Source organism: Bacillus sp. EB600 (genome assembly GCF_024494385.1).
Classification (GTDB): Bacteria; Bacillota; Bacilli; order Bacillales; family Cytobacillaceae; genus JAEVLT01.
On record NZ_JAEVLT010000015.1, the window covers coordinates 56754 to 110080 of the forward strand.

Consider the following 53327-nt stretch of genomic DNA (forward strand, 5'->3'; position numbering starts at 1 on the left):
ATTGGAAAGGATTATTTGTTGCAGCCGGCCATTTTCGCAATGGAATCCTATTAAGCCCAATTACCGGTAAGTTAATAGCTCAATTACTTGACGGCAGCTGCAAAGATGAGCCACTTCTTTCGGTTTTCCGCCTGAATCGGGCTCAAAAAGTGGTGCTTTAGGAGGATGAAAATTGGAAATTATCGTGAATGGAGAACGGTTACAGGTACCTGAGCAAATTGTCTATGTATCGGATCTGCTGGACCATTTCAAGCTCCAGGATAAAGTAGTGGTTGTTGAGATTAATGGAGACATTTTAGAAAAAAACGAACATCAAAATACCCGATTATCTGATCGGGATCGTATTGAAATTGTACATTTTGTTGGAGGCGGTTAATATGTTAAAAATTGGTCCTTATTCATTTCAATCCCGTTTATTGCTTGGAACGGGTAAATATCCAAACTTTGATATTCAAAAGCAGGCAGTAGCTGAAGCAGAGGCAGAAATCCTAACATTTGCAGTCCGAAGAATGAATGTATTTGAAGCGAGCCAGCCTAATTTTTTAGAAAAGCTGGACATTAGCAAATATAAATTATTGCCGAATACAGCCGGTGCGAAAAATGCTAAAGAAGCAGTCAGGATTGCCAAACTCGCTAAGGCAACCGGGCTTTGCGATATGATTAAAGTGGAGGTCATTGGCGATGACAAAACATTGCTTCCAGACCCGATTGAAACTTTAAACGCAACAGAGGAATTAATTAAGGAAGGGTTTATTGTTCTCCCTTATACTTCCGATGATGTTGTATTAGCAAGAAAATTGCAGGAATTAGGCTGCCATGCCATCATGCCGGGAGCATCACCAATCGGATCCGGACAGGGTATCATCAACCCTATAAACCTAAGTTTTATCATTGAACAAGCAATTGTCCCTGTTATTGTTGATGCCGGAATTGGCTCCCCAGCTGACGCAGCAATGGCCATGGAATTAGGAGCAGACGGTGTCTTACTGAATACAGCTGTCTCTGCCGCAAAAGATCCTGTTAAAATGGCCAAAGCAATGAAACTGGCCATCGAAGCCGGGCGTCTGGGCTTTGAAGCTGGAAGAATTCCTAAAAAGCAATACGCAACAGCAAGCAGCCCAACAGAAGGAATGAGTATCGGGTGAACGAGCGCTATTCACGGCAAACATTATTTACCCCAATCGGTGAAACAGGGCAGGAGAAAATCTCCCGAAAGCATGTACTAATCATTGGTGCCGGCGCTCTTGGCACAGGGAATGCCGAAGCACTTGTCCGCTCAGGAATCGGCAAGCTGACAATCGTTGATCGTGATTATGTAGAATGGTCCAATCTGCAGCGCCAGCAGCTATATGCCGAAGATGATGCCAAAAACCGAATTCCTAAAGCAATTGCGGCTAAAAATCGCTTAGAGGCGATTAATTCATCTGTTACAGTTGAGGCTGTGATTGCGGATGCAGGAGCTACAGAACTGGAAGATTGGGCACAGCAGGCAGACCTGATCCTCGATGCAACCGATAATTTTGAAACAAGAATGATCATAAACGATGTGTCGCAGAAATACCAAGTACCTTGGATCTATGGCGCTTGTGTCGGCAGCTACGGAATTACTTATACGATTATTCCCGGAAAAACACCCTGTCTTTCCTGCTTAATGGAAACTGTTCCTTTAGGAGGATTAACCTGCGATACGGCCGGCATCATCAGCCCAGCCGTACAAATGGTTGTTTCCTATCAAGTAAGCGAAGCACTAAAAATTCTCGTTGGTGATCTGGATTCACTTCGAAACAAGTTAGTATCGTTTGATTTGTGGAAAAATCAATATAGTGCGATTTCCATAGAGAAAATGAAAAAAGAGCATTGTCCCTCATGCGGAAAAGAACGGTCTTATCCTTTTTTATCCTACGAAAACCAAACAAAAACAGCCGTTTTATGCGGGAGAGACTCTGTTCAGATACGACCTGCCACAAAAGTCGAGCGTGACTTGGAAGCATTAGAAAAGGTTTTAATCGGGCAAGGTGGAACGATACAGCGAAACCCTTATCTTTTATCCTTTAGCATAAACAATCACCGATTAGTGTTCTTTAAAGATGGAAGAGTGTTAGTGCACGGTACAAAGGATATTGCTGAAGCGAAAACACTATACAACAGATACTTGGGCTAGATGATAAAAGGAGCCATAGCGGCTCCTTTATTCATGTATAAACTCTTATTTTGTTTTCGAAGCTAATTCCTTCAGTGCATCCGTAAGCTGATTATTCAAAGAACTTAATGCCTGTTTATCAAGTGTTGCTGCCTGGGAACCAGCAATCGTTGGGTCCAAATATTTTTCTATTTTTCCATAGAGAGCTTTATTTTCCTTTTTTACATCGTCTTCAAATACTTTCCATTGATCTTCTAATTTTGGACCAACTTCTTTTACCTTTGCTTGGTCACCGCTGTCAATGGCTTTTGACAATTGCTTCGTTGTATCCAGCATCTGGTTGACACCATCAGAAACCTTACTATTATTTGCCCCACATCCTGCTAAAACAAATACACTCACAAGCATGAGGGATAAAAGCATTGTTGTTAATCTCTTCATAAAATAAGTCCTTCTTTCTCCATTTTTTTAATTATTCCTTGCTGCTATCATCTTTTTACTACTATACTTTTTCACTAGAACAATAATCACCGCAGCGATAATTAATAACAGTTGTGGAATTGTACTCTCCCATGATGGGTATAATGCGAAGAAATCAATACTTGGTACGTTTTCCGCATTTGTCGTTGGAATCAATCCGGCTAATTGTAAACTGTGGATGCCCATGCCTGTAAACTTAATACACAAGTAAAACACGATCACACTAGACACCATAAAGAACGGCCGAAGCGGCAATTTCAACCCAACATAAATCATTAAATAGGCTAAGACTCCAAGTATAACTGCTCCAATCACAAAGCCGATCAGCAGCGATTGAAGCTTAATTTGACTAGCCATTCCTATATAAAACAAGACTGTTTCTGTACCTTCACGGAAAACTGCAAGAAAAGCGAGGACACCTAAAGAAATAAGCTTTCCAGTAGTTATTGCAGTTTGGCTTTTCTCCCGTATATATCGGTTCCAATCTGCGATATTCGATTGGCTATGGAGCCAATAACTCATATACAATAACATTACGGCTGCAAATACACCTGTCCACCCGCCAATAAGGAAATTGTTATTGCCAAATGCACCAGAAGAAATAACAAACTTGACAATCAAAGCAAGAATAACACTAACTCCAAGTCCTCCTAAAACGCCTGACCAAATCCAAACCTTTCCCTTTGTGGACTCGGATTTATTCACAAAGGAAAGAAGAGCAATGACGACAAGCAATGCTTCTAACCCCTCACGCAAAAGGATCATCGCCGCATCCCAATAAGTGTATTCAGATTTGCTAGCTAATGGGGTTAAATACCCAACCATGTTATTAATGGTCTTATTCGCCTGATTATAATCTGGTGGATTTGCAGTAAGCATGGCTTGAATTGTAGCCAAATCTCGTTCAGAATCACTATAGACAGATGCAGATTGCGCAACAACTACCCCTTCTACACTTAACCAACTATTACTTGCTTTCTGAATACTTTCAAGCGCTTGCGTTTGGTCATGATCTTTGACCTCCTTCTTGGTTTGTTGAAGAAGAAGGATAAAATCATCTAACGTTATGTCTTCTTGTTTACTTACGGACTCCTTTGGATATCCACCACTTGCTACTTTTTCGTTTACTGCTTTTAGCTCGTTTAAAGCCTGCAATACTTGATCAGGCTTCTTTAACGTAAAAGCATAAACAACCTTTCCCATATTTGATTCGATATCACGATAAGCCGTGGCAGAGTCTTTTTTTATTCCTCCTTCAATTTCTCTCCATGTTTTGTCAAATTGGTCATAGGCATTCTGTGCTTCTGGTAAATTTCCACTTGAAGTATACTCGATTGCCTTATCGACAAATTCCTCTGCCTTTCTTATATCGTCTTTGGAGTTTCCGGCAGCAAATGTAGGATTATGTACAATAAATCCCATGGTTAATAGAACAATAGATAGTTTAATGAAAAAACTTTTCCCCATAAGACCATTCCTTTTCAAATTCCTAGTGAAATGATAATGAATATCAATACCATTTATAAGAATATTTTAATGGTAAATGATAATGATTGTCAATTAGATTTTTACTTTGATACTATATTGACACAAATCACATGATAAAGAACCAACTGTTTTCCCATAAAATTAGTGGTGCCTCACACAATGTGATGATTCATTAATGCTAATACAAGTGCATATTTAATTTCTTTTAAGGAAAACTATAAAGAAAATTCGCCGACTGGCGATGACAGAGTCGCAGTTGGATTTTTGTGTGAGAAATTTATGAATATAAATTTTGAATCACTAAAAAAAGTATGTACATTTTGGAGGTTTATTATGAAAAACGAGGAAGAAAATATTAGTGAAGGCTTGAATCAAATTTTTGAAATAATCAATGCCAAGGGTGATGTGGGCGAACTGAAAGAAATAGTTGACCAATCTGCTAATACGGAAAGTGAAATTCTGGATCAATAGAAATTTTAGAATTTAAAAATGGAACTTCCCTTCTTGGGGATGTAAAATACATAAGAACGTTATTTTTTGGAGGATGCTTGTTATGATTGTTAATCCCGCTTATTTGGGTATATGGCTTCTACAAATGGTATGTATTTTATTCCCCATGCTTTTATACCAATCTTTCTTTCGAAAAAAATTTGGACAGAAAAAAATTCAAAAACAAATTCTAGGTATCCTATGCGGCATTTCAATTATCATTTGTATGACGTTTCCATTAACTTTTGATAAGGATTTTCGTTTAGATTTTCGCTTTATCCCTTTAATTATTAGTTTTTTTTATGGTGGGTACTCTACAGGTCTTATTTTAACTGCAATAATGATGATTTATCGCTTCCTGCTTGGCGGTCAAGGCATGTATTTAGAAGGTCTAGGAATCCCCTTTTTTTCTCTAGTAATTTTTACAATCATCCTTCCACGCTATAGTAATTGGCAGCAAAACAAGCAAATTTTCTTTTCCTATTTATGCTTAACCCTGTCTATTCTCTTTTTCGTTTTCGAAACACAATTTCTAGATGAATATGTTTATACAAGACATGAGCTTTTTCTTTGGGTGATTTTTTGTATTTTCAATTATATTACCTTCTGGATGGTATTGTATCTGCAAACCTCTCTGAAAGAAATGGAGCAAATGAGTACAAAGGTAATTCAATTTGAAAAAAGTCATGCCATAAATCATTTATTAGTTTATATTTCTCAACAAATTTTCTCGCCTATTTTATCTTCAAAGGAATCATTAAAGCAGATGACGGAAGATTCAAGCCTTACATCTGATCAATCGTTCTATCTAACTCAAGCTCTAAACGAATTAAATCAGGCAGAGCATTCGTTAAGGGATTATGTGACGATTATGGATCCGCAGCAACATGATCAAGATTCAATCAAGTTGACACAAATGATTCAAGAGACTGTTCAAATGATTCATCCTTTCTCAGCCATTCATAATGTTGAACTGCAGTTTTTATCTACTGCCGAAAATGATTTAACGCTTAGGGATTACTCGCTCTTAAGGTTTGCCCTATTAAACCTTATAAAAAATGGCGTTGAGGCCTGTCCCCCAGGTGGCAGAGTAGATGTCTTTCTTCATGAATTAATCGACCAGTTTTATATAATAATTGAAGATAATGGGCCGGGACTTTCAGCTGAAGTATTATCTCATTTAGGAAAACCGCTTCATTCAGGCAAAGAAAATGGAACAGGATTAGGAATTGCCGTAGCCTATAAAATTACAGAATCTTTTGGCGGGAAAATTGAAGTTGAATCCAAAAAAGGCATAGGCACCACCTTTAGCCTTTATTTTCCAAAAAAGAACTTCATGCTTGACCACAAAAAGAAACAAGTCACCTCAAACTAACGAGGAGACTTGTTTTTTGGTTCGAAAGCTTTACTATTTGTGGGTGTGAGTATAGTTTCCTTTAACTATTTGCCTCTTTATATAGGAAGTCTTATCTTCAGAAATAAAACGACTATTTGAAAGGAGGCTCTTATCCTTTAGCTTAACCTGCAAGTGCTGCAGAATCTTTATTAAACCTTCTCTGCGTATTTCATCAATGTTAAATTTTATACCATATTGAAGAATATCATCATCTACTTCACCTGACCATACAATATGGCCATTAATTTGGAAGTTGCCTAAGAAAATTTCGGTTGTAAATCGAAGAATGATATCCTCTTTTTTTGGTAACTTTATAGTTGATAGAAAACATAATCCCCCTGGTCCTATATTATCAATTAATACTTTTGTACTTCCAATATTTAAGGTTTTTGTTCCAATTCGTTCAATTGTCATATCAGCTTCTAAAGGATATTCTAGATGTACACGAAAATATTCTCTTTTATTTAGGTAAGGATGATTTATTTTACTTTCCGGAACCCATTTCCCTTGTTTTAGCAGCTGGACGAATTTATGTTCCTCGATTGGCCTGCTAAATAAATATCCCTGGATTTCTTCACAAGCTAGTTTTTTTAACACTTCAATCTGTTCTGCTGTTTCAACCCCTTCTGCTACAACTGATTTCTTTAACTTTTTGCAAAGCGCGATGACGGCTGCAACAATTTCATAACTAGCATTTTTTTTCTGCATTTCCTTTATCAGACTTCTATCAATTTTGATGGTATCACATGGAAATTTCCACAAATAATTGATAGCCGAATAGCCTGTCCCAAAGTCATCGAGTGCAAGGGAAATTCCTAACTTCTTTATTTGCGATAACACTTTTAATGCTTGTTCTTCTTTATCAATGATCACTCTTTCAGTGATTTCAAACTCAATCCACTTTGAATCGAGATTTTCCTTCTTTAATACGGAAGAAACCATCTCGATAAAATTAGACTGAAGTAGCTCTAACGCTGATAAATTAATTGATACTTTTTTAATAGCTACCCCTTCCATTTGCCATTTTTTCAATTGCTGACAAACCTTTTGAAACATCCATGCACCGATCGGAACAATTAAGCCTGATTCTTCTGCCATAGAGATAAATTCATCTGGTGAAACCAAACCCCATCGTGGATGATTCCAACGAATCAGTGCTTCTGCTCCCGTAATATCATTATTCTTTGGATCAAAACGGGGCTGAAAGTAAATACTGTACTCATCATTTAGTAACGCTTGTTTTGAATCATTTCTTAATGTAAATTGTTTAAAGATATGTAAATCCATGGTAGAAGAAAAGAGTTGGAACTGATTCTTGCCATTATGTTTGGCCCGGTACATAGCCATGTCTGCATGTTTTAATAGCGCCTCCATAGTTTCGCCTGAAAATGGATAAACACTTATACCTACACTAGCAGTAATAAAAAAGTTGTTACCTTGAACGTTGAATGGCTCTTCATTAATTAGCGAAATCAGATTGTTTGCCTGTATGCTAACTTCTTCGAGGTTGTTAATCTCCGGCAGCAGAAGAACAAATTCATCTCCACCGGGTCTGCAAAGGATACCTTCATTTGCAAATGAACGTTTAAGTCTGGAGGACATACTTTCAAGCAGTTGATCTCCTATACTATGTCCAAAGGAATTATTTACATATTTAAACTCATCTATATCTATTAACAATAACGCTAATGAGGTATTATTTCCTTTTGCGCGAATAATTTCCTTTCTAAGGAGATTTTCAAAAAATCTTCTATTTGGTACTCCTGTTAAAAAATCATAATAAGCCATCCGTTTCATTTCTTCGGAAATCTTTTTTTGCTTTGTGATGTCTCGAAAAGTAAAAGTAATTCCGTTTAGCAATGGATCTTTTAAATAATTTGTTGCATGAAATTCTACCCAAATAGAATTACCCTTTTTATTTTTAACTTTTATTTCCATTCGAACTGATAAACCTGGACTCGTAATAAGAGCTTTTAATGTATTTTTAGTTTTCATTAAGTGTTCATCCGCAATAAAGTCAAAAATACTCTTACCAATAATCTCCTGTGGATGGTATCCTAATTGCTTTTCAAAACCTGAATTCAAAAAACTAAGGTTTCCGTTTTGATCCATGCTGCCAATAGTATCGTTAGTATTTTGAATAATTGCCTGTATCTGTTTATCTCTACGGGCAACTTGATTCTCCATTATTTTCTGTTTAGTTATATCTGTCCGGAGCGTTAAGAATTGGTAAGGCTGTTTGTCTTTATTCAATATAGGAAATATAGTAATAAAATTCCAGACCGTTGAACCATCCTTCCTTTTGGCGGTCATTTCTCCCTTCCATATCTCCCCTGCTAAGAGAGACGCCCATAATTCATGATAAAACTCATTAGAGTGAATTCCTGTTTTAAATATCTTTGTATGTTTTCCGATGAGTTCATCAGGCTGATAACCAACATTCTTACAGCAGTTATCATTTAGATAGAGTATGACTCCATTACTGTCAGTAATTAATAGAATTGCTTCACTGTTTATAGCTTTATTAATTTTATCAAAATCAAAAATTAAGGGATCAATAGTATAATTACTTGAGATCAAAGAACTTTCTTCTTCAGAATGCCCTATCCATTGTCTGTGGAAAAGGGATTCAGTTAGTTTTTCTGTCAACAACTGGTCAGTGCTTTTGCCCCCAATATCGTTAGGAAGGGTCAAATTACTTCTTTCGGACTCTCCGGAATGTTCCATAAGTCCCTCCTTTTTTCCGCATTTTTCTTTTATTTTATTGGGATTTTATATTCTTAACTAGGATTAAAGTCACATATTTTGAAATAATTGGTCTATTATTCGTAAGATTACTAAAGGAACAAAAGCACAAGCGCCTGTATAGCGACGTATGGACTGGAGCACACCGACTAAGATAAAGGAAACACGAAGAGCGTTAGCGCATTCGTGCTTTACTTATCGTAGGGAGGTGAGCGAAGTACACTAGTCGCTAGGAGCTGGACAAAGAATTAAACTTCATTCAAAGTTATCAACAGAGTAATCTTTTATAATTTCCTTAACAGTAAAAAAAAAGCCGGAAGGACCCGGCTTTTCTTTCTATTGGAAATTTTCATTTGTACTTCCCATCATTCCTTGACCATTGCTATTGCTGCAAGCGCCGTTTTGTCCATGCATTTGTTCAAAAAGTGCCTTTAATTGCTCATCGCTTAGGTCTGGATGCATCTTCTTCATATAGGGGAGCATTTCTTCAAAGCTGACATTTTGGTTTTGCATAAACTGCTGCCTATTCCCTATATTTGTTGTGTTCATCATTTGTGTTATTTGGCCTCTGTCCATCCCCTGCTCCATGAGATAAACCGGATCTTGTGTTTTTTCCTGTGCATTCGCCAAAGCGAAACCGGTTCCCCCTGCTGCGATTAGACCTACAGCAAATATACCTGTTATCAAATTCTTTTTCACTTCTCCCCACTCCTAATATAAATTTTTTTTGATCATCTCATAATCCTCAATCGTTATTTCCCCTCTAGCTAGCCTTACTTTTACGGTTTCTAGTGGATCTATTGTTTGCTTTGTCTTGGGATCAACATCTGTGCCTTTCTGATTAAAAAGTAAATAGATTGCCAATCCAATAAGTATTAGACCTATTAACATCATTTCTCTTCCACCTCACTTTTAGTGTAATTAAAAATGATGAAAAAAGTATTGAGGAATTTTTACATCGCTTTTTCAAAAATCACATTAGAATAATTTTCTTTAACGTTTCGTACTCTTCGGTTGTGATTTCCCCTTTTGCCAGCCTTTCATTTAATATGGCCAGCGCCTGGGAACCTTGATGGTTTTTATGTCTTCGTGGTCTTTTAACAATTAAATAAACAAGTAACCCGACAACTAAGATAATGATTAGCATTGGCAGCAAACCACCGCATCCATAGCCGACATACCCATGAACAAATCCATGCCCCATCATATGCTTTTTCCTCCCTGGATTTTTATTTACATCTTAACTATAAAGATAAACTATGAAGAAAATATGGAGAGAGCAAAAGTCCCGAATTACCGGATTCCTCCGGTAAAGAATCAGTATCTGGATTCTAGGTCTACTCCTGCTTCGAAATCATTAACCCATTTTCATCATGTTTAACCTTGAGCCGACGTACTTTTTGCAATGCTTTATTCTTAGCATGCTTTTGCAGGCAACGAAGCATGCTAAACAATAGAGAAATCAATGAAAAGGGTGTTCATTATTTTAAGAATTCTGTTCAGGATAAAGCAATCCCTTGACTTAACCCTCCCTTTTCATTAAACCATTTTGGTATCAGAATAGATTAAGGAAATTATTTTACTCTTTCGAAAATGTTAACAAAATGTTTCTTATTTTTATCGTAAAATAAATATGTGTATATATTAAGTTAAGAGGACGTGAGTTATGGAGGAATTAAAATGTCGGTCACTGTCACTTGAATTGCAGGCTTTGCGATCTTTAAACACAAGAATGGACTTATCAGTAGAAGCAAGAAAGCACTATTCAAACCTTGAAAAAGGGTATCAGGGGGAGATAATGTTCGACCAATTAACGCACAAACTCAATTGTGATGTGCTAGTAATAAAGGACTTATGTCTTGAGTTTAACAACACGACTTTTCAAATTGATACTCTAATTATTTCGCAAGAAACGATCTACCCCTTCGAAGTAAAAAACTATAAAGGTGATTTTTATTACGAGTCAGAAAGTTTTAAAACGTTAGTATCCAAGAATGAAATTCTGAATCCTTTGTACCAATTAAAGCGCTGCATGATCCTGCTTCAGCAGTTTCTCCGCAGCATTGGGGTTCACATGCCAATTAAAGGTTACGTCGTCTTCATTAACCCCGAGTTCACTTTATACCAGATCCCTCTAAACGCACCGATTATTTACCCGACTCAGCTCAATCACTTTATGAAAACATTAAACCAGACCTCCTCAAAACTTAGTAGCCGCCACAGGAAACTGGCGGCGCAATTAATCTCCATGCACAAAACAATATCTCCCTACAAACAATTGCCGCCCTATACGTTTGGACAGCTAAAAAAGGGAATTCTCCATCCTGTTTGCCATTCATTTGTTGTCTCCCGCGGGGAAAGGAAAGTATTCTGCGAGAAATGCGATTGCGGAGAAGATACAGATACTGCAATTTTGCGGAGTGTGGGGGAATTAAAACTTCTTTTTCCTGATATGAAGATTACAACTAATTGTGTATATGAATGGTGCGGGGGGATTGGGTCTCATAAGAAGATTAGAAGGCTATTGAAAGAAAACTATAAAATGATTGGGGTTAGGCAATGGACCTACTTTGAATGACTTTGAGTTATTAATGTCTCTTAATTACTTTTTTACTCATATCCAGTCATTTAGCAAGACCGGTCATTCATGTACTCGATGAGTGACTTTGTCTGCTCTTTTTTGCCTAGACCGGTCATTCATGCGCTCGATGAATTACCCTGTTTGCTTTTTTTTGCCTAGCCAGGTCATTCATGCGCTCGATCTTGTTTGCTTTTTTTTGTCTGGCCAGGTCATTCATGCGCTCGATGAATTACCTTGTTTGCTTTTTTTTGTCTGGCCAAGTCATTCATGCGCTCGATGAATTACCTTGTCTACTCTTTTTTGCCTAGCCAGGTCATTCATGCGCTCGATGAATTACCCTATTGGCTTTTTTTGCCTGGCCAGGTCTTTCATGCGCTCGATGAATTACCCTATTTGCTTTTTTTGCCTGGCCAGGTCTTTCATGCGCTCGATGAATTACCCTATTTGCTTTTTTTGCCTGGCCAGGTCTTTCATGCGCTCGATGAATTACCCTATTGGCTTTTTTTGCCTGGCCAGGTCTTTCATGCGCTCGATGAATTACCTTGTCTGCTCTTTTTTGCCTGGCCAGGTCTTTCATGCGCTCTTCGAATGACCTTGTCTGCTCTTTTTTGCCTGGCCAGGTCTTTCATGCGCTCGATGAATTACCCTGTCTACTCTTTTTTGCCTGGCCAGGTCATTCATGCGCTCGATGAATTACCCTATTTGCTTTTTTTGCCTGGCCAGGTCATTCATGCGCTCGATGAATTACCTTGTCTACTCTTTTTTGCCTAGCCAGGTCATTCATACGCTCGATGAATTACCCTGTTTGCTTTTTTTGCCGGCCAGGTCATTCATGCGCTCGATCTTGTTTGCTTTTTTGTCTGGCCAGGTCTTTCATGCGCTCTTCGAAAGACCTTGTCTGCTCTTTTTTGCCTAGACCGAGCTTTACCGTCGTTTCTTTTTTATACTTTCTCGAATGATCCAAAATAGCATTATAACTCCGGCAATTATAATTGCGAGCCAAAAGGTTTGACTAAACCAATAATACATATGATGGAACATCATTTGCCTCCCCATCATCATTCCCATCATACTCGGGGGAAACCACATCATTCTGATCACAAAAAGAAGAAATGAAAGTCCGAGGAAAATTAATATTCCCAAAAAAATGGCCACTAATAACCGTTTCATCTTTCTCACCTTTATTCTACTTTATATCCAATGCCCCAGACGGTTTTGATAAGTGTTTTTTCAATCCCCGAAGCATGTAATTTTTCCCTGAGATTTTTAATATGAGAATCAATGGTGCGATCATCTCCTAGAAAGTCAATCCCCCAAATCAGTTCAACCAATTGTTCCCTTGTAAACACACTCCCTCTATGTTTAATAAGCACCTCCAGAAGATCAAATTCTGTCTGTGTTAAATTCATTGCATGTTCTTGGTAGAAGACAACCCGAGCTGATTGATTAATAAGCAATCCTTTGTATTTAAGAACGTCATCATTTTCACTAGAATTATGTGATCTTCTTAGTAAAGCCTTTACTCGTGCCATCAATTCAGCTTCCTCAAATGGTTTTACAAGATAATCATCGGCGCCGGCGGTCAAACCCAACACTTTATCCTCTACCGCAGCTTTGGCAGTCAATAAAATAATGGGAATGCTTGAAACCTTCCTGACTTGTTTAATTGTTTCCCAACCATCCATGACTGGCATCATAACATCAAGGATCATCAAATCATAATCGTTTAATAAAATCTTTTCATACGCCTCTTTCCCATTTTGTGCTTCTTCGATAAAGCAGTTTTCCTGCATCAAGTAGATGCGCAGCAGCTGCCTCATTTCCTTTTCATCATCCACAATTAGGATCCTGTTCATTATTCCAACTCCTTAGGCAAATAAATAGAGAATGTCGAACCTTGATTTTCGATGCTTTCAACCTTTATTTCGCCATGGTGGGATTCGACGATTTGTTTCGCTATGTATAACCCCAATCCAGTCCCACCTGTTTTTCTTCCCCTTGACTTTTCAATCCGATAAAATTGGTCCCATATTTTTGATATCTCCATCTCGGGAATCCCCATGCCCGTATCACGGATCTCAATAACCACAAAATCATTTTTTATAAAAGAATGAATGTCTATTGATCCGAAATCTGTATATTTAATCGCATTTTCAACAAGATTATAAAGAACTTGTTCGATCCTTTGGACATCAATAAGAAATGCGGGGACCTGTAAGGAAAAATTCGTATTCAGCTCGAGCCCCTTTTTTGCCGCGGTAGGCTTAAGGCTGGAAGCAACTTTTTCAACGATTAAATTAATGTTTGCCATCTCTTTCTGCAGCTGGAACCTTCCTACTTGAAGCTTACTCATTTCAAACAGATCATTCACCAGAAATGAAATCCGTTTGGCTTCCCTATTAATAACTGCTAAATATTCCGCTTGTTCGTCACTGTTTTTGATTATTCCTTTAATAAGGACATCACTGTAACCTTTAATATAGGTTAATGGTGTCCGAAGCTCGTGGGAGACGGCAGACAAAAATTCATTTCTCGTATCCTCATAATATTGCAGCTGTTCTCCTAGTTTCTGAATTGAATTGGCAAGCTGGGCAATTTCATCATTTCCTTTTGAAGGAATATCCTGTTTATAAAGTCCCTGAGCCAATTTGTTGGTTGCTTCCTTCATCAATAAAAGTGGCTGAGTTATCTTTCTTGAAAGAATACCAATTATCCCGAAAGCCAAAAACACAATACCAATGCTGGTAACTAGAATAAGTATTTTTAAAACTGAAACCGTCTCTTTTAAAATATCTGTCGGATAATACATGTATATATAGCCTTTGATTTTGCCAATTGTTGAAATAGTGATGATGTATTTACTCTTTTTCCAATCATTTGTAACAATCTCATTTAATGTTTTTTTGTTTTTTAAGAGATGCTTTTTCATCTCTACATCTGGGGGAACTGAGGATCCGATAATGTTTTGATCTTTATCAGTGATTACTATCCCCGTTTCCCCACCCTTCTCCATTGATACAATATGATTTAGCATTTCCTGGCTGTAATCCTCCTCAAGTGCTTTCGCATGATTACTTCCGCGAACTAATAAATCACTGCTGACAAAATCAACAAATAAATTTGTGAAAACACCATATAAAATGGTGCCTTGAATCAATAGTAAGATTAGAAAAACACCGCTAAACAAAAAACCAAGCTTTAGCGAAATACGGTTTAAAATGGTTCTTCCTCTCATATTGCAACTCCCTAAAAATTTAGATATTATCTGTTTAAATAGTAACAGGAAACTATGAAGAAAGTTTGAAAAAATATAAAAGTGCGAAGTCCGAATCTTTCATTTTTTTGGATCTAGACAAATGAAAAGACAGTAAAACAAGTTACTGTTCTACTGCCTTACTCATCCTATAAATATTTCCGATGCACACTCTTCCCATCATACGTAAACAGCATGTTCCTCTCTTCAACCATTGTCTCCATATGGACAGGCCTTCCCCAAAGCTGATGGATATATGGCAATACCTTTTCTAAGTACTTTACATCTAATTCAACACCTTCATACCAATGCTTCAAGTAGAGTTCACCGTTTTTCAGGTAGTCTCCATCATCAACCGTAATATACGGAAACCCTCCATTAACCCTCATATTCACAAGCTGGTCGCGAACCTCTTCCCACTGTTTATCAACAATTTTATAATCCCTTCCTTGTTTTTGGAACAGATACATATCCTCCCTCAGGACAAGATCCTTTGTTAAATAATTGCGAAGGAAAGAAATATCGGATTCGATTTCACGGACTTCAAATATTTTTTCTCGGCCGGAATCTGGCTTGGCACCTCTTCTTATCATTTCCTCAGTCGGATTATTGTAACGTTCTTCAATATCTTCATAAATTTTAATTCCTAAATAATAAGGGTTTATCCCTGTTTTTGAAGGCTGTACAACCCCGGCATTTAGTTTAGCAAACTCAATTGCTTCTCCACTCGTTAAATCCATTTCCCTTAAAATGCGCTGATGCCAATAAGATGCCCAGCCTTCATTCATGATTTTTGTTTCCAGCTGCGGCCAAAAGTACAGCATTTCTTCACGCATCATCGTCAATATATCCCGCTGCCACTCTTCAAGCTCCCTGCTATAGGATTCAATAAACAGGAGCAAATCCTTTTCCGGTTTAGGCGGGAACTTTTTTCTAAACGACTTTTTCTCTTCATTACCTTTTTTTTCATCCAACTTCCACAGATCATCATATGGCGTTGCAATCGGTCGATCTTCCGACTCTTCTGCATCTTCCATGGACCAAGACAATTTTGGCCGCATTAAAGATGGATCGATATGTTCATCAATAGCTAAAACCGCGTCCAAAAATGTTTCTACTTCTTTTTTTCCGTATTTGATTTCATATTGGCGAATTCGTTCTGCAGTTGCCGCCATGCTTTCAACCATATCCCGCTTTGTATTGACGAAACGAACATTGTTTTTAAAAAAATCACAATGGGCAAGTACATGTGCGACGATCAATTTATTTTGAATAAGCGAATTAGAATCTAATAAAAATGCATAGCATGGATTAGAATTGATGACCAGTTCATAAATTCTACTTAATCCTAAATCGTAATGAAGCTTCATTTTGTAAAATTGCTTTCCGAAACTCCAGTGCGAGAAACGAGTTGGCATTCCATAGGCACCAAATGTATAAATGATATCCGCAGGGCAAATTTCATATCGCATGGGATAATAATCTAACCCAAATCCGCTGGCAATTTCAGTTATTTCACTAATGGCATATTCAAGCGCTTTTCGGCCTTCCACTTCCATCAGCCATTCCCCCTTTTCCTCTTACCACAATGTATGAAGAGAAAACGGGAATGATGAGACGAGAATGAGTAAAAAACGACAGAAACCTGAAAATTCATCTTATTTTTCTAGAAAATAAGGATAAAAATTTATTCCATAAACTTCTTTGCTTCCGTTGCAATCATCATACCGACATACTTGTTACGCTTCCACTCTTCTTTAAAAACCGTAAGTGGTGGATTCCTGTCACCAACAAGATAACTTATTTCAATTGTCATTGCCGGCCGATGGTACGTTGTGATAAACCAATCTGTAAAACCGCCCCCGATTGCTTTCTTTGGCGGCTTTGCTAACTTATATCCAGTTAGTTTTGCCACCTTTTTAGCAAGTATGCGATCACGGTTAAGATGATCTCCATTCTTATATCTCCAAAAAATTTCTCTCCCTGCTGTATGATAGGAAAGAGCAGCAATTGGCTGAATTTCCTCTACAAAATTCGTTAAGGCTACTACTTCTTCTGCTTCCATCGGTGCTTTACCTTTATAAAATTGGTACGATGGCCTATTTGGTTTTTGCTGAATCTTTTCCCATCCAGCGGGATATTGTCTGTTTAAATCCACTCCCATTCCGTTTGCTTTCCAGCGAATATAGTGATCCCAGCCTTCATTCATGAACATTAAACGATTTTGGTGTTCTGAGGGGAACATATTTATTTTATTTTGCTGAATGGAAACTCCGTCCGGATTTAGCATCGGGATAACCCAAATTGAAACTTCATTCAAAACATCCGTTTGATAAGCACCAATACTCAAATGATTTTGATAGGCTGCTGTGTAGGTCTGAAGCATTTTCATCAATATCACACTCGTTAGCCATTCACGCCCGTGATGAGCACCAATGAATAAGATATTTTTCTTTCCCTCACCCAATTTAACCGCGTAAATGTTTCGGCCAAAGTGAGTAGTTCCGATCGTCTTTATTTGTATGTTTTCATTGTATGTATTTTTAAGCCGCACCAAATCATCCTTTAGCACTTCATAGGAATAGGGTTTATCTGTTTGGATAACATTTGCTTCAGCCTTTGTTGCCAATAAAAAAGAAAACAACAATAGAATCCAAAACCACCTAAACATTTGTCCCCTCCAATTTTTATCCCATGTAATAGTTTACAATCCGCTTAAAACCTAATGCCCAACATTTTCTGTGAAAGTTCTTGGCAGAAAGTCATACACTATAATCAACTCCTATATTTAAGGAGGAGACTTTAAAATGACGAAGATGGATTATGATCGAGCGTTATATTATACGCACCGGTCTGAATGGGATAACTTATTGATATTAATGGTAAGAACAAAAGACCAATTCTTATCAAAGAAGATTGAGCATTTCCTGCATGCTTACAACTTTGAAAAGAATTACTCAGTTATTGAGAAAAAGCTTTATTCACTTTTACGTTACATTGACCACGCAAATGAAATTGTTGAACAGGATATTGAACCCGTAACGTTGTATAGTCTTTCCTAGAACAATGAGCTGATACACTTTATTGTGCTGAAAATCTTTACCAACCGGGCAAAAAGAATTCCACCATATAAAAACACGGCTTCCTCCTCGGAAACCGTGTTTTTTCTAAGTATCGATAAATTTCAACTTTGAACTTTGATAACTGGTCTAGCTTCGACGCACAGGATGTGCCAGTGCCGACGTTGCCGCCAGGACGGTGGGGCTTTTAGTCGACCAGCGCCCACCGACTAGTGTACGTCGCTATACGGACGCTTCCACTTTCTTATTTCATTTTTTGATTTACAAGCTCCATAAAATTCTCTGCGGTTGACTGTAATTTTTGTTGACTTTCTTCAAGGCTTGTACTGTTGACTCCAAAATAGAATTTCACTTTTGGTTCCGTTCCAGACGGCCGCAAGCAAACCCATGATCCATCTTCAAATATATACTTTAGAACATTCGATTTAGGCAGATCGATTGTTTCAGAACCGCGATTTGTTATACGGATACCTGTTAAATAATCTTCACTTGATTGAACAGCCAAGCTGCCAAGATCCTTTAATGGCTCAGCACGGAAAGAGGCTAAAATTCGCTGAATCATTTCTGCCCCGTCTTTTCCTTTTAATGTTAGAGAGCGGAGTCCTTCCTGATAATAACCGTATTTTTCAAATACCTGCAATAAACCTTCATAGAGTGACATACCCTGTTTTTTATAGTAAGCACAAACTTCCGTTGCTAAAATAGCAGCTTGCACAGCATCTTTATCACGAACAAAGTCACCAATCAAATATCCGTAGCTTTCTTCATACCCAAACAAAAAGGAGTGTTCACCGGTAGTCTTAAATTCATTGATTTTTTCAGCAATAAACTTAAAGCCTGTTAAGACATCAATTGTCTCAAGACCATACGCTGCTGCAATCGCTTTGCCTATTTCAGATGTCACAATCGTTTTGAGGACAGTACCATTTTTCGGAAGGTTTCCTTTAGCTTGCTTTTGGCTAAGGATATAATTAAGTAATAAAGCACCTGTTTGGTTTCCTGTTAAAACGACGTATTCCCCTTCATTATTCAAAACAGCTATCCCTAAACGGTCACCATCGGGGTCTGTGCCGATTAATAAATCTGCTCCATATTCTTTCCCATCCCGGATCGCCAATTCAAAGGCGGCATGTTCTTCTGGATTTGGGCTTTTTACTGTTGAAAATTCTGGATCTGGCTGCTCCTGTTCTTTTACAACATGGACATTTTTATAGCCAAGTGCTGTCAGTGCATTACGAACCGGTTTATTAGCAGACCCATGTAATGGCGTAAACACGATCTTGATATCAGATTCTTGAGCAAGGTCTGGGTTTTCAGATATTGTTCGTAATTTTTCAATGTAAGCCTGATCAATCTCAGCGCCAATCGTGACAATTAAACCAGCCTCGCGCAACTTCTCCTCATCATCAACATCGATTAATAGTTCATTCTCGATTGCATTCACTTTAGAGATTACTTGATCTGCATGTTCAAGAGTCAACTGCCCTCCATCTGATCCATACACCTTATAACCATTATATTCAGGCGGGTTATGGCTTGCTGTAATCACAATTCCAGAAAAAGCATGGAAATATCTTAACGCAAAGGATAACTCTGGTGTCGGCCTTAACTCATCAAAAATGTATGTTTGAATGCCGCGTGTAGCAAGTGTCTTTGCTGCTTCTAACGCAAACTCTGGTGATTTACGGCGGGAATCATAGGCAATGACAACACCACGTTTTTTTGCTTCAAACCCATGTTCCTCTATGTATGCTGCTAAACCAGCAGTTGCTTTTCGAACCGTGTAGAGGTTCATCCGGTTTGTTCCAGCCCCGATTTCTCCCCGCATACCGCCAGTTCCAAATTCTAAGTTTTTATAAAAAGCCTCCTCAAGTTGTTTATCATCTTTAGCTATGTCTGCTAACTGTGTTTTTAATTCTGCATCTAAATTTTCAAACTGAATCCATCTATTTGCATTTGCTTTCCAATCCATTGGTTTCCTCCTGCTTTTTGGTATCAATACTTTTTCAAGAATAGTTTACTAAGCCATTTAGCTGATAGGCATTGTTTTTTTAATTCCGCCCAATAATCTTAATCACCCTTTATTTTACAATTTGCCTTTACGAAAGTACAAGCTTTTTAATATAAACAAAAACAAAACGCCTAGTATGCAGGCGCTTTGTTAGTTTTATATTAGCATCTCATTGGCAGCCTTTGCATAAACACTAAAAAAACATTTTTTCATGTTCTTTGCCTCTACAAATTGCTCATAATAAAATGGGAAAAACAATCCAAACCTTTCTAGGTTTTCTACATTTTTGTTAAAAAGTGCAGCGTATTCACACTCTAAGGTTGGCAGCTCAAGTATCGATACAACTGTTTGTAGACTGGTCATTACCTGAAATGCATCTTTTAAAGTACTGAAATCTTCATAGTGATCGTAATAGTTATGCAATACATTTAAACGTTCGAACTCTCTAATTTCATCATCAGCAAAATAAAGTGGAAACACATTGGTATAAATGTACCGCACAAGCTCGCTGATTTCTTCCTCCTGACCCGGTGTGGAGGCAAAAACAATCTTCACTTATAACCCACCTTTGCCATCGTTAGTTTCTATCGTAAAATATAGGATAAGAATAACATAAATTTAGCCGATGGAGGCGTGGTAATTATAACCACGATTAAATGCTAAAAGCGTCTGGCCTGTGTTTCAGAAGAGACAGTTCTTTAATTACAAAAAAGGATAATCAATGACAACCGCGAAAGGAGTCGAATATGCTGCAAACAAACCGTAAGGGAAAGTGGTTTGAAGCCATAGTTCCTAATGAATGGGAAGGCTTTAACCTCGAAGATGTCTTCCGAAAAATATGGGAAGCACCAAAAAAATTAACCTATACATTTCGAATTGAAAACAAAGTCTTACTAAACAGCAACACCCCGAACTGGAATATGCCTTTGGTTCATGGGGATAAAATAATGATAAGCCTTTTTGAGGAAACAAGTGGAGAAGCTCCTCCCACATTCTATGATGTCCCTATTCTTTATGAGGATGATCATTTAATTGTTTTTAATAAACCTGCTTTTATGAGTACGCATCCGAACAATATCGAAGTAGATAAGGACACACTTCTCAATGCAGCTATCTACCATTTACAGGCAAAAGGTGAGAGTAGAAACATCCGCCATGTTCATCGATTAGATCGAGATACAACGGGAGCAATCCTGTTTGCAAAACATCCATTGGCGGGAGCCATATTAGATCGAATGCTAGAGCTACGAAAAATCAAACGGACCTATATAGCGATAGTTAATGGATTATTACCTTCAAAAAAAGGAATTATTCATGAACCTATCGGACGTGATCGGCATCACGCAACCAAAAGACGTGTTTCATTAACCGGACAGGATGCAATTACTCATTATCAAGTTTTGAAAGAAGATAAGAAACAAAAGCTTACATATGTAAAATGCTGGCTTGAAACGGGAAGAACTCATCAAATACGTGTTCATTTTAGTCACATAGGACATCCGCTCGCAGGAGATCTACTCTATGGAGGGGGTGCTTTCTTTAACCGTCAAGCGTTACACGCAGCAAAGCTTGAATTTGTCCATCCATTAACGGGTGAAAAGATTATTTGTCATGCCCCTTTTATCGATAACCCACAAATATTTAAAGGAATTGATGTATATCAATTATAAGTGCGGCTTACATAGGGAGATACTAGTTCGATGTAAAACGGGATAAATAAATGGAGCACCCTAAATTTTAGAGTGCTCCATTTTGACGTTTTTACTTATTACCTTGCTTTTCTGAAGCCTCTTAAAATAAGACTTAACAGCAATACGAGGACAATCGCACCAATTATTGCTGGAATGATCGCAAAGTTGGCCACGTTTGGACCCCAATTACCCAGAATTAAGGTTCCAAGCCAAGAACCCACAAATCCAGCAATAATATTTCCAATTATTCCTCCAGGTATATCTTTACCCAAAACCATACCCGCAAGCCAACCGATTATTCCTCCGACAATTAATGACCAAAGAAATCCCATTTTAACACTCCTTTTATCATTTACTGATTATTTCATGATTTAATCCCTGCTTTGTTCCTTCAAGCAATCATTAAATGGTAAAAAACCAATTGACTCAATTGGCTTTTTACTCTGATGACTGCTTGTACCGTTAAATTACCCTTTTTTCTTGAAAATAAACAAAAAAATACGGATTGTAACAAATAAACAATTACTTGTCTTTTTACCTTTTTAGCGGACTTGAAGTAGTTCCCTTTCCCGATCCCATAATAAAATCTATATGCTTGGAAAGTAATAATAGTAATTGAGGGCAAATTAATTTACCATTCAGAATATTCTTTTGTTAAGTTTTTGTAAATTAAGTAAATTTAATTCATTTTCCGACATTTTTCATATAAAATTATCTCGTTTGGAATACTAATAACTTGGATGAATTACGGGGGTTAGAACATGGCTTTTAAAAAAGAGGATAAATTTAATGTGCTGCTCAACAAAATTTCAACTAACTTAAAAGAGAGTGCAAATTACTTTACAGAGTATAAGTTGAAAAATGTTAGCGATCTAAAGATCTTTTCTGAAAGAATGAAGGAATATGAGACAAAAGGCGATATTTTTGTCCATGAAGTGATTACACAATTAAATGATGCTTTCATCACGCCAATTGAACGTGAGGATATTTTACAACTTGCAATGAGCATGGATGATGTACTAGATGGACTTGAAGCATGTGCAGCATTATTTGAAATGTATTCCATGATACAAGCAGACGAATTTATGCTGAATTTTGTCGAATCAATTCAAGGCAGTGTCGACGAAATTGACAAAGCTATTGAGCTATTGTCAAGCAAGAAATTATTGCCAATTAGAGAACATGCCATTAAAATAAAAGATTACGAATCAAGATGTGATAATATTTTACGACAATCCATTAAACATTTGTTTACCGTTGAAAAAGATCCGATTCGGATTATTCAATTTAAAGAAATTTATGAAACGCTTGAGGACATTGCTGATTATTGTCAAACAGTTGCAAACACGTTAGAAACCATTATTATGAAAAATGCATAAGGGAGCCTTAAAATGAGTGGTTTATTACTTATAACGACACTGATTGTTATTGGTGCTTTAGTATTCGACTTTATTAATGGTTTCCATGATACGGCGAATGCAATTGCTACCTCTGTTTCTACAAAAGCGCTAAAACCCAGACAAGCTATCCTGTTAGCGGCTACAATGAATTTTGTAGGTGCATTAACCTTTACGGGCGTTGCTAAAACAATTACATCCGATATTGTCGATCCATTCCATTTGCAAAATGGACATGTGGTCATTCTTGCTGCCTTACTTTCAGCTATCATTTGGAATTTACTTACATGGTATCTCGGGATCCCGAGTAGTTCCTCACACGCGATTATCGGATCTATAGCCGGGGCAGCCATTGCAGCGGCGGGATTTTCTATATTAAAATATGCTGGATTCCTAAAAATCATCGAAGGTTTGATTATTTCACCGATCATTGCATTTATTGTGGGATATATCATATACAGCATCTTTAAAGTTTTCTTTAAAAACTATAATTTAACAAAAACAAACCGAACTTTTAGGTTTATCCAAATTGCGACTGCTGCATTGCAATCTTACTCTCACGGAACCAATGATGCTCAGAAATCAATGGGTATCATTACAATGGCACTTATTGCAAATGGGTTTGTTACATCAACGGATATTCCTCTATGGGTACAAATTGCCTGCGCCTGTTCTATGGGACTTGGAACATCCATTGGCGGCTGGAAAATTATTAAAACAGTCGGTGGAAAAATCATGAAAATCCGTCCAATCAATGGAGTGGCTGCGGATTTAACCGGAGCATTTGTTATCTTTGGTGCTACCTTTATTCATTTACCGGTAAGTACTACCCATGTTATCTCCTCTGGTATACTAGGTGTTGGCTCGTCACATCGTCTAAAAGGAGTTAAATGGGGCACCGCCCAACGGATGCTTATTACATGGGTAATTACTCTGCCGATCTCTGCATTATTGGCAGCTGCTATTTATCATATTATTAACCTGATCTTTTAAAGAAACGCAGATAGCTTCTTCTTTGTCTTATATATGAACTTGATCCTTATATAATTAGATTTTGAAAACAAACGCCGGTTTACCGGCGTTTGTTTTTTATCTAACTTATTCATACTCTCACTTCATCCGATGTGACAATTCTTTAGCTTTTTACGTACATCTTTCCATTGCTGTAAGAACTGCTTCCCTAAATTGGTTTTTTTCAAGGCTTGCTACTGCTTCGATCGTTGTTCCTCCTGAAGTACAAACATTTCAGGAAGCAATTCAATTTCAAGTTCAATATGGTACTCCTTTGAATGTAAAGTTATAAAAAAAGAATAATTTAGTATTTTCTATTAATTTTAATAGCGTTCTTTAGATGGGCCTATTAATTAGATCATTTTCCTCTATAAAGACTTAAACAAGTCACTCTCTCAAATAAATGGTTGTGATAGATATATACACTATTATTTGAGCTAATTTAGTCCTTTACAATTTATTTTCTTCGGAGTAATATCTTGAGCATAGGAAATAATTCCATATTGCCTAATCCCGAAAGGGAACGGAGGACCCACTTTTTTGGGGTGTATTCTACAGATTTGTAGAAGGGATGTTAACTCTTTCGCCATCCTAACCCGTCAGCTAACTTCGTCGGCTAAAGCGAAGGAGGTCAAAAGACCACCTTAGGAAAGGTGCTTTTTTTGTGTTCTTTTACAAGAAAAGCCTGCCTTTCAATTTTGTGGTCTTTTGTTTTGGAAAGATCAAGGGAGATGAAACTCAGGATTGAGACCATTTAGAATATAGTATCACATTGTGGTCTATCAATGTTCAAGGACACACGGTTTATTGCATTTCATAAATAGTTTAAAATCTATAAGTATTCATTAACAAAATTGTTTAGTCCGTTGGAAGAATAGAAATTTTCATGTTTTTTTCACTGGAAATACTGTTTATGTATGTTTTAGGGGGTATTAAAAGGTGAAAAGACCTCTTTGGAAACTTATAATAAAAACATTTTATAAAAATAACTCTAAACCAACCTATTTTGGGATAGGAAATAAGCATCTTGATGTGAACACAATGCGTTATAGGGTATTTGGTGCAGTCTGGCAATTACACAATGGTTATAGGTATATAATCGATTATTGGTTTGGTGATAATAAGAAAGAGATAGTCAATTTAATAAATTGTGGGGGATGGGCAAACCTTGTAAACCAAGAAGGACAAATTGACAATGTTTATCAGATTGTTCGAGAGAAACAAGAAAGGGAACTTTGGAAAAAACGGATTAAACTACCGAATAATATAAACCAAAAAAATTGGAATGGGAAAAAGACTGGGTGGTACATCATAAAATCATGTAAAAACTATCCTTGTACCTTGACCTGTATTCAAAAAACAAAACATTCTATTTGGATTAAGCATGTATGTGTTTGTGAATCCAATAATGATTTAAAAAAATTCCTTAATTTAATTAACTTGGAACACAATATCAAATTAATCCCAGATGAATTCATTCATTCCGAGTGATTTGATGTGGATATGTCAGTATAAAATGAAGGTTTACCATACTCAGGGGGAAATAATCATGACATTTAAAAGGTTACTATTTGGTCGCCCCTTAAAATCAAGTGAAGCTGAAGCTGAAAAAATGCCAATGTGGATGGCATTACCGATTCTTTCGTCGGACGCACTTTCTTCAGTAGCTTACGGGACAGAAATGATTTTACTTGAACTGGCAACTGTAGGAGCCTTTGCTTTCTCCTTTTCATTGCCCGTTGCTATTGTCATTATTCTTTTGATTACGATTCTTATTATAAGTTACAGACAAGTGATCGATGCGTATCCCCAAGGCGGGGGAGCGTATATGGTCGCAAAAGAAAACCTGGGAATGATGTGGGGACGTTTGGCAGGAGTATCCTTACTTATTGACTACACCTTAACGGTTGCCGTTTCTATTTCTGCAGGAGTGCTTGCGATTACTTCCGCTTATCATGGAGTTTTGCCCTATATCGTGCCGATTGGATTAATTTTTATTTGGTTTATGGTATTGATGAACCTTAGAGGTACATCTGAATCTGGAAACGTATTTGCAATACCGACTTATTTGTTTATTTTTTGTATGTTAACCTTAGTTGGAAAAGGTTTATTTGATTGGTTAACTGGTGCACCTCAGGCTACTCACAATGTTTCTATTCCTACAGGTATACCAGCAGGCTTGACTTGGTTTGTTTTGTTAAAGGCATTCTCTTCAGGGTGTTCGGCGGTAACAGGGATTGAAGCGATTTCCAATGCTGTGCCCCATTTTCGAAAACCCGCCCAAAAGAATGCGAAACGAACAATGCTAACATTAGGAGTGTTATTAGCTGTCATTTTTGGTGGAGTAACCATATTTTCACGAGTGTATGATATTCACCCAGACCCAACAGGAACCAAAACGGTTCTTTCTATGGTTGCAGAAGATGCCTTTGGACGGGGAGTATTTTTTTATATTATTCAATTTGCAACGATGATGATATTAGTATTAGCGGCAAATACAAGCTTTAGTGGATTTCCTATTTTGTCATCTATCATGGCACAAGACAAAAATATGCCTCGAATGTTTAGTAATAGGGGAGAACGGTTAGCTTTTAATTATGGAATAATCACACTGGGAGTATTAGCAAGTATTCTACTAATTGTATTTGGTGGCAGAACTGAAGCATTAATTCCCTTATATGCTATTGGTGTTTTCTTATCCTTTACATTGGCTCAAGTAGGTCTGGTCTTAAAATGGACTAGAGAGAAGTCGCAGGGATGGAAACGGAAAGCCATTATTAATGGAATTGGAGCTGTAGTAACATTCTTTGTCGTCATTATCTTTTGTATCACGAAATTTGCAGAAGGGGCTTGGATCGTCATTATCATAACCCCGCTATTATTATGGGGAATCACGAAAATTAGTAAGCATTATGAAAATGTAGCTAAGAATTTAAAAGTTGATTTAACGGAGCCTCTTCCATTTGTAGAAACAGTAGTAATTGTTCCTGTTGCTGGTATTCATAAGGTAGTTGTTTCAACAATTGCATATGCAAAATCTCTTACCCCAAATGTAGTAGCTTTTTATGTTGCCTTTTCACCTGAAGATGCTAAAAATATGGAAGAAAGATGGGAAAAGTGGAACCCAGGCGTTCGATTAGTAGTTGTTGTATCACGTTACCGTACAATTATAAAGCCGTTAATTGAATTTATTGGACGTGCTGAGTACCGCTATGGCAAGCAAAAGAAAATAATGGTGCTATTACCTGAATTTATTACTCGGAAATGGTGGCATCGCTTATTACACAACCAATCAGGATTTCGTATCCGCTCCATACTTTTTGCAAGAAAAGATGTTGTCGTTGCCACAGTTCCGATTCGTTTGAATGATTAACAACGTAATCTTTACGAAATAAAAAAGTTCAATGACCTATTCATTGGACTTTTTTGTATATCAGTAATTGCTTTGGCTTTAACGATTAAAAAGGAATAAATAGGGAAAATTATTCATATAAGTGTATGAAGGAGTGGGGTATATGGAACAGGTATGTACTATTTGTGCAAGTGATAATAAGAATCTTGAAAAAGATGGAGAATCATCAGTTTTGATCATTTGTGAAAATTGTCTAAGAAACGATATTTTCCCACCTTTACTTGATAAATATTTCTTAAATTAAAATTTTAAATAAGAAGATACTGATTCCAATGTATAGTGGGAGTAACTTATTTAGGGGGTAATTCTCTTTTTCAACTAATGAAGCAGTGTTAGTGAAACAGGGAACAAGAAAAAGGACCAAAGCGGTCCTTTTTCATTTGAAGAAATATCGTCATTGTAATTTAAAGGAAATAAATAGAAAAAAGGAAGACTAATTAAAGAAGTTTCCTCTAAAGTCGTATGAAGTGGTCTCTCAGTAGTCTGATACCTTATCGTTTAACACTTTTCTGCGGCATTTAGTAACCAAAACCAGATGATAGTAGAGTAAACAAGCAAAAGCATTCAGCCTATCAGCTGACGGCAATTCATCTCCACCTGATTTGTTGGGCTTGCGGCCGTAACACAAATCAGATGGAGTCCTCTTGCCAAATGGGATAAATCCAATTGTTTTCATCATGTTTTATCATCCTTCTTTTAAAAATACATTTCGGAGGTTTTTATTGTGGATCAAAATCGAATTAAACCTGCCATAGCTGAAATATTACCCCATCCAAGTTCCTTTTTCCAGCAGTCCACCATTGATTTGGCTCAATCTTTACTAGGATGTTTATTAGTAAAAGAAACATTGGAAGGGACCGCAGGAGGGTATATTGTTGAAACAGAAGCCTATATGGGGCCAATGGATCGAGCTGCCCATAGTTATCAAAATAAGCGGACAAAACGAACAGAGATTATGTATGCCTCAGCCGGACACGTCTATACCTACCAAATGCATACTCATTGCCTATTAAATGTTGTAAGCGGAGAAATAGAACAGCCGCAAGCGATCCTAATCCGCGCTATAGAGCCGTTAGTTGGAATCGAGTTAATGACTTTGCGAAGAGGTATGACCAATCAACGAAATCTAACGAACGGGCCAGGGAAACTAACAAAAGCCTTGGGAATTACCATGGAGGATTATGGACGTACGTTTTGGGAGCCTCCCCTATCTATTTCCAAGGGAATTGTTCCAACTTCCATTTCACAAGGAAAAAGAATCGGGATTGAAAACACCGGTGAAGCAAAGGACTATCCATGGCGGTTTTGGATCAGCGGCAACCCTCATGTATCCCGCCATCAAAAGGAAAGCTAGGGCCAGGGAATGATAAAAAAAAATGAAAAGAGCGAGTAATCCTCGCTCTTTACTTCAAATCCCTCTGTGAAAATGCTCCTGGAAGCAGTTCTGCCACTGTAGTTCTCTGAATAGCACCTTTTAAATTGGTCAAAATGACCTCCATATTGGCATCACAAAGCTCAGAGATGACCTGACGGCATGCCCCACACGGAGAAACCGGACCATCCGTATCCGCCACAACAACAAGTGTTTGAAATTGAGTTATACCATCAGAATATGCTTTGAATAAAGCTGTCCGCTCCGCACAATTGGTAACACTATATGCTGCATTTTCGATATTACAGCCATGAAAAATCTGCCCATCCTTCGATATCAGCGCAGCCCCAACCTTGAACTTCGAATAGGGCACATAAGCAAACTCTCTTGCTTTTACCGCTTCCCTGATAAGCTCTTTTTCTTCCATACCCATCACTCCTCTCCTTGGTCCATTCTCATACTGCAAAGAACGTTATCTAATGCTGAATAAGTCTTCCAATCCAATCAGCGACTATTCCTCCAAAGTAAACCCCAAAAATCCCAACGACTCCCGTTAGCACAGGTGGGGCAGGAATTGGAAGCTTTAAAAATTTAAATAAAACACCAACAAATAATCCTGCTAACAAAGCTAAGAAAATCTCTTTCATCGTAAGCCCTCTTTTTTTATTAATAATTGGCTGTGGAGATTTCACCATTCACAATAGCAATACCCGCGCTTGCACCAATTCTCGTTGCACCAGCTTCAATCATCGCTAGTGCGTCCTTACGGCTCCGTACACCTCCTGAGGCTTTAACACCCAGATCAGGACCAACTGTTTTTCGCATTAATTGAATATCAGCCACTGTTGCACCGCCTGTTGAAAAACCTGTTGAGGTTTTCACAAAATCAGCACCAGCCTTTACGGCAAGTTCACAAGCCTTTACCTTTTCTTCATCCGTTAATAAACAAGTTTCAATAATGACTTTTGTTAGCGCTTTGCCCTTTGTTGCCTCAACAATTGCATGGATGTCCTGTTCAACAAAATCGTCTTGTTTGTCCTTAAGAGCACCAATATTAATCACCATATCCACTTCTGTTGCTCCATTATCAATTGCATTTTTAGCTTCAAAAGCTTTTGACTCAGTGGTAGTTGCCCCTAAAGGAAAGCCGATCACGGTACATACCTTAACTTCAGGAGTATCAGCAAGCAGCTCAGCAGCTGTTTTTACCCAAACGGGATTTATACATACAGAGGCAAATTTATATTGTTTTGCTTCGTTTACGAGTTTAACAATTTCCTCCTTCTTTGCATCTGGTTTTAATAACGTATGATCAATCATATGTGCAACATTTTTGGTCATCTTGAAAACTTCCTTCCAACTAATTATTCAAGTAAGAGATAAACTCTATACCAAAGGTAACTATAACAAATTATCGGTAAACATTTCATAAATTTAATGCGATATTTTTATTATATGTAACCTTACTATTTCCTAATATAGAGAAAAATAAGTGAATCCACCTCATACTATTTTTCTAAAATACAAATTCTGAGCTGGAATTCAATGAGCTATTTTGGGTATGATTCAATTAAGGGGGCTGATGTATTATGCTGCAAAGCCTTGGCGAAATTGTTTACCGCTATCGAAAATGGGTACTTGGGGCTTGGGTCATTATTATCTTAGGATTTGGACTTTTTTCTTTAAGGCTGCCAACGGTCCTTAGCGGAAATGGGTTCGAATTTAAAGGTGAGTACAATCTGACAAAAGAGATACTTGAAAAAGACTTTGGACAGCCAAAATCATCCATTATCCTTCTTTTTCATCGTGATAAGATGATAAAGGATCAAGAATGGAAAAAGTATATTGATGATACCTTTAAAAAATTACTCGGGTTTGATGATGTTAATACGATTACGACACCTTTTGATCGAGAAGGAATGCTGAAGGATTCCTATGCATATGGTCTTCTTTCCTTTAATAAAGGATCAGAAGACCTCGGCAAAGAAATTAACCAATTGAAAAAGAAATTAAAAAATAAACATGGTCTAACCGTGTCAATGACAGGAGAGCCAGTGATTGTCCAGGATCTTAATCAGGCAAGCCAGGAGGATTTAGCAAAAGCAGAAATGATTGGCCTTCCGATTGCATTATTGGTGCTGATTCTAGCCTTTGGAGGCGTTGTTGCTGCAGCTGTTCCGCTTATTATCGGGGTTGTGTCCATTTTAACTACAATGGGAATTGTCTATTTTTTTAGCTATAGTACACACTTGTCAATCTTTATCCTGAATATAGTTCCGATGATTGGGCTAGCACTCAGTATTGACTTTGCACTTCTGTTTATTAATCGCTTCAAGGAAGAAATAACGAAACATCCGCTAAATGAAGCGATTCAAATAACCGTTTCAACCGCAGGCCGTTCGATTATTTTTTCGGGGTTTTGTGTTTTTATCGGACTATCTGGTTTGCTGTTTATCAAAATTGATATCTTTCAGAATGTTGCCCTGGGAGGAATGACAGTCGTATTTGTTTCGGCCCTCACGGCGATTACCTTTCTTCCCGCTTTATTATCTGGCGTGGGTCACCGGATTAACAAATTAAGCTTATTCCCGATCAAAGATAGCTCAACAACATTTTGGCATGCATTTGCCATTTACGTCATGAAACGACCAGTGGTCATGATGGTTGCTGCTCTTGTCATCCTTCTTGCTGGTTTTATCCCTGTAAAGGAGATGATTTTGAAAATCCCTGGGATTGATTCATTACCTGCAAATTACTCCTCCAGATTGGCCTATGAAACGTTTAAGGACAAGTTTGTTCCTATGGAAAAAGTTGATGATAAAAAAGTGACCATTGTATTTCAATCCAAAGGAAAAATGCTTACTGCAAATAACCTGGAAAAAGCTAATCAATTAGTCAATAAGCTTAAAAAAGATCAGCTTGTGAATCAAGTTGAGTCACTTTTTTCTGTAACGAAAACCAACAACGTACAGCAACTTTCTCAGCTTATGGCATTCAGGAACAACCAACAGATAGCACCTTTATTAGATTATTATGTTAGAGATAACAAAATGATCGTTGATGTTTATTTAAAAACAGGGAACAACTCAAAGACTCGAAAGTGGGTAAAGGATTGGGCAAATAAGGAACTACCCTTAAAAACATTCTTTGGCGGTCAAATCAAATTTGAGCAAGAAATCTTTGATGAGATTTTTGATAAGGCTCCGCATGGACTTTTGCTAATTTTTGTTACAACCTTCATCATTTTGATGACTGCCTTTCGTTCTGTTGTAATTCCATTAAAAGCTATTTTAATGAATATCTTAAGCCTCGGATGTACATTTGGAATTGTTGTCTGGATTTACCAGCGGGGCCATTTTGGAATGAATCCAGTTGACATTGCGTTGATTCTGCCAGTATTCGTGTTTAGCCTTGTTTTTGGGTTATCAATGGACTATGAGGTATTTTTGATTTCAAGGATCCAAGAGTTTTATTTAAGTACTGGTGACAATAGCAGGGCTACCGTTTTAGGCTTAACCTATACAAGTAAAATTATCACTTCGGCGGCAGCGATTATGATTGTCGTGACCGGTGCGTTTGCCTTTACAGGAGTTATGCCAATCAAGCAGCTTGGAGTTGGAATTGCAACAGCTATTTTCATTGATGCCACTATTATTAGAATGGTGCTCGTACCTGCACTCATGAAGCTGTTTGGCGATTGGAATTGGTGGTTCTTCGGATTAAAAAATAAAAATGTTAAAAAGCCAGCGTAGGCTGGCTTTCTTTCTGTTCAGATATCCTTTGCATATTCCTGACTAGGCATTTTGTTTAACACAACATATAAGCTGACCGGCTCACTGCCACTATTGGTAAAGGCAAGCTCCTCTTCATCGCTGGTATGAATTATATCAGCTCCCCTTACGATTGTTTCCTCGCCGTTAATGCTGATTGTTCCCATTCCGTTCAAAACGAACAAATACAACTCAGCCCCTGGATGTTTATGGGCAGGAAGCTTCTGTCCAGGTAAAAAGTTTAGTACAAATGCTGTACTATCTCTTGTATTGAAAATCACTCTTTTTGTGAATTTCTGCTCATTATACTCTTGGTAATTTTTAATAGATTGCTGTTCCATGATTTCCCTCCTCATATCCTTACTGATTTCATTTTAATTAAAAATTATTTTCAATTAATTGACTAGAATCACACTTTTTTTATTTTGTATTATTAATTTCCATTTATGTATTGATTTGATCTAAAAAGGCCAAAGCTACTTGAACACCATTTCAGAAGAATTTACTGATATGTCTTTCATCAGACCCTCAAACCAACCCCTACTAAAAGAAGGCAAAAAAATAGAAGCTCAACTGAACTTCTAGTTAAAACATATACGAAAGAATCACTCTTTGCGGCAGCTCATATTCACCTTGTGATTTCTTTTTTAATTGTCCGCATGATGGCATTTCAAAGGAAAAGTCTGCTATTTGTTGTGGAACAACACCTTTTTGTTTTAGTTGATCAAAGACTTTGCTCATCGCATCTTCTGGGGAGATAATTTTCTTTGAATCATTTGCTTGTAGGTAATCGACGCATGTCTCAACTATATTTTCATCAATTTGTTCTTGGGCAAAGACCAGCTTAGCACCTGCCATCTCTTCTACTTCATGATTTTCTAACTCAATTATGGTTGTAATGTTCATTTGTTGATTCCACCTTTCCAGAGTTCATTATAGATAAATTTTTTTACTTTGTTTATTGGAAGCGTTTAATTTCACTATTTAGTCATATATTTTTGACAAACTTCTGTCTTTTAACAGTGCATTTAGTTTTTTTGGAATGACCTCTTCCTTTATCATCTTAATAAATTTTAATTGTATACTGATATAACAACATTTATTCCGATTATTTGTTTCCTACAAAGATGGTAAACGGAAATAATTTAAAAATACACGCTCTTTACAAAAAGGTGAATATTGGCTATGATGAAGATAATATAATACGGATTTATTTTGGAGGAGCCTGTCACCACAGGCTCCTTTTTGTCTTTTTTAGGATCAAAAGTATTTTTTCTATAATTATCGACACCGTATTAGTAGAGATACAAGAATAGGGGTGGAGAATTGTCAAATCAGGCAATCATTGCAATTGGCGTATTTTTAGTAACCTACGCCTTTATCGTAACAGAAAAGATTCATCGAACAATTATCGCCATGACCGGCGGTATTTTGATGGTTCTACTTGGAATCATTGACCAGGGAACAGCACTGCACCATATTGACTTTAATACGCTTGGTTTGCTTACCGGTATGATGATCATTGTCTCGATTACAGCTGAGACAGGATTATTTAATTATTTAGCTATTTGGTCGGCAAAGAAGGTAAAGGGCGATCCATTAAAAATTTTACTTGTTCTTGGGCTCATTACTGCAATTGGTTCCGCTTTTTTAGATAATGTTACAACGGTTCTTTTAATGGTCCCGGTTACCTTCAGCATTACCAGACAACTTAGAGTAAACCCAATTCCCTTTTTAATAACTGAAATTATTGCTTCAAACGTGGGTGGAACATCAACACTAATCGGCGACCCGCCAAATATTATGATTGGCAGTGCTGTAAAAGGATTATCGTTCATGGATTTTATTAACAATCTAACCGCCATCTCATTTTTATTGCTGCTAGTAAATATGGCCATTTTGGCTATTCTCTATCGAAAGTCGATTAAGACTTCTCAAGAATTAAAAGAAAACTTGATGGACTTAGATGAAAAAGAAGAAATTACTGACAAAAAACTATTGGTAAAGTCATTAATTACACTTGGGTTAACGATTATCGGCTTCTTCCTCCATCAGCTATTCCATTTAGAATCAGCGACTGTTGCACTTGCAGGGGCATTTTTGCTGTTATTACTTACCGGAGAAAGTTTTCTCGACAAAGCTTTTCATAAAGTCGAATGGACGACTATTTTCTTCTTCATTGGTTTATTTGTCCTCGTTTCCGGATTAATCGAGACCGGAGTAATTTCATTATTGGCCAATTATTCAATGGATTTTACTGGTGGTGACTTAACATCAACGTCCATTTTAATTCTTTGGGTGAGCGCCATTGCTTCTGCGTTTATCGATAACATCCCGTTTGTGGCCACGATGATTCCTATGATTAAGGAAATGGGGGCAATGGGGATTACCAACTTGGATCCACTATGGTGGAGTCTTTCTCTCGGAGCATGTCTTGGCGGAAACGGAACTTTAATTGGCGCAAGTGCAAATGTCATCGCTGCAGGACTAGCTGCAAAAGAAGGCCATCCGATCTCTTTTGGAAAGTTCCTATTAGTCTCCTTTCCATTAATGCTTCTTTCGATTTTAATCTGTACCGTTTACGTTTACTTACGCTATCTTGTATAGAGGAGGAATCAGTATGAAGCTTTTATATAAATATGATGAAACAAAAATGGAATTAAAAGAGGCGCAAAACGAGGATGATATTGAATTTAATCTCATCCTCTTAGATGAAGAAGTAAGAAAGCAGCTTCTAAAAGTAAAACAATTCTTTAGTGAAAATAACATCGTTACCGACCTGCTTGTTTACACACACTCTGACAGACATATTCAAATCATTGTAAGAAAAGATTTTTACTATGATTTTGTGTTGCAGTTATTTAAATATCATTTGTTAGATGAAGTTAAATGGGGAGACTAGGAACGGCCGCCCATTAGCCCTCCCTACAAAGAACTTGAATACAAAACTGAAACTAAAAAGAGATCCAAGTGCAGTTTAGTGCTTGGACCTCTTTTCACCACTTATATTAGTTATCTTGCCAACCAACCCCAATTATTTTAAGTCTTCCATTTTTACATGGTCCATATCGTCATAAGTAATGTTTTCTCCACACATTCCCCAAATAAACGTATAATTACTTGTTGCGGTAAGTATGAATAGACCAGCTAGGTGAGATTGCAGCTTGTTCATTTTTCATTACTAGATGTCTTGTTTCTTCTGGTTCCCCCATGAAGTGAAATACACGGGTATCTGGTTCCATATCAAAATATAAATATACTTCCATCCGGCGCTCATGGGTATGACAAGGCATCGTATTCCAAACACTCCCCGGAGAAAGCATGGTTAAACCCATTTGCAATTGACAGCTCTCACAGACATTAGGATGAATATATTGATGTATTTTCCGCTCGTTTAATGTATCTATGTTTCTGCTTGATCATTTTCATGTTATTTAACAAATTAGTGAAGTTTAGATGTTGATTAGGAAACTTGATCTTCACCACTACATATAATCAAGCCACAATGACTCGCCTATTTTAAGGATGTCCAATTGCTTTTTGTCAAGTTCTAAACGTTCCCACTCCTTGAGAAATCTCGCTAATGCCTCAGGTCCTGTATCATCTGCCAATCGGTAAGCCCCATAATGCATCGGTATGAACTTTCTCCCCTTAAGCTCTAAATATGCTTTAATAGCGTCCTCAGGATTAATATGGGAAACAGCCATAAACCACTCAGGTTCATAGGCGCCAATAGGCATTAACACTACATCAATATCAAAGCGTTTCCCGATTTCCTTAAATCCTCTAAAGTACCCTGAATCCCCTGCAAAATAGACATTTCTTTCAGTTTCAGTTGACTCAATCACCCAGCCGCCCCAGTGTGATTTATTTGTATCTGTAAGTGTTCTTTTTGTCCAATGCTGAGCAGGCACAAACGTTATTTTTAAACTTTTATACGAGAACAGTTCCCACCAATTTGCTTCGACAATCCTTTGATATCCTTTTCTTATAAAAAGTGCTTTTAATCCGATCGGAACATAGTAAGTAATATCGCCTCTTAATTTCTTTAAGGTTGGAAAATCCAGGTGGTCATAATGCCCATGAGAAATGAGAACAATATCAATTTCAGGGAGTTTTTCAATAGGTAGTCCTGGTTCTGTTAATCTTTTTTGGAGACCCATTCTTTTGGCCCAAACCGGATCAGTTAAAATATTCACCCCTGCAAATTGAATCAAAAAGGAAGAATGTCCAATCCAAGTAATCGAAAAATCCTGCTTATTTTTTTTCAGTCTTTCTACTTGCTTTGTTTCAGCTTGAGGAATTTGCGTTGATAAATCTTTCTTCTTATTCCTCCGCTCTTTTGACCACCTCAACATATCCGTAAATGTATTTTTGTTTTCCACATTATCATAATTGTGATATCTATTTTTCGCCATGTTAGCACCTCTTAAGATCAAGCATATTCTTATGTTTCATTATAAATAGATTTACTATAGAAACAAACAAAGTGATGTTGCACCGTTTTTTATGTTTTTGGCAAATTATGAGATAATAATTATTAGCTTTATTAATAAAGGGAGGAATAAATATGGCAACGAGTTTAACGGATATCACCACATTACATAACGGCGTTAAGATGCCATGGTTTGGACTTGGCGTATACAAAGCCAAGGAGGGGGAAGAAGTGATTCAAGCTGTTAAAGTAGCGATAAAAAATGGCTATATCAGCATTGATACAGCTGCTTTATACCAAAATGAAGCCGGGGTTGGGCAGGCAATCAAAGAAGCTGGTGTTCCCCGTGAAGAGTTATTTATCACGACAAAGGTCTGGAACACCGACCAGGGCTACGATTCAACATTACGGGCATTTGAAACAAGCCTTACTAAGCTTGGTCTGGATTACCTTGATCTTTATTTAATTCACTGGCCTGGTCAGGATAAAAATAGACGCCATGAAACATGGAGGGCTCTTGAAAAATTATATAAAGATGGCCGGGTCCGTGCAATCGGTGTAGCAAACTTTCATATCCACCATTTAGAAGATTTAATAGCCCATTCCGAAATTAAACCAATGGTCAATCAAGTTGAATACCATCCACACCTCACCCAAACGGCACTTCGTGAATTCTGTAAAAAAGAAGGAATCCAGCTTGAAGCATGGTCACCTTTAAAACGGGGAGAACTGTTAAACGATCCGACTCTAATGGATATTGCGCAAAAGCATAACAAATCAGTTGCCCAAGTGATCTTGCGCTGGGATTTACAAAACGAGGTCGTAACCATCCCTAAATCCGTTAAGGAAGAGCGAATTATTGCCAACTCAGACATTTTTAATTTTGAATTAACTGCTGAAGATATGGGAAAAATTAATAGTTTAAATAAGGACAGCCGCATCGGTCCGAATCCTGATGTAATGAATAGGGATTTTTAATGTAATAGGCTTCCATTCTAAAGAGTGGAAGCCTATTTTATTAATTTACACGTTTAAATCTCCAAAATACGCTAGTAAAATCACCCTTTAACAGAGGAATTGCGATTCCTGCGTACATTAATTCATCCCCTCCATATATATTGCCAGTTTCAATATGTTTATAGAGAAGTTCTGAGTTTAAACCCTTAAACTTTAGGCTGGTTAACGGGGGATTGGGCTGTGCCAATACTTTGTAATAGCCAACAACCACTTCTGATTGGTCATCAGTAACAAATAGCCATGCTGCTTCATTCGTCATAAATGGGCTTAGCAAACGATAAAAAGTTCCAAATTGGATAATATGGCGTATTTTTTTATAAAAACTGACTTGTTTTTTGATCTCTTCTTTTTCTTTTACCGTTAATTTGGTTAAATCAAGCTCATAACCCAAGTTTCCTGACATTGCTACGTTTCCTCGCATCTCTATAGAAGTTACACGCTGAACCTGATGATTGGGTACAGTCGAAACATGTGCCCCCATTGTAATGGCTGGATAAACGAGACTAGTTCCATATTGGATTTTCAACCGGGAAACAGCATCAGTGTTATCACTCGTCCAAACCTGCGGCATGTAATAAAGCATTCCTGGATCAAAACGGCCACCTCCGCCCGAACAGCTTTCGAATAAGATATAAGGGAATTTTGCGGTGATTTCTTCCATAACCCGGTAAAGACCAATTATATATCGGTGGGCCGTTTCCCGCTGCTGCTCAGCAGGTAAAGATTTTGAGCCAATTTCTGTCATATGGCGGTTCATGTCCCATTTCACATAGGTAATCGGTGCACTTTGCAAAACATTCGAAACCGCTGTAATAATGTAATCGCACACTTCTCGTCTAGATAAATCAAGAACAAGTTGATTTCGGCCTTCCGAGCGCCTGCGCTTCGGAACATGTAAGCACCAGTCAGGGTGCTTTTTATAAAGATCACTATCGACAGAAATCATCTCAGGTTCAAACCATAGACCAAATTCCATTCCCATGTTTCTGACCCGATTTGCAAAGTCTGCTAACCCCTTCGGGAGCTTTCGTTTATTTACAATCCAATCTCCCAAGGAGCTTTTATCATTCTCTCTTTTTCCAAACCAGCCATCATCAAGGACAAATAACTCGATCCCTACATCTTTTGCAGCTCTGGCAATTTCCTCGAGCTTGTCAGCAGTAAATTTCATATAGGTTGCTTCCCAATTATTGATTACTATTGGCCGGACTAAGTCACGAAACGTTCCTCGGCACAAACGAGTGCGATAGAGCTCATGGTAGGTACGGGACATCCCCCCCAATCCTTCATTTGAATATACCATTACAACTTCAGGAGTTTGGAAAAATTCTCCCGGTTCTATTATCCAGCTAAAGTCAAATGGATTTATCCCGATCGACGCCCTCGCTGTATGGAATTGATCGACTTCTACTTGGGCTAAAAAGTTACCACTATAAACAAGACTAAAGCCATAGACTTCTCCAACATCCTCACCTGCATTTTTTCGGAGTAAGGCAAAAAACGGATTCTGCTGATGGCTGCTTGCCCCACGCCTGCTTTCGATTAGTTGATTTCCAGGTACAATCGGTCTCCGGGCAATATTTCGCTCATTTAAATGGGAACCATAAAGTGTTAATAAATCAAACTTATCATCACGAAAATCCACATTCGCACTTAGAGCACGGAGAATTTCAAGCTTTTCTTTGCCGTGATTTTTCAGGCGAACAGATCGAGTAATTACATTAAAATGTGTAAAAACAGTATAGGTGAGACTGACTTGGAGGCCAATTAATGGATCCTCTAATTCAATTTCCACTGTCTCGGCTTCTTGATCTTCCTCAACATATACAGCTGGTAGTCCTTCTAGGTTTGGTTTTCCTTTAAAGATGGAATGAGTTTTGTAGCGCAGATCTGTAATCGTTGCTCCATTTTCCAATTGGATTTGGTAAGCAGGTGTTCGAAAGTCCGTATTTCCATAGGCCGGATATTCCTGTGGCAGCGTATCTAAGGAAAAAGTCAGATCGGATGGGTCTGGGTTAGGTGAGAAGCCTCTTTTAACAAACGTAATCGGATTACTGCCACGGTAACTTCTGATTTTCTTTCCCCAATAAAGATGTGCCAAGTACCCATCTTTATTGATTTGCATGACGTAACTTGTATCTTTCCCTTGTAAATGGAAAACCCTTTCCTTCCGATCAAAATGAATGCCCAAATCAACTACCTCCCTCGCCCTCCCCATGTTTAGGTTGCATCACCTAAGGTCGATAACAACTATTTGAGAATGAGCATAGTCCAACCAAAAAACCATCATAAAACAAAATGTGCATACATTAGTGTTTTATGATGGTAAAAGCTGATTATTCCTGTTGTTACTATCAATCAGCTAGACATTTTGATTTAGCAAGTTTTGTATACGCTGCTGCCATCTGTGTAATTTGTTCAAAATTACCTTTATGAATCAAGCCGTTGTTAACAAGGTTTCCACCCAGACCTACAGCAAACGCTCCATTTCCTAGTACTTCCTTATCCAGATTCACTCCGCCTGTTACCATCATAGGAATATGGTTAAGCGGACCGCGAATATCCTTAATATATTTGATTCCAAGGGAACCAATTGGGAATACCTTTACAGCACTGGCCCCAAGTTCATAAGCTCGAACAATCTCTGTAGGTGTCAATGTTCCAGGCCATACCTCTACACCCTGTTCCAGACCATAAGCTAAAACTTCTTCATCCAGGTTTGGAGAAATTAAGTACTCAGCACCTGCATGAATCGCTTCCTTAGCCATCTTTAGGTTTAAGACTGTTCCTGCTCCAATTCTCATTTGTTCTCCAAATTTCCTTTTAACTCATCAATCATACTCTGAGCGCCATTTGTGTTAAGAGTGATTTCTTAAAATGATATCCCACCTGCTACCATTCAATAAATTTACAGGAAAAATGTAACAGGTGTCTATTGCCAATAGTATTTTGGAAATAACATAGAATAATGGCAAATACATTTTATTGGAGTGTAAATTCCATGAAAAAAGTACAATTGGTTACGTGCATTCTTGTTTTTAGTTATTTATTTGGAGGTCAGTCCGCCTATTCAATGGCTAGTAGGAAAGCTGAGTACAAAAAAAATGGACTGGCTATTTGGGAGGTTAAAACGAAGGAGAAAATGGTGGCCCTCACCTTTGATGATGGACCGAACCCGATCTATACAAACCAAATTCTAGATTTATTAGCTAAATACCACGCAAAAGCAACTTTTTTTGTCATCGGTGAACGGGCAAAACAATACCCTCAGGTACTTAAACGTGAAGTAAAAGAAAGACATGAAGTGGCCAACCATACTTATTCACATATATACGATTTTGATAATAGTCCTGCCAAGTTAAAAAAAGAGCTGGACCAATCAGCGAAATTAATTAAACAGATTACTGGATATAAACCAATTCTGTATCGCCCTGTTGCCGGATATTATAATAATTTAATTTTGAATACTGCCATTAAGAATGGATATCGCGTTGTTTTATGGTCATGGACCCAGGATACCCGCGATTGGAGCTGCCCAGGAATCAATAAAATTACAAATAATGTTATTTTAGATATAAAGCCAGGTGATATTACAATCTTCCATGATTCCGGCGGGGACCGCACTCAAACAGTTTGTGCATTAGAAAACATTTTAAAGTATTTATCCAAGCACGATTTTCAATGTGTAACCGTATCTGAAATGATCTTCCGGTCAGAAGCCATTATTCCAGACCCCTATCCAGGCAAGCATGAAAGATAGGGAGATGAAATTCATCTCTCTGCTTTTATTAGATAGTTTAGTCTTAGTGAAACTTACTCAAATTGGGCATTTTAAAAAAAAGGTTCCAAAAAAACACGACAGCAGGTGAATCGATTGAAGGTACTTGTTTTTATCCGGCATGGTCAGAGCCAATTTAATCTTGAAAATCGATTTACCGGTTGGATGGACGTTGACTTGACTGATGATGGTTACCATGAGGCCAGAGAGGCCGGCCGGGTACTCAAAAAACACGGTTTTATCTTTGACATTGCTCATACTTCAGTACTTAAGCGTGCGATCAGGACATTATGGATTATTCTTCATGAGATGGATTTGGTGTGGATTCCTGTCCACAAATCTTGGAGATTAAATGAAAGGCATTACGGAGCATTACAAGGTTTAAATAAGGATCAAGTAATTACAAAGTTTGGCGAAGAGCAGGTCAATGAATGGCGAAGGTCAGCTAGTATCCGGCCGCCGGCCATTTCGAAAGAAGCCCATATATGTGACACGAAAGATCTAAAATATGCAACTGTCGAAAGAGAAAAGATACCACTTACCGAAAGTCTCCTTGATACGGAAGATCGTGCATTGGTTTATTGGAATGAGCAGATTGCCCCAAGTTTAAGGGAGAATCAGCGTGTCATAATTTCTGCCCATGGAAATACATTAAGAGCGCTCGTTAAATATTTGGATAACATTCCAGACGATGGTGTAGTCAGTCTTAACATTCCGAACAGCCGTCCACTCGTCTACGAATTAGATGATAATCTAAAACCGATTAGACACTACTACCTATGCGATGAAGGTGAAATGGATGAGGAGACAATTCCACAGCACATGGACCTAAACGACCCCGATAACTGTGATTGGATAGGATAGCATTGGGCAAACCTTCTACGGATATAATATCATCAAAAAAAAGGCAAAAAAATAGATTGGTGTCTATACACCAATCAAATATTATGGGAAGTTTTAAGAAAAGAGCTGGTGAATCACTACTCTTCAATTAAGTTACTTATACTATAAGAAAAAGTTTTGTAGAAATTATAGAGAAGTTGTGTGGAAGTTGTGAAGATTACACGAAAAGCGGAGGCGACCCTTTTTTTTAATGGAAAATCGACAGGCTTTTTACCTGTCGATTTTTGTTAAGCGTATTGTTTGCTTTCTTCATCCTTAAAAAAGCTTTTCATCGAGTGGAACACATCCGCTTTTTGCTTTAATACATAATAACGAAATTTTTCATTTTTAATATTCTTATAGGCGGACATTAGCGTTGAATGGCGGTTGTACTGATTAACCTCGCCATAGCCGAACATGTTTGAAACCTTCATAAGATCTTCTACCAGCTTGACGCAGCGAGCGTTGTCTGAAGTTAAATTATCACCGTCTGAAAAATGGAAAGGATAAATATTATACCGGCTTGGATCATACTTTTCCTCAATTAATTCTAATGCCTTCCTGTAGGCTGATGAGCAAATCGTACCCCCGCTTTCACCTTTCGAGAAAAAGTCGTCCTCCGTAACTACTTTGGCCTCAGTATGGTGTGCTATAAATTCAATTTCAACTGTTTCATATTTCGTCCGTAAAAAGCGCGTCATCCAGAAGAAAAAGCTGCGGGCCATATATTTTTCCCATATCCCCATGGAGCCGCTCGTGTCCATCATTGCTAACACAACTGCCTTTGAATCAGGCTTCAGCACCTCATTCCATGTTTTAAACTTCAGATCATCTTTATAAATCGGGTGAAACGCTGGTTTACCGCTCATTGCATTTCGCTTAAATGCTGACATCATTGTCCGTTTTTTATCAATATTCCCCATTAAACCTGTTTTCCGGATATCATTAAATTCAATATCCTCAACAATATTTTCATCCTGTTCTTTTCTTTTTAAATTTGGAAGTTCCAATTCCTTAAATAAAGCTTCCTCAAGCTCCATCATAGAAACTTCCGCTTCAAAGTAATCCTCTCCTGCCTGATCACCAGCACCTTGGCCTTTCCCAGGTCCCTGTTGACCAGACCCATCTCGTGCAATAACATCTCCAACTTGGCTCTCACCGTCGCCTTGGCCCACGTGTTTGTTTTTATCATAATTATAGCGAATTTTATATTCGTCCAAAGAACGAATCGGAATTTTTACCACATCTCGACCGTTTGACATAATAATGCTTTCTTCTGTAATGAGGTCTGGCAGATTATTTCGAATCGCTTCTTGAACTTTTTCTTGATGGCGTTTCTGGTCATCGTGGCCTTTACGGTGGAGGGACCAATCTTCTCTTGAAATGGCAAATTGATGTTTGTTATCAGTCAATATAAACCCCTCCTTATTAAATTTTTAAATTTTAGGTACACATTTTATCCTATGATACATAGAATATCCCGAGTGTAAAAAGGTTGAGAAAAGAAGTATTAATTACTTTATCCTATGCAGAAACGGAAAATAATTTACAAATAATTTAGACAATTAACGACTTTTCCGAAGAAATGGACATGTTACCCTGCTCGGTTCAAACAAATCATTCTCAAATTGTGTTTTACAAAATAACTCTGGGTTACAAATCTACCGAAAATAAAGGACCAGCGGAGTTTGTTCCACTAGTCCATTATTTTCTATCTGTTTAGTAAACTGCCAACATATCGTAATAATTCATTTGCGGAAGTAGAGTTATAGCCATGTTCATCTACTAAACGAGCAACAACTTCATTAATCTTTTTCAATTGCTGCTCATCTGGTGTTTTAGTTGACGTGGTGATTTTGACTACATCCTTAAGATCAGCAAATAGTTTCTTTTGGATAGCTTCACGTAGGCGATCGTGGGAATTATAATCAAACCGCTTTCCTTTCCTTGCATAAGCAGAGATTCGAATTAGTATTTCTTCCCTAAATGCTTTCTTCGCATTTTCAGAAATTCCGATTTGTTCTTCAATTGAACGCATCAATTTCTCATCTGGATTTATTTCTTCCCCTGTTAACGGGTCGCGAAGCTTTGCTTTATTGCAATATGCTTCAACATTGTCTAAGTAATTATCCATTAACGTTTTTGCAGACTCTTCATATGAATAAACAAATGCTTTTTGGACTTCATTCTTTGCAATCGAATCATACTCTTTTCGGGCCAGGGCAATATAGTTCATATACCGTTCACGCAGATCTGCTGTAATCGATGGATGCTGATCAAGCCCATCTTTTAATGACCTTAGAACATCAAGGGCATTAATCGCAGGTACTTCCTTTCGGATGATTGTTGATGAGATTCGGTTGATCACATAACGCGGGTCAATACCGCTCATCCCTTCATCCGGATATTCTTTTTTGAGTTCTTCAATATCTGCTGAGTTGAACCCTTCCACGCTTTCCCCATCATAAAGGCGCATTTTTTTTACTAAATCAATGTCACCCTTCTTGGGTTCTTTTAACCTAGTCAGAATCGTAAACATCGCTGCAACCTTTAATGTATGCGGAGCAATGTGAACGTTTGCTACATCGCTTTCGCTAATCATTTTTTCATAAATTTTTTCTTCTTGCGTTGCCTTCAAATTATACGGGATTGGCATAACAATAATTCTGGAATGTAAGGCCTCATTCTTTTTATTAGAAATAAATGACCGATATTCCGTTTCATTCGTGTGTGCAACAATTAGCTCGTCAGCTGATATTAACGCGAATCTTCCCGCTTTAAAGTTCCCTTCCTGGGTTAACGATAACAAATGCCACAGGAATTTTTCATCACACTTTAACATTTCCTGAAACTCCATCATACCGCGATTGGCCTTATTTAACTCCCCGTCAAACCGGTAGGCCCTTGGGTCGGACTCTGAACCATACTCAGCGATCGTTGAAAAGTCGATGCTCCCTGTTAAATCAGCTATATCCTGTGATTTAGGATCTGATGGGCTGAATGTACCGATCCCGGTACGTCTGTCTTCAGAGAAAAAGATTCTCTCGACTAACACATCTTCAATTCTTCCCCCATATTCCTGTTCAAGCCGCATCATGTTTAATGGCGAGAGATTACCTTCAATTCGAATTCCATATTCATCTTGAAAGTCTGCCCGTAAATGATGGGGAATTAAATGAAGCGGATCTTCATGCATTGGGCAGCCTTTGATAGCAAAAACTGACCCTCGGTCCGACCGTGAATACGCCTCTAAGCCACGTTTTAACATCGTCACTAGTGTTGACTTTCCACCACTTACTGGACCCATTAATAATAAAATACGTTTTCTAACGTCAAGTCTTTTTGCTGCAGGGTGAAAATATTCCTCAACGAGCCGTTCTAGTGCTTCTTCTAACCCAAATAATTGTTGGCTAAAGAATTTATACCGCTTTGTTCCCCTTTCTTCTTCAATCCCGGCATCCTTGATCATATTATAAACTCGAGAATGTGCAGATTGGGCTACCCATGGCTTCTCCTTCAACAATTCTAAATATGCGGCAAATGATCCTTCCCAACGAAGCTTTTCCTCTTCCTCACGATATAGTTCTATTTTCTTTAAGATATCCATATAGTCCTCCCCCTGTCGCGTTATCAGAGACGATTAATATACTCTATGCTTATCTTCACTTGAACATGCACTTATTCTGACCTTTTTCCTTACTTCGGTTGAAATCTTCCTCTTTTCATTTTTTAAAGTTAGGCTATAATAAAGATATAATTAAAGAACTCCGGAAAAAACTATACGAAAAGGGGCTACAATTAAAAATGAATACATTTTTTGTTATCTTAGTTATGCTTACTTTCTTGGCTGCTATTTTCACTGCAGGATATAATGACAAGCCCGGTAGTAATTAATACTGGAAAAGCAAAAAGGCTGTCCTAGACAGCCTTTTTGCTTTTTAATGAAGATCTAGTTTGTTTTTTTGAACAAAGTCCCTCATATACATTCTATTTTGTTTTTCAAGCATTGCAGCAATTTGTTCTGTCCAGCGGTCCTTTCGTTTACCGCCTGTTCGTTTATCATAGTAGTTTGAGATCAATTCATCATATTCCTTAAGCTGATTTAAATAGAAATTTTTATCCTGTTGGTACTCTTCCTCATGATATATATGTTCAAATGGCAATCTTGGCTTTTGGTCCGGTATTTTGGCTGGATACCCAATAGCCATTCCAAACAAAGGAATTACCCTTTCTGGTGTTTTTAATAATTTTTGAACCTCTGTAAGATTATTGCGAATTCCACCTATGTAACAAATTCCCAGTCCCATTGATTCTGCTGCAATCACTGCATTTTGTGCAGCAAGAGCAGCATCAATTAGGGTAACCATAAATTTTTCAGTACTCTCTATTGATGGTAAGACATTTTTATTGTTCTTTTCCCCAATTAACGTATGTCTGTATAGATCTGCGCAAAACACAAAGAAGTGGCCATTATTTTCCACATACGACTGATTCCCCGCTAACTCCGCCAGCTTTTTCTTACGTTCCTGATCCTTTACCCCAATAATGGAATAAGCTTGAATATTACTGGAGGTTGCGGCAGCTTGGGCACAGGAAACAATCGTTTTAATTTGCTCTTCCGTTAATGGCTTCTCTTCAAAATGACGAATCGAACGGTGGTTAAGGATTGTAGCTATTACTTCATTCATGAAGCTCATCCTTTCATTTTCAATTGATGAATTAACCAAATCAGATTTTACTATACAAAAAGCCCAATGAAGGGCCTTTACCAAATTATTTCAAATGCCGATAGTTTTGCTGACGAAGAGCCTCATAAACAAGAATCGCTGCTGTGTTTGAAAGATTCAATGAGCGGACATTATCTGTCATGGGGATCCTTAGGCTCCTTTCCCTATTGTTCTCACGTATTTCTTTTGGAAGTCCTGTTGTTTCCCTTCCAAAAATAAAGTAATATTCCTTGTTAACATCACTATAATCAAAGGTAGTATGCGGCTTTTCTCCAAATTTCGTTAGATAGAAAAATTCACCGCCCTGATTCTTTTCGAAAAATTCATCGATTGAATCATAAAGAATAATGGTAACAAATTCCCAGTAATCCAAGCCGGCCCTTTTTAACATTTTATCATCTGTTGAAAAACCCAACGGACGAATTAAATGTAACGTTGTGTCTGTTGCAGCACACGTTCGAGCTATGTTACCTGTATTCGAAGGAATTTCTGGTTGATATAAAACTACATGAATTGCCATCAATAGTCACCTCGAATAAAAAACTCTAAAAGTTATTATACCACTTCCAGTCACGCCCGCAAGGTTTACCTTCCCCCTGCAATTGTAAAAAACTTGTATTTGATATTAGGTGTATAGGCGGACGAATCCTCATACGCCCAATACCTCATCCGACTATTATAGGTATGGGCATTCACTAATGGCATTCCATAAGCATCTCTGCCTGTTACAATCGTATTGTGATCAAACCGTCCGTCACCTTGAAAATCGTAGCAGATAACATCTCCTAAAAGTAATTGGTCCGGGCCGCTTACTTCTTGTGCCATTAAACTATTATTGGAATTAGCAAGAAAAAGCCTAAGGGAGTTTGCTACTGCCCAACTATAGCTCCAATTATTATTTCTTAACCACCAGCCTTTACTTCGATTTGGGTAGCCGCTCATTGGCGCCCCGCCTTCATGAAGACACTGTGATACAAAGCTGGTACAATCCACTTCAAATTTTTTATAAGCTGGATTGTAGCTATTCCACCAGCGTTCAGCATATTGGACAACTTTTAGTCGGTTATAATGAAAACTTAACCGCGCTTCATCCTCTTCAATCGGAGTCAAGCTGTTTTCCGGTTGCTGAAGGTGAGTAGCTTTAAATGGGTCAAGCTCTCCATCGAAAATTAATTCCTCTTTATAAAATTTCCCCATTCTTGCTTCTATTTCTTCCTCTATATAAAGATTACCTTGCTGTTTAATTAAATATTGATAATGAACTAAATACTTAGCTGTATGGTAATCACCTTCGGCTGCTTCCTCAATCATTTTTCCGGCAGCAATTACTTTGACAATTTCTGCATTCCGTTTTGCAAGGGTTTCCCTTTTCTTTTCAGCTTTTGGATAGACTGAATTTGTTTCCCTTGAATTGGAAACATAACGATTAACTCTGCTTTCAAATAATTCCTGCAGCTGTCTATGCATTTTCATGCCCCCTTCTTTTTCATACATATGAAGAAGAGGGATAATTCATTATTGAAAACTCTCATCGCAAATACAGAGGGGGTGAGCCAAACGTGCACATTATCCCTTTTGTAAAAAATTTAACCCTTTTTCAATTTCAGCCAATACTTCCAAATCCGCTTCCTTCTCCTTCACCGCCATAAGAGCAGTAAAAGCAGCTTCACCGCCAATTTTGCCGAGTGCCCATGCAGCAGTTCCTCTCATGACGGGCCTGGAGTCTTCCTTCATGACTTCAATTAGCTCAGGAACTGCTGATTCATCTTTAAAGTGGGCTATTGCTAGAATAGCATTCCGCTGGATCGGCTTTTTCCCACGCCATGAACCAGCCAGGTGACCAAACAGTTCTTTAAATTCCCGGTTACTCATTTTCAAGATTGGCCTTAACAATGGTTTTATCGTCTCTGGATCAGCATCCATTTCTTCATGAAAGTGAAAATTCATGCCCTTGTTCACAGGACAAGCCGTCTGGCAGGAATCACACCCATAGATTCGATTACCGATTTTCTCCCTAAACTCATCAGGCACAAATCCTTTTGTTTGCGTTAAAAAACCAATACAGTGCTGCGCATTGATCTGACCGCCTTGGACTAGTGCTCCGGTAGGACAAGCTTCCAAACACTTTGTACAGGATCCGCATTGATCCTCAATCGGTTCATCCGATTCAAACGGAATGCTCGTAATCATTTCCCCCAAATAAACATAGGAGCCAAATTCCGGAGTAATAATGGCACAATTTTTTCCACTCCAGCCAATTCCGGCCCGCTCGGCAACCGCTCTGTCTGAAAGCTCACCTGTATCAACCATTGACTTTAGACGGGCATCAGGAACCCTGCTGGCGATAAACTCTTCCAACTTTTGCAATCGGTCTCTTAGAATGTGATGATAGTCTACCCCCCATGATGCCCTGCAGAAAATTCCCCTTCGTGCTCCTTTTTTACTTTGCACCCGGATTTTCATTTTAGCAGGATAAGCAATCGCAATAGAGATAATCGAGTGTGGCTCATCTAAAAGCAACGCTGGATTTACTCGCTTTTCAATATCCAGTTCTTCAAAGCCAGACTGATAATTTAATTGCTGCTGTCGTATCAGTCTATTTTTTAATTCACTAAATGGATCAGCCGTCGTAAAACCGATTTTATCAATACCAATTTGCTTGCTATAATCAATTACATCTTGCTTAAGTTTCGTTGGATCCAACTTCACCCCTCCCTTCTTGTCCAGAGTATATATGTTTGGTTACTATCATTATTGGCAATACAACTATCTATGTTAAACTATATGAAACAAATTTTGGAGGTGAAATGGTTGGAAATTCAGGTTTCATCACAGATTAGAGATTTAATTCCTGATTTTAAACTGGGAATCATCGAATACCGGGGCATTACAGTCGGAGATTCACCTCAAATGCTAAAAGGGCGGCTGCAGTTATTCCAAGAATCGATTTACTTCGATTTAGAAGGGCAAAATATCGCAGATTTACCTGGGGTACAGGAATGGCGAAAAGTATTTAAACAGACGGGGAAGAATCCCAACCGTTATCGTCCTTCTGCTGAGGCACTATATCGAAGAATTCAAAAACAAAACTTTCTCACTTCAACTCAAAGTGCGATTGATTTAAACAACTTTTTTTCTTTACAATATCAGGTACCCATTGGTATCTATGATATTGAAAAATTAGAAACCCCCATTACAATCCGAATTGGGGAAGAGAACGAGGAGTACTTTGGCTTAAACGGTCGTCCGAACTCTCTACACCATTTAATTATCTCAGCAGACAGGCTTGGACCATTCGGCAGTCCTTATGTCGATTCAGATAGAAGTCCAGTTACCGAAGCAACGAAACACGCTCTGCAAATTATATACTTGCGACCATCAACAGATCTGGAAAACGCAAAGAAACTCACCGAATCATTAATGAAAATGTTTATCCAAATTCAAGGTGGAGAAGCCTCATGTCGGATTGAGGGATGACGCCAGGGATACACTGTATTGACAAGCATCCTAGCTAACCAAATGAAAACAAGACTTTAAAAACTGCTAGGTGCTTTCATTCTTTTAAAAATTGAAAAAACGCAATGCAACGTTCTTTGCGAAACGGTACACTGCGTTGGTTAACGTAAGATATGTATGAAGCTCTATGGAGCGGGTGATGGGAATCGAACCCACGACATCAGCTTGGAAGGCTGGAGTTTTACCATTAAACTACACCCGCAAAAAATATTTTTCAACAACAAAATATATTTTAACAGATATTTCGACATATGTCAAAATAAAATTACATGAACTTTCATCCTAGCACCACTATTTTGTAGAATTGCTCTTACTCTTGTAAAGCTAGATTTTGATATAATTCATTAAAATGTATATTTTACTTACAATAAAAAAGCAGAACAAAGTTGTCCCGCTCTTTTGAACTCTAACTTATTTTCAAAATTTCTGTTTGATATACTCCTTCTCCTCTGCAGCAGTCAATAATCGAGTGGCTTTCCCGATTGTTCCATCTTGATATTCCCAAATTCTGTTGTGAGCAGAAACAGCATTGCTAAAGTCACCTCTTGTCCACGGCTCGAGTATTTCTAAAAGCATATCCTTGACATTCTCGTCCTTAAAATCCTTATTTTTAATAACATCATTTAATTTTAGTATTTTATCCTTTGTAATTTCAGAGGACCCCCATTTTTGTTCTGCCTTAACCTTTTGATGTGTCATTCCATGAACTTCCTCCATCAGCTCATTATCACTCATATTCTCATAAGCAGGCATTTTTCCTTTTGGAGTGGCGCTATCAAAACTTTTCTTCAGTTCCGCTTTAGCAGTTGCTTCCTCTGCCTTACTCACTGTTACGTGACTATTTGTTTTTTTCCCAAATTCAAAATGACCTTTATTGATATAAAAATAGGCTGCACCGATCATTACTAATAAAAGTGAGACCGCTGTTAAAATATACTTTTTCAAAAAATATTACTCCTCTCGCCTTTTCATACAAATTCTAGAAAAGGAAATAATTTTCCTTCCTTCTCCTACGATTTTTCAATAAAAAAACTTGGGGAATGTTTCCTAAACAATTAACGAGAACTATCCTTCTTCTTTTGTGATCATGCTCTTTTTTACAGAGTCCTTTAAAGACTTGTTTTTTCTAAAAGGCAATGGGGCCTAAAAATAGCGATGATACCGTACAAAATGAAAAAGCTCAAAATCATTACTAGTTCCATCGACAGCAGATACCATGGCCATTGCCCGAAGTAATCTAATAGAGAAGCGTTTCCTGGTTTTCTCATGATATACAAGTAATTAGCGTCTATTATTTTATTAAGGAAATAGATACAAACAGCATAAAGATTTACTATAAGTACCGTTATCCATAGAGAACGAATGGTTGGCCGGCAGCTGAAGGCTTCCACCATAAATAAACAAGCCAGCACTACTCCCCCATGCGAAATGAAAAACTCAATATATTGAAAATGAGGAAACGAAAACTTATCTAGGTCAGGTGTTAGGATTGCTTGAATAGAGCTGCCTAAACCAGCAAAAAACAGGAATTGAAAGAGCTTCTCGCTTTTGGCAAGCAGCATCACAACAGCAAGGAGAACGGAAAGATCACTAAGCTGGAGGGGCAAATCCCTTTTTATTGACCAAGCATGCTGGTTAACAAGCCAAATCTGTTGCAAAGTATCGGAAATTACTAAAAGAAATGCCAGAGACAAACGAAAAGATCTTCGTTTCCTCGCCTCCAGCCAATTTTTCCGATAAACAAACAGCAGAACACAGAGCACAACAATAATGCCAATCGTCCCAAGATGTTCCATTGAAAAAAGCCGAAATGAATCAAGCTTTGAATGAAATTGAAAAAATTTTTGCATGATATTTACCCCATTATAAAGGTATTTTTTTGTATTCCTCTTAATTTGGGATAAATCTGTTAACTATATACTGAATCATTTGCTTCTTTACTACGGACATTTCTATAAGAACAAAAAAACACGACATTTTCTATGTATGAAATGTCGTGTTTTTCTCCTTGATTAACTCAAAGAGTTGACTTCTTTATTTTCTGAATTAAAAATGATACCGGTGGTCGGGGTCGAACCGACACTCCAGAAGGAACACGATTTTGAGTCGTGCGCGTCTGCCAATTCCGCCACACCGGCGTATTAAAATGTTTTTTGAAGCAATGCCGAGAACCGGAATCGAACCGGTACGGTAGTCACCTACCGCAGGATTTTAAGTCCTGTGCGTCTGCCAGTTCCGCCACCCCGGCGAAATCTTATGACCTGTTAAAGCAATAATTTATAAATGTTTTATGGAGGCGGCAACCGGATTCGAACCGGTGGTGGAGGTTTTGCAGACCTCTGCCTTACCACTTGGCTATGCCGCCATATTCTATGGAGCGGAAGACGGGATTCGAACCCGCGACCCCCACCTTGGCAAGGTGATGTTCTACCACTGAACTACTTCCGCAAATTGGCTGGGCTAGCTGGATTCGAACCAACGCATGTCGCAGTCAAAGTGCGATGCCTTACCGCTTGGCTATAGCCCAATAACAATTTATCTTTTTCAATTATTCAAACAGTTTTGATGGGGCGGCTGGTGGGAATCGAACCCACGCATGTCGGAACCACAATCCGATGCGTTAACCACTTCGCCACAACCGCCACAATATGGTCCT

Annotated in this window: 54 protein-coding genes, 7 tRNA genes, 2 pseudogenes and 1 riboswitch (1 of these 64 only partly in view); of the genes and pseudogenes, 23 read left to right on the forward strand and 40 right to left on the reverse strand. The window is 37.9% G+C overall.

Translation table 11 applies throughout. The features are described from left to right. The 4 genes in view from thiO to JN080_RS16000 are tightly spaced (at most 11 nt apart) and all read left to right on the forward strand, a layout consistent with a single transcriptional unit that may run on beyond the window. On the forward strand, positions 1-161 hold the end of the coding sequence (gene thiO / locus JN080_RS15985; protein WP_256237048.1) for a glycine oxidase ThiO. It extends 979 nt beyond the left edge of the window; only the last 161 of its 1140 coding nucleotides appear in the window; the start codon falls outside the window, past its left edge; the stop codon is at positions 159-161. A gap of 11 nt (positions 162-172) precedes the next feature. Next, entirely contained in the window at positions 173-376 is a 204-nt protein-coding gene (gene thiS / locus JN080_RS15990; protein ID WP_256236995.1) for a sulfur carrier protein ThiS, read from the forward strand. Between the two features lies 1 nt (position 377). Beyond that, positions 378-1145 (forward strand): thiazole synthase, encoded by a 768-nt coding sequence (locus JN080_RS15995; protein WP_256236996.1) that lies wholly within the window; start codon positions 378-380, stop codon positions 1143-1145. Next, the gene (locus tag JN080_RS16000; protein ID WP_256236997.1) at positions 1142-2161 is read left to right on the forward strand and encodes a thiazole biosynthesis adenylyltransferase ThiF; all 1020 of its coding nucleotides are present in this window, start codon (positions 1142-1144) and stop codon (positions 2159-2161) included. Before JN080_RS15995 ends, JN080_RS16000 begins: the two co-directional genes overlap by 4 nt. A 45-nt stretch (positions 2162-2206) precedes the next feature. On the opposite strand, the gene JN080_RS16005 is transcribed toward JN080_RS16000, so the two are convergent. Together JN080_RS16005 and JN080_RS16010 are read right to left on the reverse strand one after the other, a co-directional pair. Next, on the reverse strand, positions 2207-2581 hold the full coding sequence (locus JN080_RS16005) for a hypothetical protein (protein ID WP_256236998.1): 375 nt from the start codon (positions 2579-2581) through the stop codon (positions 2207-2209). A 27-nt stretch (positions 2582-2608) separates the two neighbouring features. After that, on the reverse strand, positions 2609-4087 hold the full coding sequence (locus JN080_RS16010; RefSeq protein ID WP_256236999.1) for an FTR1 family iron permease: 1479 nt from the start codon (positions 4085-4087) through the stop codon (positions 2609-2611). Between the two features lie 354 nt (positions 4088-4441). On the opposite strand from JN080_RS16010, the gene JN080_RS16015 reads away from it, so the two are divergent. Together JN080_RS16015 and JN080_RS16020 are read left to right on the forward strand one after the other, a co-directional pair. After that, positions 4442-4579: a hypothetical protein gene (locus JN080_RS16015; RefSeq protein WP_256237000.1), complete on the forward strand. Its 138-nt coding sequence runs from the start codon at positions 4442-4444 to the stop codon at positions 4577-4579. 82 nt (positions 4580-4661) lie between these two features. Next, on the forward strand, positions 4662-5972 hold the full coding sequence (locus JN080_RS16020; protein ID WP_256237001.1) for an ATP-binding protein: 1311 nt from the start codon (positions 4662-4664) through the stop codon (positions 5970-5972). 33 nt (positions 5973-6005) lie between these two features. On the opposite strand, the gene JN080_RS16025 is transcribed toward JN080_RS16020, so the two are convergent. The 4 genes from JN080_RS16025 to JN080_RS16040 all read right to left on the reverse strand — a co-directional run bounded on the left by JN080_RS16025 (position 6006) and on the right by JN080_RS16040 (position 9945). Beyond that, positions 6006-8720 carry an EAL domain-containing protein gene (locus tag JN080_RS16025; protein WP_256237002.1) on the reverse strand — a complete coding sequence of 905 codons (2715 nt, stop codon included), beginning with the start codon at positions 8718-8720 and terminating at the stop codon, positions 6006-6008. A gap of 354 nt (positions 8721-9074) precedes the next feature. After that, positions 9075-9437 (reverse strand): hypothetical protein, encoded by a 363-nt coding sequence (locus JN080_RS16030; RefSeq protein WP_256237003.1) that lies wholly within the window; start codon positions 9435-9437, stop codon positions 9075-9077. 12 nt (positions 9438-9449) lie between these two features. After that, a complete protein-coding gene (locus JN080_RS16035; RefSeq protein WP_256237004.1) occupies positions 9450-9632 on the reverse strand; it encodes an SHOCT domain-containing protein in 183 nt (60 codons plus the stop codon). Between the two features lie 79 nt (positions 9633-9711). Then, complete coding sequence (locus JN080_RS16040; protein WP_256237005.1) at positions 9712-9945, reverse strand: SHOCT domain-containing protein; 234 nt, start codon at positions 9943-9945, stop codon at positions 9712-9714. A gap of 459 nt (positions 9946-10404) precedes the next feature. On the opposite strand from JN080_RS16040, the gene JN080_RS16045 reads away from it, so the two are divergent. After that, positions 10405-11316 (forward strand): nuclease-related domain-containing protein, encoded by a 912-nt coding sequence (locus JN080_RS16045; protein ID WP_256237006.1) that lies wholly within the window; start codon positions 10405-10407, stop codon positions 11314-11316. A gap of 237 nt (positions 11317-11553) precedes the next feature. Next, positions 11554-12090, forward strand: coding sequence for a hypothetical protein (locus JN080_RS16050; RefSeq protein ID WP_256237007.1), 537 nt, complete (start codon positions 11554-11556; stop codon positions 12088-12090). 153 nt (positions 12091-12243) lie between these two features. Here JN080_RS16050 and JN080_RS16055 read toward each other — a convergent pair whose 3' ends face one another. The 5 genes from JN080_RS16055 to JN080_RS16075 form a co-directional block, all read right to left on the reverse strand. Beyond that, positions 12244-12489 (reverse strand): alkaline shock response membrane anchor protein AmaP, encoded by a 246-nt coding sequence (locus JN080_RS16055; RefSeq protein ID WP_256237008.1) that lies wholly within the window; start codon positions 12487-12489, stop codon positions 12244-12246. An 11-nt stretch (positions 12490-12500) separates the two neighbouring features. Then, positions 12501-13175 carry a response regulator transcription factor gene (locus JN080_RS16060; RefSeq protein WP_256237009.1) on the reverse strand — a complete coding sequence of 225 codons (675 nt, stop codon included), beginning with the start codon at positions 13173-13175 and terminating at the stop codon, positions 12501-12503. Next, positions 13175-14554 (reverse strand): sensor histidine kinase, encoded by a 1380-nt coding sequence (locus tag JN080_RS16065; RefSeq protein WP_256237010.1) that lies wholly within the window; start codon positions 14552-14554, stop codon positions 13175-13177. Before JN080_RS16065 ends, JN080_RS16060 begins: the two co-directional genes overlap by 1 nt. A 167-nt stretch (positions 14555-14721) precedes the next feature. Beyond that, positions 14722-16131, reverse strand: a complete 1410-nt coding sequence (locus tag JN080_RS16070) for a SpoVR family protein (protein WP_256237011.1) — start codon at positions 16129-16131, stop codon at positions 14722-14724. Between the two features lie 128 nt (positions 16132-16259). Next, the gene (locus JN080_RS16075) at positions 16260-17243 is read right to left on the reverse strand and encodes a M14 family zinc carboxypeptidase (protein WP_256237012.1); all 984 of its coding nucleotides are present in this window, start codon (positions 17241-17243) and stop codon (positions 16260-16262) included. A 136-nt stretch (positions 17244-17379) separates the two neighbouring features. On the opposite strand from JN080_RS16075, the gene JN080_RS16080 reads away from it, so the two are divergent. Beyond that, the gene (locus JN080_RS16080; protein WP_256237013.1) at positions 17380-17634 is read left to right on the forward strand and encodes a YhdB family protein; all 255 of its coding nucleotides are present in this window, start codon (positions 17380-17382) and stop codon (positions 17632-17634) included. Between the two features lie 262 nt (positions 17635-17896). Here JN080_RS16080 and JN080_RS16085 read toward each other — a convergent pair whose 3' ends face one another. Continuing rightward, positions 17897-19624, reverse strand: coding sequence for a phospho-sugar mutase (locus tag JN080_RS16085; RefSeq protein ID WP_256237014.1), 1728 nt, complete (start codon positions 19622-19624; stop codon positions 17897-17899). Positions 19625-19819: 195 nt separating this feature from the next. Further along, positions 19820-20218 carry a YhcU family protein gene (locus JN080_RS16090; RefSeq protein WP_256237015.1) on the reverse strand — a complete coding sequence of 133 codons (399 nt, stop codon included), beginning with the start codon at positions 20216-20218 and terminating at the stop codon, positions 19820-19822. Between the two features lie 191 nt (positions 20219-20409). On the opposite strand from JN080_RS16090, the gene JN080_RS16095 reads away from it, so the two are divergent. Then, positions 20410-21333 carry an RluA family pseudouridine synthase gene (locus JN080_RS16095; RefSeq protein WP_256237016.1) on the forward strand — a complete coding sequence of 308 codons (924 nt, stop codon included), beginning with the start codon at positions 20410-20412 and terminating at the stop codon, positions 21331-21333. A gap of 98 nt (positions 21334-21431) precedes the next feature. On the opposite strand, the gene JN080_RS16100 is transcribed toward JN080_RS16095, so the two are convergent. Continuing rightward, positions 21432-21686: a GlsB/YeaQ/YmgE family stress response membrane protein gene (locus JN080_RS16100; RefSeq protein ID WP_256237017.1), complete on the reverse strand. Its 255-nt coding sequence runs from the start codon at positions 21684-21686 to the stop codon at positions 21432-21434. A gap of 429 nt (positions 21687-22115) precedes the next feature. On the opposite strand from JN080_RS16100, the gene JN080_RS16105 reads away from it, so the two are divergent. Next, a complete protein-coding gene (locus JN080_RS16105) occupies positions 22116-22733 on the forward strand; it encodes a DUF47 domain-containing protein (RefSeq protein ID WP_256237018.1) in 618 nt (205 codons plus the stop codon). Positions 22734-22745: 12 nt separating this feature from the next. Next, positions 22746-23744 (forward strand): inorganic phosphate transporter, encoded by a 999-nt coding sequence (locus tag JN080_RS16110; protein WP_256237019.1) that lies wholly within the window; start codon positions 22746-22748, stop codon positions 23742-23744. Between the two features lie 150 nt (positions 23745-23894). Here JN080_RS16110 and JN080_RS16115 read toward each other — a convergent pair. Continuing rightward, positions 23895-23993: pseudogene (locus JN080_RS16115) on the reverse strand (pyrroline-5-carboxylate reductase dimerization domain-containing protein); the annotation flags it as partial. Between the two features lie 263 nt (positions 23994-24256). Beyond that, a riboswitch (cyclic di-AMP (ydaO/yuaA leader) is annotated at positions 24257-24395 on the forward strand. Positions 24396-24701: 306 nt separating this feature from the next. Between JN080_RS16115 and JN080_RS16120 the strand changes: the two are divergent. From JN080_RS16120 to JN080_RS16130, 3 genes are all read left to right on the forward strand, one after another. Beyond that, positions 24702-25253 carry a hypothetical protein gene (locus JN080_RS16120; RefSeq protein WP_256237020.1) on the forward strand — a complete coding sequence of 184 codons (552 nt, stop codon included), beginning with the start codon at positions 24702-24704 and terminating at the stop codon, positions 25251-25253. Between the two features lie 52 nt (positions 25254-25305). Continuing rightward, a complete protein-coding gene (locus JN080_RS16125) occupies positions 25306-27135 on the forward strand; it encodes an APC family permease (RefSeq protein ID WP_256237049.1) in 1830 nt (609 codons plus the stop codon). Positions 27136-27277: 142 nt separating this feature from the next. After that, positions 27278-27418 (forward strand): hypothetical protein, encoded by a 141-nt coding sequence (locus JN080_RS16130; protein WP_256237021.1) that lies wholly within the window; start codon positions 27278-27280, stop codon positions 27416-27418. Positions 27419-27649: 231 nt separating this feature from the next. Here the strand turns inward: JN080_RS16130 and JN080_RS29870 are convergent, their stop codons facing one another. Continuing rightward, positions 27650-27853: a hypothetical protein gene (locus tag JN080_RS29870; protein ID WP_375141675.1), complete on the reverse strand. Its 204-nt coding sequence runs from the start codon at positions 27851-27853 to the stop codon at positions 27650-27652. Between the two features lie 72 nt (positions 27854-27925). Between JN080_RS29870 and JN080_RS16140 the strand changes: the two genes are divergently transcribed. After that, a complete protein-coding gene (locus JN080_RS16140; protein WP_375141674.1) occupies positions 27926-28528 on the forward strand; it encodes a DNA-3-methyladenine glycosylase in 603 nt (200 codons plus the stop codon). Positions 28529-28577: 49 nt separating this feature from the next. Here the strand turns inward: JN080_RS16140 and JN080_RS16145 are convergent, their stop codons facing one another. The 3 genes from JN080_RS16145 to deoC are packed head-to-tail and all read right to left on the reverse strand — an operon-like array spanning position 28578 to position 29887. Then, positions 28578-28973 carry a cytidine deaminase gene (locus tag JN080_RS16145; RefSeq protein ID WP_256237050.1) on the reverse strand — a complete coding sequence of 132 codons (396 nt, stop codon included), beginning with the start codon at positions 28971-28973 and terminating at the stop codon, positions 28578-28580. A 49-nt stretch (positions 28974-29022) separates the two neighbouring features. Continuing rightward, on the reverse strand, positions 29023-29193 hold the full coding sequence (locus tag JN080_RS16150) for a XapX domain-containing protein (RefSeq protein WP_256237023.1): 171 nt from the start codon (positions 29191-29193) through the stop codon (positions 29023-29025). A 19-nt stretch (positions 29194-29212) separates the two neighbouring features. Continuing rightward, the gene (gene deoC, locus JN080_RS16155; protein WP_256237024.1) at positions 29213-29887 is read right to left on the reverse strand and encodes a deoxyribose-phosphate aldolase; all 675 of its coding nucleotides are present in this window, start codon (positions 29885-29887) and stop codon (positions 29213-29215) included. A gap of 248 nt (positions 29888-30135) precedes the next feature. Here deoC and JN080_RS16160 point away from each other — a divergent pair, with 248 nt between their 5' ends. Continuing rightward, positions 30136-32298 (forward strand): MMPL family transporter, encoded by a 2163-nt coding sequence (locus JN080_RS16160; RefSeq protein ID WP_256237025.1) that lies wholly within the window; start codon positions 30136-30138, stop codon positions 32296-32298. 17 nt (positions 32299-32315) lie between these two features. Here the strand turns inward: JN080_RS16160 and JN080_RS16165 are convergent, their stop codons facing one another. Together JN080_RS16165 and JN080_RS16170 are read right to left on the reverse strand one after the other, a co-directional pair. Beyond that, positions 32316-32657: a cupin domain-containing protein gene (locus JN080_RS16165; protein WP_256237026.1), complete on the reverse strand. Its 342-nt coding sequence runs from the start codon at positions 32655-32657 to the stop codon at positions 32316-32318. A gap of 244 nt (positions 32658-32901) precedes the next feature. Then, complete coding sequence (locus tag JN080_RS16170; RefSeq protein ID WP_256237027.1) at positions 32902-33222, reverse strand: hypothetical protein; 321 nt, start codon at positions 33220-33222, stop codon at positions 32902-32904. Between the two features lie 420 nt (positions 33223-33642). Between JN080_RS16170 and JN080_RS16175 the strand changes: the two genes are divergently transcribed. After that, positions 33643-34923 (forward strand): ArsB/NhaD family transporter, encoded by a 1281-nt coding sequence (locus tag JN080_RS16175; RefSeq protein WP_256237028.1) that lies wholly within the window; start codon positions 33643-33645, stop codon positions 34921-34923. A gap of 13 nt (positions 34924-34936) precedes the next feature. Next, the gene (locus JN080_RS16180; RefSeq protein ID WP_256237029.1) at positions 34937-35218 is read left to right on the forward strand and encodes a hypothetical protein; all 282 of its coding nucleotides are present in this window, start codon (positions 34937-34939) and stop codon (positions 35216-35218) included. Positions 35219-35350: 132 nt separating this feature from the next. Here JN080_RS16180 and JN080_RS16185 read toward each other — a convergent pair. Beyond that, a pseudogene (locus tag JN080_RS16185) lies at positions 35351-35717 on the reverse strand (5-deoxy-glucuronate isomerase); the annotation flags it as partial. An 84-nt stretch (positions 35718-35801) separates the two neighbouring features. After that, positions 35802-36734 (reverse strand): MBL fold metallo-hydrolase, encoded by a 933-nt coding sequence (locus JN080_RS16190; protein ID WP_256237030.1) that lies wholly within the window; start codon positions 36732-36734, stop codon positions 35802-35804. 152 nt (positions 36735-36886) lie between these two features. On the opposite strand from JN080_RS16190, the gene JN080_RS16195 reads away from it, so the two are divergent. After that, complete coding sequence (locus tag JN080_RS16195; RefSeq protein WP_256237031.1) at positions 36887-37729, forward strand: aldo/keto reductase; 843 nt, start codon at positions 36887-36889, stop codon at positions 37727-37729. Positions 37730-37769: 40 nt separating this feature from the next. Here the strand turns inward: JN080_RS16195 and JN080_RS16200 are convergent, their stop codons facing one another. Both JN080_RS16200 and JN080_RS16205 read right to left on the reverse strand, forming a co-directional pair. After that, positions 37770-39959 carry an alpha-galactosidase gene (locus tag JN080_RS16200; RefSeq protein WP_256237032.1) on the reverse strand — a complete coding sequence of 730 codons (2190 nt, stop codon included), beginning with the start codon at positions 39957-39959 and terminating at the stop codon, positions 37770-37772. A gap of 163 nt (positions 39960-40122) precedes the next feature. After that, entirely contained in the window at positions 40123-40572 is a 450-nt protein-coding gene (locus JN080_RS16205) for a bifunctional 4-hydroxy-2-oxoglutarate aldolase/2-dehydro-3-deoxy-phosphogluconate aldolase (protein ID WP_256237033.1), read from the reverse strand. A 197-nt stretch (positions 40573-40769) separates the two neighbouring features. Here JN080_RS16205 and JN080_RS16210 point away from each other — a divergent pair, with 197 nt between their 5' ends. Then, the gene (locus JN080_RS16210; protein ID WP_256237034.1) at positions 40770-41528 is read left to right on the forward strand and encodes a polysaccharide deacetylase family protein; all 759 of its coding nucleotides are present in this window, start codon (positions 40770-40772) and stop codon (positions 41526-41528) included. 114 nt (positions 41529-41642) lie between these two features. After that, positions 41643-42410 (forward strand): 2,3-diphosphoglycerate-dependent phosphoglycerate mutase, encoded by a 768-nt coding sequence (gpmA, locus tag JN080_RS16215; RefSeq protein ID WP_256237035.1) that lies wholly within the window; start codon positions 41643-41645, stop codon positions 42408-42410. Positions 42411-42676: 266 nt separating this feature from the next. Here gpmA and yhbH read toward each other — a convergent pair whose 3' ends face one another. The 6 genes from yhbH to queG form a co-directional block, all read right to left on the reverse strand. After that, entirely contained in the window at positions 42677-43840 is a 1164-nt protein-coding gene (yhbH, locus tag JN080_RS16220) for a sporulation protein YhbH (RefSeq protein ID WP_256237036.1), read from the reverse strand. A gap of 299 nt (positions 43841-44139) precedes the next feature. Continuing rightward, positions 44140-46035, reverse strand: coding sequence for a PrkA family serine protein kinase (locus tag JN080_RS16225; RefSeq protein WP_256237037.1), 1896 nt, complete (start codon positions 46033-46035; stop codon positions 44140-44142). A gap of 331 nt (positions 46036-46366) precedes the next feature. Next, on the reverse strand, positions 46367-47116 hold the full coding sequence (gene nfsA, locus JN080_RS16230) for an oxygen-insensitive NADPH nitroreductase (RefSeq protein WP_256237038.1): 750 nt from the start codon (positions 47114-47116) through the stop codon (positions 46367-46369). An 85-nt stretch (positions 47117-47201) separates the two neighbouring features. Further along, on the reverse strand, positions 47202-47675 hold the full coding sequence (gene trmL, locus JN080_RS16235; RefSeq protein WP_256237039.1) for a tRNA (uridine(34)/cytosine(34)/5-carboxymethylaminomethyluridine(34)-2'-O)-methyltransferase TrmL: 474 nt from the start codon (positions 47673-47675) through the stop codon (positions 47202-47204). 65 nt (positions 47676-47740) lie between these two features. Then, positions 47741-48622, reverse strand: coding sequence for an amidase domain-containing protein (locus JN080_RS16240; protein WP_256237040.1), 882 nt, complete (start codon positions 48620-48622; stop codon positions 47741-47743). 99 nt (positions 48623-48721) lie between these two features. Next, complete coding sequence (gene queG, locus JN080_RS16245; RefSeq protein ID WP_256237041.1) at positions 48722-49858, reverse strand: tRNA epoxyqueuosine(34) reductase QueG; 1137 nt, start codon at positions 49856-49858, stop codon at positions 48722-48724. Positions 49859-49966: 108 nt separating this feature from the next. Between queG and JN080_RS16250 the strand changes: the two genes are divergently transcribed. Continuing rightward, complete coding sequence (locus JN080_RS16250; protein ID WP_256237042.1) at positions 49967-50632, forward strand: B3/B4 domain-containing protein; 666 nt, start codon at positions 49967-49969, stop codon at positions 50630-50632. 167 nt (positions 50633-50799) lie between these two features. Here the strand turns inward: JN080_RS16250 and JN080_RS16255 are convergent. The 9 genes from JN080_RS16255 to JN080_RS16295 form a co-directional block, all read right to left on the reverse strand. Beyond that, positions 50800-50873 (reverse strand) — tRNA-Gly (locus tag JN080_RS16255). Positions 50874-51088: 215 nt separating this feature from the next. After that, complete coding sequence (locus JN080_RS16260; RefSeq protein WP_256237043.1) at positions 51089-51616, reverse strand: DUF6241 domain-containing protein; 528 nt, start codon at positions 51614-51616, stop codon at positions 51089-51091. Positions 51617-51780: 164 nt separating this feature from the next. Continuing rightward, positions 51781-52521 (reverse strand): YwaF family protein, encoded by a 741-nt coding sequence (locus tag JN080_RS16265; RefSeq protein WP_256237044.1) that lies wholly within the window; start codon positions 52519-52521, stop codon positions 51781-51783. A gap of 206 nt (positions 52522-52727) precedes the next feature. Next, positions 52728-52809 (reverse strand) — tRNA-Leu (locus JN080_RS16270). 24 nt (positions 52810-52833) lie between these two features. Continuing rightward, positions 52834-52919 (reverse strand) — tRNA-Leu (locus tag JN080_RS16275). Between the two features lie 43 nt (positions 52920-52962). Next, positions 52963-53036: transfer RNA gene (locus JN080_RS16280), tRNA-Cys, on the reverse strand. An 8-nt stretch (positions 53037-53044) separates the two neighbouring features. Beyond that, positions 53045-53119, reverse strand: a tRNA-Gly gene (locus JN080_RS16285). Positions 53120-53123: 4 nt separating this feature from the next. After that, positions 53124-53198: transfer RNA gene (locus JN080_RS16290), tRNA-Gln, on the reverse strand. 39 nt (positions 53199-53237) lie between these two features. Further along, a tRNA-His gene (locus JN080_RS16295) sits at positions 53238-53313 on the reverse strand. Positions 53314-53327 lie beyond the last annotated feature (14 nt).

Bases quoted from the DNA above. Each gene is read 5' to 3' on its own strand.
- JN080_RS15995 (WP_256236996.1), top strand. From the start codon at position 378: ATGTTAAAAATTGGTCCTTATTCATTTCAATCCCGTTTATTGCTTGGA.
- JN080_RS16005 (WP_256236998.1), bottom strand. From the start codon at position 2,581: ATGAAGAGATTAACAACAATGCTTTTATCCCTCATGCTTGTGAGTGTA.
- JN080_RS16010 (WP_256236999.1), bottom strand. From the start codon at position 4,087: ATGGGGAAAAGTTTTTTCATTAAACTATCTATTGTTCTATTAACCATG.
- JN080_RS16015 (WP_256237000.1), top strand. From the start codon at position 4,442: ATGAAAAACGAGGAAGAAAATATTAGTGAAGGCTTGAATCAAATTTTT.
- JN080_RS16020 (WP_256237001.1), top strand. From the start codon at position 4,662: ATGATTGTTAATCCCGCTTATTTGGGTATATGGCTTCTACAAATGGTA.
- JN080_RS16025 (WP_256237002.1), bottom strand. From the start codon at position 8,720: ATGGAACATTCCGGAGAGTCCGAAAGAAGTAATTTGACCCTTCCTAAC.
- JN080_RS16035 (WP_256237004.1), bottom strand. From the start codon at position 9,632: ATGATGTTAATAGGTCTAATACTTATTGGATTGGCAATCTATTTACTT.
- JN080_RS16040 (WP_256237005.1), bottom strand. From the start codon at position 9,945: ATGATGGGGCATGGATTTGTTCATGGGTATGTCGGCTATGGATGCGGT.
- JN080_RS16045 (WP_256237006.1), top strand. From the start codon at position 10,405: ATGGAGGAATTAAAATGTCGGTCACTGTCACTTGAATTGCAGGCTTTG.
- JN080_RS16055 (WP_256237008.1), bottom strand. From the start codon at position 12,489: ATGAAACGGTTATTAGTGGCCATTTTTTTGGGAATATTAATTTTCCTC.
- JN080_RS16060 (WP_256237009.1), bottom strand. From the start codon at position 13,175: ATGAACAGGATCCTAATTGTGGATGATGAAAAGGAAATGAGGCAGCTG.
- JN080_RS16065 (WP_256237010.1), bottom strand. From the start codon at position 14,554: ATGAGAGGAAGAACCATTTTAAACCGTATTTCGCTAAAGCTTGGTTTT.
- JN080_RS16070 (WP_256237011.1), bottom strand. From the start codon at position 16,131: ATGGAAGTGGAAGGCCGAAAAGCGCTTGAATATGCCATTAGTGAAATA.
- JN080_RS16075 (WP_256237012.1), bottom strand. From the start codon at position 17,243: ATGTTTAGGTGGTTTTGGATTCTATTGTTGTTTTCTTTTTTATTGGCA.
- JN080_RS16080 (WP_256237013.1), top strand. From the start codon at position 17,380: ATGACGAAGATGGATTATGATCGAGCGTTATATTATACGCACCGGTCT.
- JN080_RS16085 (WP_256237014.1), bottom strand. From the start codon at position 19,624: ATGGATTGGAAAGCAAATGCAAATAGATGGATTCAGTTTGAAAATTTA.
- JN080_RS16095 (WP_256237016.1), top strand. From the start codon at position 20,410: ATGCTGCAAACAAACCGTAAGGGAAAGTGGTTTGAAGCCATAGTTCCT.
- JN080_RS16100 (WP_256237017.1), bottom strand. From the start codon at position 21,686: ATGGGATTTCTTTGGTCATTAATTGTCGGAGGAATAATCGGTTGGCTT.
- JN080_RS16105 (WP_256237018.1), top strand. From the start codon at position 22,116: ATGGCTTTTAAAAAAGAGGATAAATTTAATGTGCTGCTCAACAAAATT.
- JN080_RS16110 (WP_256237019.1), top strand. From the start codon at position 22,746: ATGAGTGGTTTATTACTTATAACGACACTGATTGTTATTGGTGCTTTA.
- JN080_RS16130 (WP_256237021.1), top strand. From the start codon at position 27,278: ATGGAACAGGTATGTACTATTTGTGCAAGTGATAATAAGAATCTTGAA.
- JN080_RS29870 (WP_375141675.1), bottom strand. From the start codon at position 27,853: ATGATGAAAACAATTGGATTTATCCCATTTGGCAAGAGGACTCCATCT.
- JN080_RS16145 (WP_256237050.1), bottom strand. From the start codon at position 28,973: ATGGAAGAAAAAGAGCTTATCAGGGAAGCGGTAAAAGCAAGAGAGTTT.
- JN080_RS16150 (WP_256237023.1), bottom strand. From the start codon at position 29,193: ATGAAAGAGATTTTCTTAGCTTTGTTAGCAGGATTATTTGTTGGTGTT.
- deoC (WP_256237024.1), bottom strand. From the start codon at position 29,887: ATGACCAAAAATGTTGCACATATGATTGATCATACGTTATTAAAACCA.
- JN080_RS16160 (WP_256237025.1), top strand. From the start codon at position 30,136: ATGCTGCAAAGCCTTGGCGAAATTGTTTACCGCTATCGAAAATGGGTA.
- JN080_RS16165 (WP_256237026.1), bottom strand. From the start codon at position 32,657: ATGGAACAGCAATCTATTAAAAATTACCAAGAGTATAATGAGCAGAAA.
- JN080_RS16170 (WP_256237027.1), bottom strand. From the start codon at position 33,222: ATGAACATTACAACCATAATTGAGTTAGAAAATCATGAAGTAGAAGAG.
- JN080_RS16180 (WP_256237029.1), top strand. From the start codon at position 34,937: ATGAAGCTTTTATATAAATATGATGAAACAAAAATGGAATTAAAAGAG.
- JN080_RS16190 (WP_256237030.1), bottom strand. From the start codon at position 36,734: ATGGCGAAAAATAGATATCACAATTATGATAATGTGGAAAACAAAAAT.
- JN080_RS16195 (WP_256237031.1), top strand. From the start codon at position 36,887: ATGGCAACGAGTTTAACGGATATCACCACATTACATAACGGCGTTAAG.
- JN080_RS16205 (WP_256237033.1), bottom strand. From the start codon at position 40,572: ATGAGAATTGGAGCAGGAACAGTCTTAAACCTAAAGATGGCTAAGGAA.
- JN080_RS16210 (WP_256237034.1), top strand. From the start codon at position 40,770: ATGAAAAAAGTACAATTGGTTACGTGCATTCTTGTTTTTAGTTATTTA.
- JN080_RS16225 (WP_256237037.1), bottom strand. From the start codon at position 46,035: ATGGATATCTTAAAGAAAATAGAACTATATCGTGAGGAAGAGGAAAAG.
- nfsA (WP_256237038.1), bottom strand. From the start codon at position 47,116: ATGAATGAAGTAATAGCTACAATCCTTAACCACCGTTCGATTCGTCAT.
- trmL (WP_256237039.1), bottom strand. From the start codon at position 47,675: ATGGCAATTCATGTAGTTTTATATCAACCAGAAATTCCTTCGAATACA.
- JN080_RS16240 (WP_256237040.1), bottom strand. From the start codon at position 48,622: ATGCATAGACAGCTGCAGGAATTATTTGAAAGCAGAGTTAATCGTTAT.
- JN080_RS16265 (WP_256237044.1), bottom strand. From the start codon at position 52,521: ATGCAAAAATTTTTTCAATTTCATTCAAAGCTTGATTCATTTCGGCTT.